Here is a 53,865-nt window from a genome sequence, read left to right on the forward strand (position 1 = left end):
TGGGTGTGGGGCTTCGGGAGAAGGTCGTGGTGGTGTCACCCGCCGCCCCCGGCCTGGCCGCCGGGGTCGCGGCCCGCCCGTTCCTCGCCCACGTGCGCCGGCCGCTCGTGCGCCCGCGCGACGGGAGTCTCGTCCACGTGGACCACGCCGCCGACGCGCGGCTGGACGATCACGCGCGCGTACGGATCGCGCTCGCACAGGTGCCGGTGGCCACCCGGCCGCTCAGCTGACGGACGGAGTCAGCCCGGGAAATCGACGCTCGCGCGTTCGGCCACGACGGAGCGGACGAACGCCGCGACCTCCTGGTGTGCGGGGTGCACCTGATACCGCTCGAGAGCCTCGACATCGGCGAACTCGCTGACGAGGGCCACGTCCCAGTTCGTCTGCGGGTACGCGACGTTGCGCCCCACCTCGAGGTGCTCGATCTCGGCGATCTCGCCGCGAAGCGACAGCAGGCGCTGGGCGATCTGCTCCGCGTGCAGGGCACGCGTGTCGGCGTCGTCCGCCGCGAGCTTCCATAGGACGATGTGACGGATGCTCACGCGGGGGCTCCTTCTGGGTCGGCCGCGAGGAGAGCGGCGCGCAGACGATCGGCGGACACGCGCCAGTGCGCGTGCAGTTCACCGTCGATGAGGACGACCGGGATCTTTTCCCACCACCGCTCGAACAGCGCGGGATCCTCGGCGATCGACGCCTGCTCCAGGACCACGCGGTCGGCGATGTCTCCGGGGAGATCGGCGACGACGGTCTCGACGATCTGCTCCGCGACGTCGCAGAGGTGGCAGTCGGGTTTGCCGATGAGCGTGAGGGTCGTCACTCCACCCATCCTAGGAGGGCGCGACCGGGGTCAGGACTCGACGTCGTACCCCGAGGCGATCCACTCGCCGGTGCCGCCGTCGACGTTCGTGGCGTCGTGGCCCCGCGCCGTCAGGGCCTCCACGACCCGCGCGGAGCGACCGCCCGCCTGGCAGATGACGTCGAACGCCCCCTCGGGGAGCATGTGCAGGTTCTCGCCGAGCGTCGACATCGGCAGGTTCACCGCACCGGGGACGTGCCCCGCGGCGAACTCATCGACCTCTCGCACGTCGATCAACGGGCGGTCGCGCCCGGCGCGCAGGTCGTGGACCGAGATGGACTGCATGTGTGCTCCTCGAAAGGACGTCGATGATCGGATGCCGCATACACGAAGCGCCCGTCGGGTGACAGGCGCTCGGTGTGGTGGTCGCTTACTTCTTGTTGCGACGCTGGTGACGAGTCTTGCGAAGCAGCTTGCGGTGCTTCTTCTTCGCCATGCGCTTACGGCGCTTCTTGATGACAGAACCCACGGAAAACCTCACTAAGTCGGGGTCTGGGTGCCGATGTCGGCTCCCGGGAACGGGCAGGCGTTGGAAAAAGGCCTCGGACCAGTCTAGCCGACGTCGGAGACCGGACGCTGCACGGCGTCTGCGACGGCGGATTCGGGCACGCGATAGCTCCGACCGAACCGGACCGCGGGGAGTTCACCCGCATGCACGAGCCGGTAGACCGTCATCTTCGAGACCCGCATGAGGTCTGCGACCTCGGCGACCGTCAGGAAACGCACGTCGGGCAGCTCAGCCATCGATCACCCTCCGCCGCGGGTGACCTTCACCCTCTGATGTGGGACACACTCTAGGGTCTGGCCGCGACGGCTGTAAACCTATGGGGCTTCTGTGACGTACGGGATTCAGCGCCCCGGCAGCTTGCGGAAGGCCGAAGCGACCGAATGCTTCACCGATGCGGCCGCCCGACCGACCACCTCGGCGGCGTGCACGGCGGATTCCGGGAGCGCCGGCTCGTTCTCGACGTCGATCGAGAAGAACGGCACCAGCCAGTCGTCGACCTCGTCGAGAGGAGCGACGGCCAGGCTGTAGTAGCGATGCTGGCCTTCCTCGCGAACCGAGACCAATTCGGCCTCGCGCAGCACCTTGAGGTGCTTCGAGACGGTGGGCTGGCTCACCCCCAGCGCATGCACGATCTGCGAGACGCTCGTGCCCCGCTCCCCGCCCGTGGCGCGGTCGAGCAGCAACTGAAGGATGTCGCGACGCGTGCCGTCAGCGATCACGTCGAAGATGTCCGCCATGGCATTAGGTTAGCCGCGAGCTCGCCCGAGTACCATGATCCGGGTCCGGCTGCGAAGGGAGTCACGCATGGCGGCGACGCCCGAGGGTGTGCGTATGTCGGTGCGCGTACGGCGCATTGCGTTCCGGGCATGGGACGGACTGCGGGATTCGACGACGGCATCCCCCGCGCGCTTCGCGGTGCTGGTGTTCGTCATCCTGATCCTGCTCTTCACGGCGCTGTTCTCGCTGCCCGCCGCTGCTGCCGACGGACAGCGCACCCCGCTGGCGGACGCGCTGTTCACGGCCGTGTCGACCATCTGCGTCACGGGCCTGTCGACGGTGAACATGTACAGCCACTGGTCGCCGCTCGGTCACGTCATCACCTACCTGGGCGTGAACGTCGGAGCACTCGGCGTTCTCACGCTGGCGTCGATCCTCGGCCTCGTGATCTCCAAGCGCCTGGGCCTGCGCGCGAAGCTCATCGCGGCCGGGGACAGCAACCCTCTCCGCGTGCACGGTGGCCCGGTCAACGAGGGGCAGACCATCCGGCTGGGCGAGGTGGGCCAGCTGCTGCGCACCGTCGCCTTGTCCACGCTGGTCATCGAGGCGGGCTTGACCGTCCTGATCTACCCCTCGCTCATCGTCGGCGGCATCGACCCCGTCGTGGCGCTGTGGGAGGCGCCCTACTACGCCGCGATGGCGTTCACCAACACCGGCTTCGTGCCGAACGCAGAAGGTCTGACGCCCTTCGCGCGGGACTACTTCCTCCTCACCGTGCTCATGATCGGCGTCTTCCTGGGGTCGATCGGCTTCCCCGTGATCTTCACGCTGTGGCGGCACTGGTGGCGGTTCCGGCTGTGGTCGCTGCACGCGAAGCTGACGATCATCACGACCGTCGTCCTCTTCTTCGCCGGCGCCGGCGTCATTCTGCTGCTGGAATACGACAACCCGCTGACGTTCGGGAGCATGGACGCGTGGGACACCACCTTCCAGGCCTTGTTCCTCTCCGCCATGACCCGATCGGGCGGATTCTCGGTGATCGAGATCGGTGATCTGAACGGCGCGACGCTCGTCGTGGGCTCGATGCTCATGTTCGTCGGCGGGGGCTCGGCATCCACCGCCGGCGGCATCAAGGTCACGACCCTGGCCGTCCTCGCCCTCGCCGTGTGGTCCGAGGCCAAGGGACGCCCGTCGGTGCAGGCGTTCGGCCGACGCATCCCGAGCGACGTGCAGCGGGTGGCCCTGTCCGTCGTGGCCTGGGGCGCGACGATCGTGGCGCTGTCCACCGTGACGATCAGCCGCATCACCGATGCCCCGATCGAGTACGTCCTGTTCGACGTCATCTCCGGGTTCGCCACGGTGGGCCTCTCGACCGGCCTCACCGCCGAACTCCCCGATCCCGCGGTCTACGTCCTCGCTCTCACGATGTTCATGGGACGGATTGGTACTGTGACACTCGCCGCGGCCGTCGCGGCGTCCTCCCGTTCGCAGCTGTACGCGCTGCCCGTCGAAAGGCCCATCGTTGGTTGAACGGATCCGCAGCGACGCGCCCGTCCTGGTCATCGGCCTCGGGCGCTTCGGCGCGGCGTGCGCCGGGGAGCTGGACCGTCTCGACCGCGAAGTGCTCGCCGTCGACGGCAACCTCGACCTCGTACAGAAGTGGTCGGAGCGCGTGACGCACGCCGTCCAGGCCGACGCCCGCAACATCGACGCCCTGCGGCAGATCGGCGCTCAGGACTTCCAGGTCGCCGTCGTGGCGGTGGGGTCGCTCATCGAGGCATCCGTCCTGATCACCGCGAACCTCGTCGACCTGAAAGTGCCGCAGATCTGGGCGAAGGCGGTGTCGCAGTCGCACGGCAAGATCCTCGCCCGCGTCGGCGCGAACCACGTCATCTACCCCGAGGCCGAGGCCGGCGAGCGCGTCGCGCACCTCGTCAGCGGCCGCATGCTGGACTTCATCCGATTCGACGACGACTTCGTGCTGGCCAAGATGTACCCGCCCAAGCTCGTCCGCGGCGTGGGCCTGAACGAGTCGGGCGTCCGCACGAAGTACAACGTGACGGTCGTCGGCGTGAAGAGCCCGGGCCGTCCGTTCCGCTACGCCGAGGCGAACACGGTCGTCACCAACCACGACCTCATCATCGTGTCGGGAACCAACGGCGACATCGAGCGGTTCGCCGCCCTGGATCGCTGATCAGGCGTCGATCTCGAGCACGACGGTGACGACGTCGTCGACGCCGAGCTGCTCGGCATCCTGCAGCGCCTTCTTGATCGGAACGACGTAGGCGCCGTCCTTCGGCCAGAGCGCGGTGGTCACGCGCGTGGCCCCGATGGTGACGGCGGCGGGGATCATCCCCCAGCCGTAGGTGACCATCGGCGCGACCTCGGCGATCTGGGCGGCCTCGGCGGGCGGCACGGTGACGAAGTGGTACGGCGCGGGTCCGCGCCAGTGCCAGATCTCCCCGTCGAACCGCAGCAGCATGTCAGGCCCCCGCGGCGAGTTCCTTCGCGCGGGCGAGGGCGGCCTCGGCGGCCCTCGTGAACGTGTCGTCCAGATCCGCGCCCTGGAGCACCGCGATCGCGCGCTCGGTCGTGCCCTTCGGGCTCGTGACGCGGCGACGCAGTTCGGCCGGACCGACGTCGGCGGATGCCAGGAGTGCCGTCGCGCCGATGAAGGTCTGCTCGGCCAGCAGGCGCGCGGCGTCGTCGTCGAAGCCCATGCGCACCGCGGCTTTCGTGAATTCCTCGATGAGGAGGAAGACGTAGGCCGGGCCGGAGCCGGAGATCGTCGAGAGGGCGTCGATCTGCGATTCCGGCACCTCCACGACGTGTCCGACCGTCTCGAACAGCGCGCGCACGAGCGCGACGTCGTCGGCGGACGCCGCGGCGCCGGCGGCGAGACCGGTGACACCCTTGCCGACGAGCGACGGGGTGTTCGGCATCGATCGGAGCGTCGCGACACCCTCGCCGAGGTGCCGTGCGAACGTCTCGAGGGTCACTCCGGCCGCGAGGCTCACCACGACGGCACCCGGACGCAGGTGCGGCGCGATCTCGTCGAGCAGGTCGGGCACCATGCCCGGCTTCACGCCGATGAGGATCACGTCGGCGGATGCCGCGGCGGCGACGTTGCCGTCGGGGGCGGTCTCGAGGGCGACGCTGGTCACACCCTCCAACTCGGCGAGTTCGGCCGCCTTGGCGACCGTGCGGTTGGTCGCGACCACGCCCCCGCCGGTCAAGCCCGCCGAGACCAGTCCCCGCAGGATCGCCCCTCCCATGGAACCGGCGCCGAGGAACGCGAGCGGGGGCAGGGAGGAAACGGCATCCGTCATGCACGCAAGTCTACGAAGCCTGAGTGCGTCGGATAGGGGCGCGCGTTAGAGTCGGAGCGCGCCCGTACCGGAGCGGACGCGAGTGACACGGAGGACCCCATGACTCTCTTCGACGGCATCACCTCGCGCCTGGTCGAGACCGGTCGGCTGAGCGTCAACGTTCTCGAGCGCGCGGCCGACGACCCCGCCACCGTCCCCGAGCAGACCGTGGTCTTCGTCCACGGCAACGTCTCTTCCTCGCTGTTCTGGCAGGAGATCATGCAAGATCTGCCGAGCGATCTGCGGGTCCTCGCCGTCGACCTGCGCGGCTTCGGCGGAACCGAGCACGCCCCCATCGACGCCACCCGCGGCGTCCGCGATTTCAGCGACGACCTGCACGCGACGCTCGAAGCCCTCGGCATCCCGACCGCGCACCTGGTGGGCTGGTCGATGGGCGGCGGCGTCATCCTGCAGTACGCGCTGGATCACCCCGTCCTCTCGCTCACGCTGCAGGCCCCCGTCTCGCCCTATGGATTCGGCGGAACCCGTCGCGACGGGTCGCGGCTGACCGACGACGACGCCGGCACCGGCGCCGGCGCGGCGAACCCGGACTTCGTGCAGCGTCTCATCGATCACGACACCACCGCCGACGCCCCCACGTCCCCCCGATCGGTGTTCCGCTCCGGGTACGTCGCGGCCGGGTACACGAGCGATCACGAGGACGTCTGGGTCGAGTCGATGCTCACGACCTCCACAGCCGGGGGCAACTACCCCGGCGACTCGGTGACGTCGCCGAACTGGCCCGGCTTCGCCGCGGGGACCATCGGCGTCCTCAACACGATGGCGCCGAAGTACTTCGACGTCTCGGGCATCGTCGACCTCGCCCGCAAGCCCCCCATCCTGTGGATCCACGGCACGGCCGACGCGATCGTCTCGGATGCCTCGTTCTACGACCTGAACCACCTCGGTGCCCTGGGCATCGTGCCGGGTTGGCCGGGCGAGGAGGAAGCGCCGGCACAGCCCATGGTGTCGCAGACCCGCGACGTGCTGGACGCCTACGCCGCCGCCGGCGGCGAGGTCACCGAGATCGCCGTCGAGGGTGCGGGGCACGCGCCGCACCTGGAGCGGCCGGCGCAGTTCCGCCAGGCGCTGCTGACGCAGATCGGATACGTCGGTCGCCCCGCCGACCCGGCGCCGCCGACCGAGACGATCATCCTGCGTTCGGCCGACTGAGGGAGACCGCGTGGAGTACTGCCTGTTCACCGAGCCCCAGCAGGGGTTCTCGTACGACGACCAGCTCGCCTTCGCGCGCTCGGCCGAAACACACGGTCTGGACGGCTTCTTCCGCTCCGATCACTATCTGCGCTCGGGCGACGGTGATCCCCTCCCCGGCCCGACCGACGCCTGGACGACGCTCGCCGGCCTTGCGCGGGAGACGTCGCGCATCCGCCTCGGGACGCTCGTCTCCTCGGTGACCTTCCGCGTGCCCGGCATCCTCGCCATCCAGGTGGCCCAGGTGGATGCCATGTCCGGCGGGCGGGTCGAGCTGGGCCTGGGAACCGGCTGGTTCGCGGCGGAACATGCCGCCTACGGCATCCCCTTCCCCGCGCGCCGCTTCGATCTGCTGGAGGAGCAGCTCGCGATCGTGACGGGCCTGTGGTCCACCCCGATCAGCGAGACCTTCTCGTTCGAGGGCGCGCACTACCGCCTGGATGCCGCCCCGGCCCTGCCCAAGCCCGTGCAATCTCCCCTCCCGGTGATCGTCGGCGGCGGCGGTCCGCGGCGCACGCCGGCCCTCGCGGCCCGCTTCGCGACCGAGTTCAACATCGGCTTCGTCGCCGAGGAGATCGTCGCGGAGAAGTTCGCCGGGGTGCGCGCCGCGTGCGAGCAGTTCGAGCGCGACCCCGCGACGCTGAAGCTCTCGGTGGCGCTGCCGACGATCGTCGGCGCCGACGACAGCGCGATCGAGCGCCGCCTCGCGGCCATCGGACAGACACGCGAGCAGTTCGACAACGGCGCCAACCTCATCGGGCGTCCCGACGAGATCGCGGCGAAGGTGGAGCGCCTGCGTGCCCTGGGCGCCGGCCGCGTGTACTTCCAGCTCCTCGATCTCCGCGACGTCGACCACGCCGACGAGATCGGCACCGACCTGCTGCCGCTGCTGCCCCGCTGAGCCGCGCTCAGTCCCGTCGGCGTTCGAAGAACCCCCGCAGCAGGGCGGAGGCCTCGTCCTCGGCGACCCCGCCCACCACCTCGACGCGGTGGGGCAGGCGCCGGTCACGGAGCACGTCGTAGAGGGAACCCGCGGCCCCCGCTTTGGCATCCCACGATCCGAAGACCACGCGCGGCACGCGAGCCTGCAGCACCGCTCCCGCGCACATGACGCAGGGCTCGAGCGTCACCACGAGCGTGCACCCGTCGAGGTGCCACGTGCCCAGGCGTGCCGCGGCCTCGCGGAGAGCCGCGACCTCGGCGTGCGCGGTGGGGTCGTTCGTGAGCTCGCGGAGATTGCGTCCTTCACCGACGATGCGCCCCTCAGCATCGAGCACGACGGCCCCCACGGGAACGTCGTCGTGATCCGACGCGGTGCGGGCGAGCGCGAGCGCGCGCCGCATCGCGGCGAGGTCGGCGGGGGCGGGGGTCACGGTGCTCCGAAAGACGAGGGTGGAGGGCCGGGGTCGAGCGGCTAGCCTTGAGCCTATGCGTGTCCACGTCGCCGACCACCCCCTCATCACCCACAAGCTCACGGTGCTGCGCGACCGGCAGACGCCGTCGCCGGTGTTCCGCCAGCTCACCGAGGAGCTCGTGACGCTGCTCGCCTACGAGGCCACCCGGAACGTGCGCGTCGACCCGATCGAGATCCAGACCCCGGTCACGACCACGCAGGGCGTCAAGATCAGCGAACCGCGCCCCATCGTGGTCCCGATTCTGCGCGCGGGTCTGGGCATGCTCGAGGGAATGGTCAAGCTCCTGCCCACCGCCGAAGTGGGGTTCCTCGGCATGGTGCGCGACGAGGAGACCCTCCAGCCCTCCACGTACGCCGAGCGCCTGCCCGACGACCTCAGCGACCGCCAGTGCTTCGTGCTGGACCCGATGCTCGCCACCGGCGGTTCGCTCGGCGCGGCGATCAAGTTCCTCTTCGACCGCGGTGCGCAGGACGTCACGGCGATCTGCCTGCTGGGCGCGCCGGAGGGTGTCGCCGCGATCGAGAAGCAGGTCGAGGGCCACGACGTGACGCTCGTGCTCGGTGCCCTCGACGAGCGACTGAACGAGAAGGGCTACATCGTGCCCGGACTCGGCGACGCGGGCGACCGCCTCTACGGCACCGCCTGACGCGACGCCCGCGAGCTCGCGCCACGGGGGTGGCGGGTGGCGCAGGGCGCGCGGCGCCGGGGAACTGGCGCGACGCGGGTGAGCGCCGGCCCGGCGCCGCGGAGCTCGCGTGACTCGGACGAGCGCAGGGCGCGGTGCCGGGAAGCCGCCGCACGACGCACCGAGAGGGTCAGCCCCCGGCGCCGACCAGCCGCGCGAAACCGCTGAGACGAGCGACCCCCTCGGGCGTACGTGGAAGATCGTCCAGGAGCGAGGGCGAGTAGACGACGTATGCCGCCTGCATGGCCCGCGAGATCGCGACGTTGACGCGGTTGCGCAAGAGGAGGAACTCGAGCCCCCGCGGCGCGTCCCGGCCGGACGACGCGGCGAGCGTGAGGATCGCAACGACGGCTTCCTTGCCCTGGAACCGGTCCACGGTGCCCACCGGGACCTCGGGGTACCCGGCCGCCGCGAGCGCCTCCTCGACCGCGACCTGCTGGGCGTTGTACGGCGTGATCACGATGACGTCGTCGGCGCGCAACGCGCGCGGCGGGTGGACGACCGCCCTGTCGCCGACGCCGCCGTCGGCACCGGTCCACTGCCGCCCCACGAGATCGGCGACGAGCCCGACGACGGCCTCCGCCTCTTCCGGTGAGCACGTCGCGTTGCCGCGGTGACGGACCGGGACGGGGTGGAGTCCCGGCTCGACACCCGCGAGCGTGCGCAGAGCCGTGGAAGGGTGGGCCGCCAGGCGGCCCTCGTACGACAACCGCGACACCGGGCCCGCGACGGCGGGGTGCATACGTCGTGTCCGCGCGAGGAAGTACCCGAACTCGGGCGGGACGACCTCGGCCCCGTCGATCACCCAGCCGAGTGCCGAGGTGTCCACCGGCTCGGGGTGAGTGCCCTGACTCACCTGGGGCAGCTGCTGCGGGTCGCCGAGCAGCAGGAGCCGAGACGAGGCCAGCGAGACCGCGATCGTCGAGGCGAGCGAGAACTGCCCCGCCTCGTCGATCACGAGCAGATCCAGGCTGCCGCGTGGGACGCGCCCCTCGTGGCTGAAGTCCCAGGCCGTCCCCCCGACGACGAAACCGTGGGCGGCGTTCTCTGCGGCGAAAGCGGGCACGCCGTTCTTGGGCAACACGGTGAACTCGTGGGTCGCACCGGGGTCTTTCGGCGCCTTCCCGACGCGTGAGGCCGGGACGCCGGCGGCGATCACGCGGTCGAGCATGTGCTCGACGGTCGCGTGCGACTGCGCGACCACCCCGACGCGGTACCCGCGCTCGGCGACGAGTCGTGCGATGACATGCGAGCCGACGTACGTCTTGCCCGTTCCCGGCGGGCCCTGCACCGCCAGGTAGCTGCGGTCGAGGTCGGCCACGGTACGGGCGATCGCCGCGATCTCGTCGTCTCCGGAGGTGCCGTCGATCGCGGTGACCGGTGACAGCACTCCCGAAACGGTGCGTGGGGGCCGTCGGCACAGGATGTCCGCGGCTGCTCCGTCGGGCAGCGTCGGCGCCGCCGCGAGCACGGCATCCGCCCACGCGTCGATCGCCTTCTGCTGATTGCCCGCGCGCGGCGGGGCGGGCGGAGTGAGCGCGAGCGGAAGGGTGTCCCACGTCACCCCGTCGACGGCGACCTCCTCGATGACGGCACCGTCATCGAGCACCTCGCGCACGGTGACCCGGCGAGCCCCGTGGATCCAGCGCAGACGGGCCTCGAGCGGAAAGGGGGCCGGCAGGTCGTACACCGCGAACGGCTCGGCGTCGGCGGTGAGCCGGCTGCCGGGAGCGACCTCGCCGCGGATCTCGACCAGGCGCCGCTCGGCGCCACGACCCGACTCGGAGATGTGCCAGTCGGTCACGACGCGCGAGCGGGCGGCATCCACGACGACGACGTCGCGCGTGTCCTCCCAGATCGACACCGGCTCGCGAAGACGGAGGAAGTGGGTGGCCCAGTACGTCTTCTCTTCGCGGGGGTAGTAGTCGATCGCGGCGGCCGCGAGGCGCAGCGCCGTCGCGTCCGGTTCGGTCGCGTCGGCCGCCCAGCGCTGCAGCGCCGTCGCCCGTGGTGACGGCGCGTACGCCTGCTCGTCGGGCTCGGCGCCCCGCGCGGGCATCGCGCCCCCCTCGCGGGCGCGTTCGACGAGCCAGTCGCGCAGGCGCCGCGTGGAGACGCAGTCGTATCGGTTGTAGTCGGCGAGGTCGTCGAGGACCCGCTGAGCGGCCTCGTCCCGGCCGTCTGCGGCGAGCGCCCGCGCCTCCACGTACTTCACGATGGAGTCGTCGCCGCGCTGGACGTCGCTCGTGCGTACCTCGTCGCCCATGTACAGCGGCTCGAGCTTCTTGATCGAGTAGGACCGCGATCCCACGCGCAGGGCGCGTCGGACGACGGGGTAGAGGTCGACGAAGACGCCGTCGCGCAGCAGCCGGTCGACGTCGCCCTCGCGGACGCCGTAGCGCGCCGCCATGGTGAGCAGGTGCGTGGGCTCGTACGGCGCGTAGTGGTAGATGTGCATGTCCGGGAACTGCTCGCGACGCACGGCCACCATGTCGAGGAATCGCTCCAGTGCGGCCCGTTCCTCGTCGAACGTGTGCGCCCACAAGGCCCCATAACGTTCCCGGGTGTCCACCCATCCGAACAGGTAGTCGATGCCCCAGTGCTCACGGTCGCCCTCGGTGTACAGCGGGTCGCCCTCGAAGTCGAAGAAGAGGTCGCCGTGGTCGGGCCGAGGGAGCACGCCCAGGGCCTTGGGGGCGACGACCTCGTAGGTCGGGACCACGTGTTCGCCTGCCGCCCCGTCGCCCGCGGGGCTCTGGAGCTGCAGCCGGGCCTGCGTGCGCAGGGAGACGAAGGTGTCGCCGCTCATGGCATCCGGTGCGGCCGGGGCCGCGGCCAGCGCGTCGATCGTGTCGATGCCCGCGGCACGCAGTCGGTCGCGCTGCACCGGCCGCATTCCGGCGACCAGGAGCAGGTCGCGGTGCGCCACGACCTCGATCTCGCACGTCGGGCAGCGACCGCAGGCCACGACCGCGAGTTCGCCGCGGGGATCGCCCCACGGCACCACGGCACCCGCGGCACCGAGCTCGACCCCGCGGTCGGCGATGAGAGCGCGCAAGCGCGCGCGGCGCAGCGCGAACACCGGCAGGAGGTCGTCCACGCGGTGGGTGCTCGTCGCGCCGTCACCGAGGAGCAGTTGCACCTCGTCGGAACGGGGGACGCCGAGCCGGTCGAGCTGGTCGACGTACGCGGCCAGCTGCATGAGCGCGGTGACGCGAGCGCGGCGGGCGAGCTTGGTGTCCTGTACGATCCACGGCCGCCCGCCACCGCTGCCGCCGTCGGGCTCGCGGACGAGGAAGTCCGCGAAGCCGACGAACTCGTCGGTCGAGAACGCGGCCTGGTAGACGACCTCTACCGACGGGTCGGCGAGGGCCTCGCCCGTGAGACGCACGGCCTCGGCGAGGGCGTCGGCGTCGGAGGACCGCGCCGCGGGGATCTCGCGCACGGCGGCCCCGAAGCGTCGGCGGTAGTCGTCGAGCACGCGCAGCTCGTGCGCCGTTCCGAGCGCCGCGGCGCGCTCGAGCGTGGCATCCTCGGGGTCGGGAACGGCTTCGATGCGGCCGATCTTCGCGTCGATCGCCCGGAGCCACGCGAACTCGCACTCGGCTGCCGCTTTGAGATCGCTGGCGCTCCAGACGATCCGGGCCTCTTGCTCGATGTACCGCATGATGGTCAACGCTAACCGGGGCCGCCGACATTGCCGGTCGCGCGTCCACAGGGTCCGCGACTGTGCGCTCGCCGTCTGCCGCGGTGTCGGACTCACCTGACAGACTGGACCGGTGATCACCGAGCTGCCGTTCGAGAACGTCTACCGGCACGGCTTCGCGCGCGTTGCCGCGTGCACGATCCCCGTCGCCGTGGCCGACCCGGCCGCCAATGCCGACGCGGTGCTCGCGTCGGCGCGGGAGTGCCACGCGGACGGCGTCGCGGTCGCGGTGTTCCCCGAGCTCTGCCTGTCGGGCTACGCGATCGACGACCTCGTCATGCAGGACCCGCTCCTGGATGCCGTCGAGCACGCTCTGGCGCGGATCGTCGCGGCATCCGCCGACCTCCTGCCTGTCCTGCTCGTGGGGGCGCCGCTGCGCCACCGCAACCGCCTCTACAACTGCGCGGTCGTCGTGCACCGCGGACGCATCCTCGGCGTCGCGCCGAAGTCCTACCTGCCGACGTACCGCGAGTTCTACGAGCACCGGTGGTACGCGCGCGGTGACGACCAGGTGGGGCAGCACATCTCCGTGGCGGGTGAGACGGTTCCGTTCGGACCCGATCTGCTCTTCGACGCGGTCGACGTGCCCGGCCTGACCGTGCACGCGGAGGTCTGCGAAGACGTGTGGGTGCCGGTCCCGCCCTCCTCGACCGCTGCGCTGGCCGGCGCCACGGTCCTGGCCAACCTGTCGGGCAGCCCGATCACGATCGGTCGCGCCGACGACCGGAACTTGCTGTCGCAGTCGCAGTCGATGCGCTGCCTCGCCGCGTACGCCTACGCCGCCGCGGGTCAGGGCGAGTCCACCAACGACGTGTCGTGGGACGGCCAGACGATGATCTACGAGGGCGGGCAGCTGCTGGCCACGACCGAGCGCTTCCCCGACGGTCCGCGCCGCAGCGTCGCCGATGTCGATCTCGACCGCCTCCGACAGGACCGACTGCGTCAGGGCACGTTCGACGACAATCGGCGCACCGCCGGGGCGACGTTCCGCACCGTGTCGTTCGAGCTCGACCCGCCCGCCGTCGACCTGGGACTGCGGCGCTCGCTCGACCGGTTCCCGTTCGTGCCGGACGACCCGGCGCGCCTGGCGCAGGACTGCTACGAAGCGTTCAACATCCAGGTCTCGGGGCTCGTGCAGCGGCTCGAGGCCATCGGCGGTCCGCGCCCCGTGATCGGCGTGAGCGGGGGGCTAGATTCCACCCATGCCCTGCTCGTGATCGCCCGAGCGATGGATCGCATGGGCCGCCCGCGCAGCGACATCCTCGCGTACACCCTGCCCGGGTTCGCGACCGGCGAGAAGACCAAGCGCAACGCGATCGCCCTCGCCGAGGCCGTGGGGGCCACGATCGAGGAGATCGACATCCGGCCGGCGGCATCCGAGATGCTCTCGCGGATGGGTCATCCGTTCGCATCGGGCGAGCCGGTTCACGATGTGACGTTCGAGAACGTCCAGGCGGGTCTGCGCACCGACTACCTTTTCCGCCTGGCGAACCAGAAGAACGGGATCGTGATCGGCACGGGCGACCTGTCCGAGATCGCCCTGGGCTGGTCGACCTACGGGGTGGGCGATCAGATGAGCCACTACTCGGTCAACCCCGGGGTGCCCAAGACCCTCATCCAGCACGTGATCCGCTGGGTCATCTCGGCGGGCGAACTCAGCGCGGCGACGGTCGAAGTGCTGCAGGCCGTGCTCGACACGGAGATCAGCCCCGAGCTCGTGCCGGCCGGGCAGGACGGCAGGATGCAGTCCACGGAGGACCGCATCGGCCCGTACAACCTGCACGACTTCACGCTCTACCACGTGCTCCGGTTCGGCTTCCGGCCGTCGAAGATCGCGTTCCTCGCCGCCAAGGCATGGGAGGATCCGGATGCCGGGGCCTGGCCGCCCGGCTACCCCGAGGGCGAGCGGCCGTCGTACGACCTCGTCACCGTCGCCCGGTGGATGGAGGTCTTCCTCCAGCGCTTCTTCGGCTTCGCACAGTTCAAGCGCAGCGCCATCCCCAACGGACCGAAGGTCTCCCCCGCGGGGTCGCTGTCACCGCGCGGCGATTGGCGCGCGCCGTCGGACGGCAACGCCCGCGCGTGGCTGGCCGACCTGCACGCCGCCGTCCCGCAGGCGTTCGACGGCGACTGAGCTCACCAGCCCGTCGAGCCGGGGACGCCCTTGAACGGGCCCGCGACGTCGTCCGTCACCCAGCCGCCGTAGAACCCGCCGGGCTGCGGCCGCACCGTCTCGCCCGCGACGAGGCACCGGTCCATCGGCGCGGCGTAGACCGCGACACGGTCGGAGAGCACCTCGTAGCCGGGCATCGGATCGGGGTAGTTCCACCCGGCGCGCTCCGCGACCGCGCCCGCTCCCCCATGGACGTCGAAATACCGGGCGCGGCCCTTGAACTCGCAGAACGACGCACCCTCGCCGAGCGTCAGTGCGTCACCGAACGCCGCGATCGGCAGGTAGTACACCGGCGGATGGCTCGTCTCGAGCACGCGCACGACGTCGTCCGTGTCGACGATCCGGATGCCGCCGAAGTCGATCTGCACGCGCGCGGCGACGCGTTCCACCCGCGGCGGGCGGGGGTAATCCCACACGGACTCCTGGCCGGGACGGACGGGATCGGGTACGGGTCGAGCCATGGATCCACGGTACGCCGCGCGGGAACGCACCGGGTCGTCGGCCTGTCGTGACCGAAGCGTGGCGCAGATGCGCACGGGGGTTCGATACCCTGGGGGCAGGAGGGGCACGAGTGAGCGGCGAACACGGCACCGGAGTCAGTCGGCGGTACCGCGTCTACCAGGTGGGCGGGATCGTGCTCGGCGTGTTGTTCCTGGGGCTCGGCATCGCCGCGCTCCTCGCGGGCGGCGGTCCCGTGATCGCCGCCATCGCCGGAATCGGGGGCCTTGCCGTGATCATCGTGTCGATCGTGATGATGGTGCGCTCGTGACCGCTCCCGACGACGGTGGACAGGGCGAGAAGCCCCGCAAGTACCCTCCCGGCACGGTGGTCATCTGGGTCGCGGTGTCGGCGGTCGGCCTGTGGCTGCTGGGCAGTGGCCTCGTCGGCATCCTGTCCGGGAACTGACCGGGAGCCGACCGGGCACGGGAATTCGCGACGGTCGGCATCGTTGTCCCGAAGACACCGATCATCGACCGAAAGGGCATCATGACGCGCATCGGACGCAGCGACCTCGACATCCGTCCCCTCTCCCTGGGCGGCAACGTCTTCGGCTGGACGGCCGACCGCGACACCTCGTTCGCCGTGCTCGATGCCTTCCGCGCCGGTGGGGGCGACTTCATCGACACCGCCGACGGCTACAGCGCGTGGGCACCCGGGAACTCGGGCGGCGAGAGCGAGACGATCATCGGCGAGTGGCTCGCGAGCCGCAAGCCCGACAACGTGGTCGTGGCGACCAAGGTCAGCACCCACCCGGACTTCCGCGGTCTGTCCGCCGCGAACGTGCGAGCCGCCGCCGAGGCCTCCCTGGGCCGCCTCGGCGTGGACGCGATCGACCTGTACTACGCGCACTTCGACGACGCCGACACCCCGCTCGAAGAGACGGTGGGGGCTTTCGCCGATCTCGTGTCCGACGGACTCGTCCGCTACGTCGCCGTGTCGAACTACAGCGCCGACCGCATCCGCGAGTGGATCTCGCTCGCGCAGGCCGCGGGCGCCGATCTGCCCGTCGCCATCCAGCCGCACTACAACCTCATGCACCGCACGCAGGTCGAGACCGAGATCGTGCCCGTCGCCGAGCAGTTCGGCCTCTCGCTCGTCCCCTACTACGCGCTGGCCAGCGGATTCCTCACGGGCAAGTACCGCTCTACGGATGCCGCGGGCGACTCGCCCCGCGCCAGCGGCGCCGCCAAGCTCGCCACTCCCGCCGGACTCGCCGTGATCGACGTCCTCGAGGAGATCGGCCGCGCCCACGACGCGTCGATCGCCGCGACCGCCCTGGCCTGGCTGCGCGCGCAGCCGACGGTGGCCGCGCCGATCGCGAGCGCCTCGCGTCCCGAGCAGGTCGCAGACCTCATCTCGAGCATGTCGCTCGATCTGTCGGCAGACGAACTGGCGCGGCTCGGCGCCGTTTCGGCCGAAGCCGGGGTGTGACCCGCGGCGCCGTTCTCGCCGCGCGCGGGTCGCTCCCCGCGTCGGCGAGAATGGTCGGGTGAAGCTCCTCGTCGCCGCCCATGCGTCCGAATTCGTCGCCTTCGAGCCCGACATCCCCGGGTTCGACCGGTTGTTGACCGGCGTCGGCAAGATCCCGGCCGCATACGCCCTCACACGCGCCCTGTGCACGGGCACGTACGACGAGGTCGTCGTCGTGGGCACCGCCGGCGCGATCGACCCCGAGCTCGAGGGCGGCATCTACGACATCTCCGCCACCGTCCAGCACGACGTGAAGGGACTGGACGGCACGTTCGGCCAGCACGTGTGGCTTCCGGCGCGCGTCGACATCGCCCCGGAGGGCGTGGTCATCGCCACCGGCGATCACTTCGTCGACGACGCCGAGGCCGTGGTCCTCATCCGCGACCTCGACGCCCGGATGGTCGACATGGAGTCCTACGCCCTGGCCTGGGTGGCCCAGCAGTTCGACGTGCCGATCCGGATCCTGCGCGCGGTCTCGGACCGCGCACAGGACGGGGCGACCGAGCTGTGGGATGACGTCGTGGAACGATGCAGCCACGAACTGCGGGCGAAGTTCCGCGAGCTCTACGGGGTGTGAATCGGGTGCCGCGTCGTCAGGGCGTCTGAGAGCCGTTGCGGGCGCGGCCCGCCAGGTCGGCGACCCCGACGATGAGCGCCAGCCCCAGGAAGACGCCGACCGCGATCATGCCCATGGCATAGGCGTCGTGATACACCACGAGCGGGTCGCGGTCACCCTGCTCGCGATAGACCGTCGCATAGAACAGCGCCAGCGCGATCGCCGTGCCGACCGCGGTGCCGATCCGCTGCCCCAGCTGTCCCACCGATCCGGCCACGCCGCCGCGGGAGACGGGGATGTCGGCGAGGGTGAGCGTCTGGTTCGGTGAGATGACCAGGCCGCCGGCGAAGCCGCCCGCGACCATCACCGCCGCCATCGCCCACGGGGTCCATTCCGCGGGGGTCATCAGCGCGACGACAGCCAACGCGCCGGCGGTGGCGATCATCCCGAGGATGCCGCCGACCACGAGGGGGCGTCCGAGCCGCGTGACGAGGTTGCCGCCGATCCAGGAACTGCACGCCGATGCCACCGCGAATCCGATCGTCACCATGCCCGCGAACACCGGCTCCAGCCCGAGACCGCCCTGGAGGAACAGGGTGCCCAGGAGGAACATCGCCGGAACCGCGGCGAAGTAGGCCGTCGAGATCAGCACCCCGTTGCGGTAGGACCCGAGGGAGAAGATCGAGGACGGGATGAGCGGCATCCGCCCGCGATCGGCATAACGGCGCTCCCAGAAGACGAACGCCGCGGCGAAGACGACGGAGACCACCAGGAGCCACCATCGGCGCGGATCGTCGTCGGGCGAACCGGTCGTGAACAGGAACGGCCACATCAACGCCACGATCGTCAGGCCGAACAGCACGACGCCCACCGGATCGAGGTCGAGGGCCCGGTGCGACTTCGTCCGTGTGCTCGGCAGCAGCCACGCCGCGAGCGCGATGACGATCGCGACGAGGGGGATGTTGATCCAGAAGATCAGTCGCCAGCCGTCGGTGGGTCCGCCGAGCGCGATGAGCAGCCCGCCGAGGGTCGGCCCGAGGGCGGTGGCGATGCCGATCGTCGCGCCGAACAGACCGAACGCTCGACCGCGTTCCTTCCCCTGGAACAGCTGCTGCACCAGACCGAGGACCTGGGGCATCTGAATGCCCGCCGCGACGCCCTGCAGCAGGCGGGCCGTCAGCAGCACGGTGGTGGTGGGTGCCAGGGCGCACGCGAGGCTCGTCACGAGGAACAGCGACAGCCCCACGAGGAACAGCACGCGGCGCGAGCGCAGGTCGCCCAGACGACCGGCGGGCACCAGGACGAGGCCGAACGTGAGGATGTACCCCGACACCACGAGCTGCAGCTCGGTGGGCCCTGCGTTCAGCGCCGTCTCGATCGACGGCAGGGCGACGTTGACCTTGGTGAGGTCGAGGATCGTCAGCGCCGCCACGGAGACGGCGATCCAGTAGGCGCGCCAGCGGTGCCGCGGCGAAAGCTCGATGTCACGCGTGGGTGGGTGGGGGGACGTGCGTTCTTCAGGCATCGACCCTCACGGTACCCCCGCGGAACCGCGGCGCGGCCGGGGCTTGCGCCCGGGCGCGACCGGTCGCCGCGGCGACGCGCCCCGCGCGGGAGCCCGCGTTCGCGCCGTCAGTCGACGTCGCGCCGCGCGAACACCGCGCGGAGGACGATGAACACGATGACGGCGACGACCGCGACGACCACCAGCCGGAAGACGAACGCCACGAGCGAGAACAGGACGTTCACGAGGATCCACGCGATCACGATCGCCGCGATGACCCCCAGAACGGTCCACAGGGTGCTCTTGCGCATGATCCCAGCCTAGGCGAGGGCCCCGACCGCCGTGTCCTGACGGATGATGCTCGGGCCTCGCGGGGTGGCGGTCACGCGCACCTGTGCCGGCAGTTGATCCTTCATGGACCCGACATGGCTGATGACGCCCACGGTCCGCCCGCCCTGCCGGAGCTCGTCCAGCGTGCGCATCGCGAGGTCCAGGGTTTCGTCGTCGAGCGAACCGAACCCCTCATCGATGAAGAGCGTGTCGAGCCGGATGCCACCCGCCCGCGCCGTGACCACCTCGGCGAGTCCGAGCGCCAGGGCGAGCGAGGCCAGGAACGTCTCTCCGCCGGACAACGACTGCGGTGGACGGCATTGGCCGGTGAAGGCGTCCATGACCTCCAGCCCGAGCCCGCTTGCGGCCCCCCGCGCCGCCAGCGCATCCGTGTGCTGCAGGCGGTAACGGCCCGCGGACATGTGGTCGAGGCGCAGGTTGGCGGCATCCACGATCTCTTCGAGCTCGGCAGCGAGCACGAAGGTCTCGAGCGCCATGCGACGCGTGTTGGGCGCGCGACCGGCCACCGTGTCCGCCAGTCGCGCCACGACGGCGTGCGCATCGGACAGCCGGGCGACGGCCGCGCTGCCGGCGTCCGCGCGTTCGGCGAGATCCCGCACGCGCACCGCGGCCGCCGACATCGCCGCATGGGCGGCTGCGGCGGCCTCGACGGCGGCGCGGGCGTCGCGAACCGCGGCAACCGACGGAGCGAGATCGATCGGGTCGTCGGGCGAACCGACGAGGAGGAGTTCGAGGTCGAGCAGGCGCCGACGCGTGGCGGCGAGCTCGGCGTCGTGCTCGGCGATCGTCGACTCCAGGCGGCGGCGTTCCGCCCGGCTGCGCAGCGCCGCGCGCACCTCGTCCTCTTCGGCGAACACGCTCTCGGCGAGCAGCTCGTCGAGCGCCGCGCGCGCGTCGGCGGCGGCGCGTACGCGCGTGTCGAGCTCGGATCGGGCCGCACTCACCGCCCGTACCGCATCGCGTCTCGCGCGCAGATCGCGGCGCCGGTCGCGGACCGTCGGGAACTCACCGCGAGCCTCGGCGAGCTCGGCGCGCAGGGACTCGGCGCTCTGGAGGCGCAACGCGAGGAGCTGACGGGCGTCGGCGAGTTCGCGGGCCAGACGCTCGCCCTCTTCGGCGTCCGCCTTCTCGCGTTCGAGCAGCGCCGTACGTTCCCGCGCGAGCCGATCATGTTCGATGACGTCGGCCTCGGCCTGTGCGAGAGCCTCGTCGATGCGGTCTCGTCGCTCCCGGAGCGCGCTCACCGGCTCGCCGCCGGCTCGCGCCGCGGCGAGGGTGTGGGCGTCGCGGGCGACGCGCGACGCATCGGAGGCGAGACGGTCGCGTTCGGCTGCGGCGTTCTTGCGGTCTTCGGCCGCCGAGACCTCGGCATCGGTGACCGGGTCGTCGGTGCCGACGGCCGGCGCGGGGTGCTCGCGCGATCCGCAGACGGCGCACGGCTCTCCTTCGACCAGGGCGTGGGCGAGTTCGCCCGCGGCTCCCGCCAACCGGCGGCGCAGCAGCCCGCTCCAGGCGTCGACCGCCAACTTCAGCTCATCGGCGCGCACGAGCGCCGACAGATCGGCCTTGTCGCGCTCCTCGGCCAGCCGTTCGGCGTCCAGAGCCGCCTCGATCCGCCGGGAGATCTCCGCCCGCTCCGACACCGCGACGTCGCGGCGGGTGGTGGCGTCGGCGAGCGCACCGAGACGGTCGTCGAGAGAGTCGCGCACAGCCGGCGCCTCCGCGCGTCGCGACGCGACCGCGCGGGCCCGCGTCTCGGCACGCTCCACATCCGCTCGTCGCCCGAGGACCTCGGCCTCGACCGCGGCCAGATCGTCTTCCCGGGCGAGAGCCTCGTCGACGTGGGCGAGCACCGCAGTGAGTTCGTCGTCTCGCGCGGCCAGGGCGGCGGCGTCGTCGAGGCCGGTCTCGCCGAGATGTTCCGCAGCCGAGACCGCGGCGGTCCACGCCGCTCGGGCGGGAACGAGCCCATCGCGCGCACGATCGGCGGCATCCACCGACGCGCGGAGCGCCTCGGCCGCCGCCGCCGCGTCGGCTTCCGCACGAAGGGCGGAGATCCGCTCGGTCTCGGACTCGAGTGCGGCGAGCGCTTCGCGCGCGGTACGTCGCTCGACCTGGCGCTCGTGCACGGTCGTCGCCTCGCGTTCCGCCACGAGTGCGGCATCGAGCAAGCCCTTCGCCGCCTCGCGAGCGTGGGCGGCGGCCTCGACGCGATACTCCATCCGTTCGACGGCGCGGACGACGCTCGCCAGCCGCTCCGGAATCGTCCTCACCGGTTCCGTACCCGCGCGGGGGTGCTCGGCTGCGGCATCGCCCGGGTCCGCGTCCGGAGTCGATTCCGCCTCCGACTCGGCCCCCTGCGCCGCGTCGAAGGCGGCGATCATGCGGTCGGCCTCGTCGAGCAGCGTGGAGACCTCGTTGCCCTCGGCGGCCAGATCCTCGAGCGCGCGCTTGCGTCGTTCGTCGAGATCGGCCGCGTACTGCTCGTACGATCGCGTGCCGAACAGGGTGCGCAGCAGCGTCTGTCGCTCGTCGTTCTTGGCGAGGAGGAACCGGGCGAACCGGTTCTGCGCCAGGAGGATGACCTGAAGGAACTGCTGCTGCGTGAGCCCGAGGATCTCATCGAGCCGGGCGGCCACGTCGACCGGCCGCGCCGCCACCCCCGTCCACCCCTCGGGCTCGAGCACCTCGAGGCTCGCCCGGTGCGGTTCCTTGGTCGTACCGGTACCGCTGCGCTTGGGGCGCTCGTACTCGGGCGAACGCGTCACCCGCCACCGCCGGCCCTCGGCGCTGAACTCCACGGTCACGCTCGTGGGGTCGTCGAGGCCGCAGTGGTCGCTGCGCAGGCGGCGCTCGGCACCGTCGTACCGGGGGACACCGCCGTACAGCCCGTAGCAGACGCCGTCGAGCACACTCGACTTGCCCGCACCGGTTCGTCCCGCGATGAGGAAGATCCCGTCGTCGGCGAACGCGTCGAAGTCCACGACCTGCCGCTCGAGGAACGGACCGAAGCCCTCGAGCTCGAGGCGGTGCAGCTTCATGACCGCGCCTCCGCCACGGCGCGCGCGTCGAGCACCTCACGGATGATGTCGCGCTCCGCGGCCGAGGCGCCCTCGCCCTCGCGCACGTGGGTCAGGAAGGCGTCGATGACCTCGCTCTCGTCGCGGGCCGCGCGCACCCGGCGGGCATAGCCGAGTCCGTCGTCCTTCCGCGACTCGGACGGGATGTGCGCGACCGTGGCGCACCACGGGAAGCGGGTCTGCAGTCGTCGCATGGGGTCGATCTGCGCGGTGGTGTCGGTGTACTCCGCTCGCACCCACTGGTCGACGAAAGCGTCGAGGGCCGGATCGCCGAGAAGGTCGTCGAAGGGCGCCCGCAGTGTGACCAGGGGACGCGGCACGGGGAGGTCGAGCCACTGGACCGACGCGAGCCCCGTGGCATCCAGCTCGACCAGCCACGACCCGCGCGGCTTGCCCGCCTCGCCGAAGCTGTAGTGCAAAGGCGCTCCCGCGTAGCGCACCCGCTCGGAGAGCTGCTGGCGCCCGTGGATGTGGCCGAGAGCGACATAGTCGGGGCCCTCGAACACCGGAAGGGGCACGTTGTCGAGCCCGCCCTGACGGATCTCCCGCTCGACCCCCGGGGTGGCCTCGACGCCCGCTGCGAAGCAGTGCGCGACCACGATGGACCGGCCACCGCGGGTCGTGAGGTCGCTCCGCACCAGGTCCATGGCGTGCGCGATCGTCTGCGCCTGGCTACGCAGCTCCACCCCCTCCCACAGGTGCCGCACGATGGCGGGCTCGAGGTAGGGGATGCCGTAGAAGTGGACGGGCCCGTGGGCATCGTCGATCGTCACCGGCGTGCCGACGGAGAGGGGGTCGGTCACCACGGCGATCTCCTCGCGCAGGAGAGCCGACTGGAAACCGAGCCGCGCCGCCGAGTCGTGGTTGCCGGAGGTCACCACGACGCGCGCGCCCGCGTCCGCGAGCGCGGCGAGAGTACGCGTCAGAAGCGGATAGCACGCCGCCGACGGGGCCGCCGAGTCGAACACGTCGCCGGCGACCACGACGACGTCGACATCGTGCACGCGTACCTGCTCGACGACCACATCCAGCACGTCCGAGAGCGCGTCCAGCGTGGAATGGCCGTGGAACGAACGTCCGATGTGCCAGTCAGAGGTGTGCAGGATCCGCATGCTGACACGGTACGTCCGGCCTCCGACATCGGCGTTCAGCCGACACGCGGGTCGTCCGCACGAGGCGCGGACGGCGGCTCAGCCCCCCGCGACCTCCGCCGCCAGCGCCCGGATCCGGTCGTCTCCGAGCTCGAGCCCGACGTCGGCGAAACGCTGACGCAACACATCGGCGATGCGTTCCTCCGAGGCATCCCCCACGTCCGCGCGGGTCTGGACGACGACGCCGGCGATGCGCGCCTCATCGTCGGTGGGGTGCGTGTCCATCGCGGGGGCCGACTGCTCGCCGGACCGCGAGACCTTGCCGTCGTCGTGGACGGCGCCGCCGACGGAGTCCGCCGGCGAGGCCCCGCTCTCGGAGCCGTCCGACGGTTCGGGGCTGCGGGTGTGGTCGGTCATGTCAGTCCTCCGTGCTCATGTCGGGGTCGATGCCCTGGCTGGCGGCATCCCCCTCGATCGGGTCCGACGGCTCGGCGTCGTTCAACCGCGGCGAGCCTTTCGCGTGGGCGTTCTGTTCGGTGGTCTCGCCGTCGGCCACGTCGCCGCTCTCCCAGCCTCCCGGAGGGTTGGCATCGATGACGCCCTCGGGCAGGTCGCGTTCCTCGGTCATGGCATCCCCTTTCGACCTGTCCCAGCATCGTCGTCCGCCGACGTGCGGCGACGGGGGTTGACGGGTCTCGGGGCCGCGAGTACCGGCCGCTCAGCGGCGGGCGTGCAGGAGGCTCGCCCGTTCGGGGTGGGCCTCGAACCACTCGCCCACGTACCAGCACACGGGGAGGATCTCGCGGTCGCCGGCTCGTTCGATGGCATCCACGGCCCTCTCGACGACCACGGCGGCGTACCCGCGTCCGCGGAACGTCGGGATCGTGAACGCCCGGGTGAGGGCGATCGTGCGGCCGTCGTCGCGATAGTCGAGGACGGAGACGAGATCGTCGCCGTCGTGCAAGGTGTAGCGCGAGGCGGCCCGGTCGTCGGCGAAACGCAGGTCGGTCATGGACATCACGGTACGCCGCTCCGACGCGGTGGGCGCCGAGGACGCAATGTGCTCGGTGAAAGCCCGAGAGATCGTCGGAAAAGATGCAGGATGCCATGTCGCCGACGCTTCATGATTTGACGCGGTCCGACACGGTGGGTCATAATCAGCCGCATGACTGTCAACGCGCTTTCTCTGTCCGCCCGGGAGGCGAACGGGACTGCCGGCATGATGATGCCCGGCCGCGTTGTCATGTGTTGTCGAATGTGCCGCTAACAGCGACCCTCGCTCCGACGACCCCGCGCTTCTGAACGCCGGCGTCGTCGCCCGGTCGTCCGCCTTTCGCGTCGATCACGCGCACCCGGACACCGCGCTCCGGCCCCTCGGCCACACACCTCCCGTCGAACCCCGCTCCCTCGACGCTCGGGTTCACCACTGAAGGACACCTCCCTCATGTCGACCTCCGCCGTTCTCGACCGCCCCGTCACCCCCGCCCCCGCCATCGCTCCGCGGCCCGCCGCGGCGCGATCCGCCGCTCCGGCGGCTGCGACCACCGCACCCTCCACCCCCGTCCCGTCCGCACGACCCGCCGTTCCCGCCGGGACGTCGCCGCGCGGGTTCGCCCTGTACGTCGGCATCGACGAGGCGAAGGCCGCGGCCGCCGGCGTCAGCCTCGGCACCCTCGTCGAGGCGCTGCGCCGCACGCTCGGCGAACTCGCCCCGGCCGCCGAGACGTATGCGACGGTCGCCCTCGCCCCCGCCGGGGCCGGTGGTCGCGACGTCGACGTCGTACGACTGGCTCTGCACGAGCCCTCGGCCGTCGCCCGCACCAAAGCCGAGCCCGCCGAGGAGGACCGCGCGGCCCGGGGCGTCGTCGTCGACATCTCGCGCAAGCGCGTTCTCATCGACGGCGAGTCCGCCGCGTTCACGTTCAAGGAGTTCGAACTCCTGCAGTACCTCGTCCTCCGTGAGGGCCGCACCATCGAGCGCACCGAGCTGGTGTCGTCGCTGTGGGAGGGCGCCACCGACGACGAGGCTCCGGGCGAGCGCACGATCGACGTGCACGTGCGGCGCCTGCGCGCCAAACTCGGCATCTACGAGGACATCGTCCGCACGGTACGCGGCGTCGGCTACCGGTTCGATCGCCACGCCGATGTCTCGATCCGCTACGGGCACGGCACGCCTTCACCCGACCGCTTCTGACCCCGGCTCGGTCCTCGCCGATCGTCATGTCGGCGGGGCGACGTAGGGTGTCGGCATGGGATCGGTCCGGGTGCGCGCGCACGCCGCTTCGCGCGACGTCCGACCGCACGTCGCCGACCCCGTGCAGACGGAGTACCGACCGTCGGAGCGCATAGACCTCGATCGCACGATCGCCGCCCAACGGCACGGCCGCAACGATCCCACGTTCATCGCGATCGGCTCACTGCGCACCGGAGGCATCGTGTGGCGCGTGAGCCGCACGCCGGTCGGCGTCGCCACGCTCGCGCTGCGCTGCACCGCCGACGGCACCGTCCGCGCCGCCGCGTGGGGCGCGGGCGCGGAGTGGGCCCTCGACCAACTGCCCTCCCTGTGCGGCGCGCGCGACGACCCCGACGGGTTCGATGCGACGCGGCATCCGTCCGTCGCCGAATGGCACCGCCGGCACCCCGACCTGCGCATCGGACGCACCGACCTCGTCTTCGACGCCCTGGTGAGCGCGATCATGGAGCAGAAGGTCACGGGCCTGCAGGCCTTCTCGGCCTGGCGGAGCATCGTCACCTGGTACGGCGAACGCGCCCCCGGTCCCACGCCGCAGCCGATGTTCGCCCCGCCCGATGTCGAGGGCTGGCGGCACGTGCCGTCGTGGGCCTGGCATCGGGCCGGACTCGAGCCCCCGCAGTCGCGCACGATCGTCGAAGCGGCGCGGAGGGGACCGTCGATCGAGCGCGCGGCGACCGCGGCGCCGGACGGCGAGGCACGCGACCGTGTGTTGATCAGCCTGCGCGGAGTCGGCGTGTGGACGAGCGCCGAGACGCGCATCCGCGCGTTCGGAGACCCGGATGCCGTGAGCATCGGCGACTACCACCTCGCGCATCAGGTGGGCTACGCCCTGACCGGTCATCGCACCGACGACGACGGCATGCTGGAACTGCTCGAGCCCTTCGCCGGGCATCGCCAACGCGTCATCCGGCTCATCTACGCGGGGGCGGCGTTGGAGCCGCGGCGCGGTCCGAGGCTCCACCCCGAAGACCACCGCGACCGCTGACCGGCGCCGGCCGGCGGACTTCTCGACAATGTCGGTGACGGGGTCCACACTGGCGGCATGACGACAGCACTCACGACGTATCTGAACTTCCGCCGGGAGTCGCGCGAGGCGATGGAGTTCTACCACCGCGTCTTCGGCGGCGACCTGCAGATCTCCACGTTCGACGATTTCGGCATGCCCGTCGACGAGGGTGACGGTGGGCTCGTCATGCACGCGCAGCTCACGACCCCGCAGGGTTTCACGCTGATGGCCTCCGACGTCCCGGCGGAGATGCCCTTCACGCCCGCGGCCGGCATCTCCATCGCCCTGCACGGGGACGAGGAGGAGACACTCGAAGCGTGGTTCACCGCGCTTGCCGAGGGTGGTCGCATCGGGATGCCGCTCGAGACCCCGCCGTGGGGCGGGCGGTACGGAACCGTCACCGACCGCTTCGGGATCGACTGGCAGGTGGTCATCGACACCGGGAGCGATGCGTCCGCGCCCTAGGCTGAGCGTATGACGCAATCGGGAACCGGCTGGCCGCGCGGTCGCAGAAACTGGCTCCTGGGCACGGTGGTGCTGCTGGGCGCGGGAGTGCTGTTCGGCCTGGTCTTCCAGAACGTGTGGCTCGGTGTTCTCCTGGCGGCGATCGTGTCGCTAGGGTGGCTGATCGCCTACGAGTCCAGCCGCGGTCGCAACGTCGGCGTCAACGACCCCGACAACGGCGTCGAGCTGTGACCCGCGAGCGGCTGCCGACGGCGCTCAGTGGGCGCGGGGAGCCCGCCAGTATCCGGTGAACGACACCGCCTTCTTGCTCACGCCGAGCCGCACCCAGTGCCGTCGCATCGCGGTGACGAGCGACTGCTCGCCGGCCACCCAGCCGTACGTGGGAGGGATGCCGGCCTCTGTCGCGGCGCGCAGGAGGTCGGTGCCTCCCTCGATCGAACCGGGATCGCGCACCACCCACCGCACATCCACTCCGGGCGGAGCGACGAGCGCGCGGATGTCACCGGCGTCGGGAACGCCGATGACGGCACTCCCCTGCGTGAGGGCGGGCAGCCACGCGAGGATGCCTGCGACGGCCGGGAGGGCGGTCTCGTCGCCCACCAGGGCGATCCGGTCGTCCGGCGCGGGCGATGCGGAGAACAGCACTCCCTCGTCGAAGATCGCCACGGCGTCGCCGCGCGTGCACGTCTGCGCCCACGTGGCGGCCGGGCCGGCCGTTGCCTCCCCCTCGGAGCCGTGGAGGACGAAGTCGACGTCGAGCTCGGGCCCCTCGGGCCCCTCGGCACGGTAACCGGCCACCGAGTAGTTGCGCAGCACCGGTCTTTCGGTCTTGGAGATCGCGAGGTAGCGCAGGTACGCGAGCGAGTCGAGCTTCTGCGGCAGGCGGGTGAGCGACCCGTCCGCGACGGGCAGGAACAGCCGGAACCACTGGTCGCGACCGAGCGGCTCGAACGCCCGCAGGTCGTCTCCGCCGAGGGTGACCCGGGCGAACGAGGGCGAGACCCGCTCGCGTCGGAGCACGCGGACGGTGAGCAGATCCCTCCGCGCCGGTGTGATGCGCGTGTGAGCGGCGTTACTGCGAGCCATGGTCGTGTCCTGTTCGGGTGAGGGGCTGTCGTGCCCGGTTCCTCAGCGGTAGTAGACCGCGAGCGGATAGGCGCCGTCGTGGCGGACCTGCACCGGCGTACCGAAGACCTCCTCCAGCGTCTCCGGTGTCATCAGCTGCGCCGGGGTGCCCTGGTGCACGACGCGTCCGCCGGCGAGGGCCACGATCCGGTCGGCGTAGGCGGCGGCGAAGTTGATGTCGTGCACGACGATCACGATCGTCTTTCCGAGGTCGTCGGCCGCCCGGCGCAACTGCCGCATCATGGCCACGGCGTGCCGCATGTCGAGATTGTTCAACGGCTCGTCGAGCAGGATGTAATCGGTGTCCTGCGCCAGCACCATGGCCACGTATGCGCGCTGCCGTTGTCCTCCGGAGAGCTGGTCGAGGTAGCGCCCGGACAGCTCCTCGAGATCGAGGAACGCGATCGCCTCGTCGATCTTCGCCCGGTCGGCGGGGGTCAGACGGCCCTGGGAGTGCGGGAAACGTCCGAAGCCGACGAGGTCGCGCACCGTCAGCCGCGTGACGAAGTGGTTCTCCTGACGCAGGATCGACACCACCCGAGCCAGGGTCCGCCCAGGTGTGGTGGCGACGTCCCATCCCGCCACCGAGGCGCGTCCCGTCGTGGGGGTCGTCAGTCTTCCCACGATGGTCAGCAGCGTCGACTTGCCGGCGCCGTTCGGGCCCACGAGCGCGGTGACGCCCCCCGCGGGGATGTCGAGGGTCAGCGGCCCCAGCACCGTCTGATCGCCGTATGTCATGGTGACGTCCGTGAGACGGATCACAGCGCTCCCTTCCGCAAGAGGAACACGAGGAAGAACACGCCGCCGACGAACTCGATGATGACCGAGAGCATCCCGGCGGCGTAGAACACGTGCCGCAGCACGAAGTAGCCGACGAGCAGGATCGCCATCCCCAGCAGCACCGCGAACGGCAGCACGATCCGATGCTGCGCCGACCCCGCGAGCTGGTACGCCAGGGTCGCGACGAGGAAGCCGAAGAAGGTCATCGGGCCCACCAACGTGGTCGACACCGAGATGAGCACCGCCACGAGCACCAGGATGACGGTCACCTCCCGGCGATAGGACACCCCGAGGTTGATGGATGCCTCGCGACCGAGGGCCAGCACGTCCAGCCGGTGTCGCATGCGCCAGACGACGACCAGCACCGCGGTCGCCACGAGCGCCCCCCATGGCAGGTAGCCGGCATCCGAATTCGACAGGTTGCCGAACAGCCGCGCCGACAGGATGTCGAAGTCGCTCGGTGTGAGCAACCGCTGCATCACGGTGGAGAGCGATCCGAAACCGACGCCCAGCACGACACCCACCAGGAGCATCACGTGGAGGTTGCCGCGGGGACCGGCGAAGAGCCACCCGTACAGCAGGGTCGCGAAGCCCACCATGAGCACGCTCTGGATCGCCACCTTCAGCAGGCCGTCGGTCGCCGACAGCGCCGCGGAGCCGAAGAAGAAGACGAGAGCGGTCTGCATCACGACGTACAGCGCGTCGAAGCCCATGATCGACGGGGTCAGGATGCGGTTGGCCGTGCCGGTGTGGAACAGCACCGTGGCCGATGCCTGGCAGCAGGCGACCAGGGCGATCGTCCCCAGGCTCACCGCCCGCAGGCTCACCGCGATCCAGAAGCCGCGGGATCCGGGGGCGCCGGGCACGTCCCACGTGAGCACGCCGACGGCCGCGACGACGACGATGGCGGCCACGACAACGAAGCGCCAGGCCACGCGCGGGCGCCGCACGGGGGTGGCGGACCGGATCAGAGTGTCAGACACGGGCACGCATCCTCAGCAGCAGGGAGATGAACACGACCGAGCCGACGACTCCGAGGATCATCGAGACGGGGACCTCGAACGGCATCCGGATGACGCGCCCGACGATGTCGCACACGACGACGATCGCGACCCCGCCGAGGCACACCCACGGGAGGTTCGTCCGTGCGTTGTCACCGCGCCACATCGACACGAGGTTCGGCACGACCAGACCCAAGAACGGGAGGAAGCCGACGACCACGGTCGTCATCCCGGTGGCCACCGCCACGAGAGCCGTCCCCACCAGCAGGATGCGACCGTGGTCGAGCCCCACCGATGTGGCCACGTCCCGGCCGAGACCGGCGACGGTGATGCGGTCGGCGTACAGGAACACCAGCACGACGACGACGGCGACGATCCAGAGGATCTCGTACCGCCCCCGGACGATCGCGGTGAAGCTGCCCATGAACCACGTGCCGAGCATCTGCAGGGTGTTGGTCGTGACGGCGAGGTAGGTCGTGAACGAGGACACGACCGCCCCCAGCATGATCCCGACCAGGGGGACAACGAGTGACGAGCGCAGCGAGATCCGGCGCAGGATCGCCAGGAACACCAGGGTGCCGGCGAAGGCGGCGAGCGAGGCTGCGACCATGCGCACCGCCACCGGCGCCGACGGGGCGATGATCACCGTGACGAGCAGTCCGAGAGCCGCCCACTCGGTGGTGCCGGTCGTCGAGGGCTCGACGAACCGGTTCTGGGTGAGCAGCTGCATGATCAGGCCCGACACCGCCATGGCGCAGCCGGCGAGGACCAGCGCCACCGTGCGCGGGACGCGGGAGATCCAGAACATCTCGGCACCGAAGTCGTCGCCGCCGAGGTCGTACACGCCGACGCACAGCGAGAGCACGACGAGTGCGACGACGACGGCGACGGCGGCCGGAAGCCGAAGGCGTGTCACGTCAGGACGAGAACGCCTCGGCGGCGGAGCGGTACAGCTTCGTGTACGCCTGGATGCCCTCGTCGAGGTAGAAGCTGCCATCGAGGTACACGATCTGCCCCTTCTGCACGGCGGGCACGTTCTTCAGCGCCTCCGAACCCTCGACGAGCTCCTTGGCGGGGACGTAGCCGTCCTCGCCGAACATCGCGTCGCGATCGAGGACGAACAGCCACTCCGGCTGAGCCGCCGCGATCGCCTCGACGGAGATGTCGTCCCCGTGCGAGGCATCCTCGGCCGCACGGTCCAGAGCCGGAGTGAGTCCGAGCGTCGGGAAGAGCGTTCCGACCCCGCGGCCGTCGCCGGGAGCGGCGTAGGCGATCTTTCCGCCCGAGGTGATGAGACCCATCGCCGTCTCGGACGGGTCGTAGGCGGCGCGGGCGTCGGCGATCGCCTCGTCCAGGTCGGCGGCGAGCCGAGCCGCCTCGTCCTCGTGTGCGAAGACCTTGCCGAGGATCTCGATCTGACGCTTGAGCTCGGACGTGTGGTCCTCACCGTCGCGCGGGCTGGTCTCGATCGTCGCCGGCTGGATCTGCGCGAGGTCGTCGTAGATCTCCCGGAAGCGGTATCCACCGACGATCAGGTCGGGCTCGGCCGCGACGACGGCCTCGATGTCGGGTTCGCGATGCAGGCCCACGTCGAGCACCTCGTCTCCGCCCGAGAGCGAGGGCCACAGGTCGTACATGAGCGGCTTGGGCGCGGCCACGAGCGTCACTCCCCAGTCGCTGAGCGTCTGGAAGGTCGTGTTGTCCAGTGCCACGACCCGTTCCGGGCTCACCGGCACCTCGATCGCACCGTGATTGTCCTCGACCGTGACCGTCGCGGGAGCGGCCGATTCTTGCGCGGGCGCGGCGGTTCCCGCGGCGCAACCGGCGAGGGCGAGGGCGGCCGTCAACGACAGAGCGGCGAGGGGACGGAACGGGCGTGAACTCATGCGATCTTCTCCAGTGCGGTGTGCGAAAGGGCGGGCGACGCGGAACGACCCCACCGGCGAGTTAGGTTAGCCTTAGTTATGTGATGAAGTCCACTCCGACCCACGAGGCTCGACTCGAACCGCGCAGACACGACCTCGTCTTCCGGTCCGCGACTCTGGCCCGGCGGACCACGATCACCCCGTCCTACGTGCGACTGCGGTTGACGGGTGCCGAATTGCGCGGCTTCGACTCACCCGGCGCCGACGATCACGTGCGCGTGTTCTTCCCCGGCTCCGTGGCATCCACCCCTGAGGAGATGCGGGCCGCACCGAGCCGTGAGTACACGCCGGTCGACTGGGACGGCGACGCGGGATGGCTCGAACTCGAGGTCGCTCTGCACGGCGACGGGGTCGGCAGCCGCTGGGCCCGGACCGCGCCGCTCGGAGCACCCGCGGGCGTGGGCGGCCCACGGGGATCGCTCGTGCTGACCGGACGTCCCGATGCGTGGCTCCTGGCCGGTGACGAGACGGCCGTTCCCGCGATCCGCCGATTCGCCGCCTCGATGGATGCCGACGCGGTGGGGTGGATCGCGATCGAGGTCCCGGATGCCGCTCACGACCTCCCGATCGATGCTCCGCCCGGTGTCGTCGTCGTCCAGGTGCATCGCGGCGAACGCCCCGCGGGCCACGAACTGGCGGATTGGCTCGACGCCCTCGATGCCCCCGAGCGTCCCGACGGCTGCATCTTCGGCTTCGTCGCCGCGGAGCAGTCGATCGTCCGCGCCGGGCGTGCGCTGCTCTTCGACCGGTGGGCGAGCGACCCCGCCACCACGATCGTCAAGGGCTACTGGAAGCGGGGAACCGCCGAGTACCACGCGCCGCACTGACGCGCGGCACTCACGATCGCTCGACCCCGGCGACGAAAGCGAGCACGCGCGCCGTCACGAACGGGGTGACGAAACGCGTCGCGCCCGCGGACGGTTCGGCCTCGGCCGCCGACACGGCCTCGGCGAGAAGACCGCGTGCGAACGGCACACCCGCCCCGGCCGCGGCGAGCGCGTCGACCGCGGAGACTGTGTACTCGTCGCCCACGGCGATCCGACGCGAGGCCGCGTCCTCGGCATCCGCCTCCACCGGCGGACGCACCGTCTGCGTCGCCGCGAGCACGGGCGACACTCGCGTGTAGCCGGCCAGGGCGATCCCCAGAGCCGCCCACCCCCGGTCGTCGGGCGCGCGCCCGACCAGCTCGGCGCGGGCATGATCCAGTGCCAGCGCGCGCAGCGCCGCGGGATCGGCGGCGGCGAGACGGATCGCCGCCGCGTCGACGGGAACCCCGTCGGCGTCGGCGCGGGCGGCGACGACGCGGGTACGGTACGCGTCGCTCGCCGCGACCGCCGCCCGTCGCAGCAGCGATGCCAATCCGTCGAGGTCTGCGTCGCCGGAGAGCGGTCCGCCCCCGCCGGGTGGCAGCGCCGCGACGGTCTGGGCGGTCTGCAGCGAGGACGCCGCCAGCATCGCCGCGGTCGTCGCGACGGCACGAGCCGCATCATCGGCGGGATCGGTGAGCAGATCATCGGCGTAGCGCGCCAGCGCGTAGGCGTCGGCGGCGGCCGTCGCCGCGCGCAGGAGACGGTCGACGTCGTCGAGGGTGCCGGGTGAGCGCTCATCGAGGTCGGCGAGGAGTGCCGAGGCATCCTCCGCCGTCCGCGCGGCCGCCCCGGACGCCTCACCGATCGAGGTCTCGGGCGCGACGGCGAGAGCGGCCCGGTCGGACGCGTCGACCGCCGCACTGAACGCGGCCGCCACCTCGCCCTCCGCTCGCAGCGCTTCGGCGCGCGCGAGGGCGGCCCGGGCCGGTTCGGCGAGCGCGGCGTCCGACGCGGCAGCGAGGGCATCCGCGACCGCGGCCGCCAGCTCGTCCACGGCCCCGCCGAGGGCCTCGTCGGGCACGTCGGCGTCGTCGCTCGTGGGCAGGGGGCTCGGTGAGGCGGGTGGCGTGGGGAAGGCCGATTCGGGAAGGTCCTCCCCCGTCATGACGGCATAGGCGCTGGCGATGTCGGCGACCTCGGTCACCGTCATGCCACCCGTCGCGGCGAGCTGGTCGAGGTCGACCGTCTCGCCGCGGGCGTCGCGCACCAGGCGCTGTCCGGCGGGCACCAGAATGGTGTCGATTCCCCCGGCCTCGACCGCCGCCGTCACCTGTTCGGCCAGTCCCGCGACCGGTCGGATCGCACCGAACGGGGTCACCGCCCCCGAGAGGGCCACGCCGGGCTGGATCTCGCTGCCGTAGTAGAGGGCCAGCACGCCCACGGCGGTGACGGCGCCCGCGGCGGGGGTCGCCAGCCGCGTGTCGAACCCGAACGTGTAAGCGGTGTCGGGGCGCGCGCCGGTGAGCAGGGTCGCCGCCGTCACCGCGGTCCATGTCGCGGACTGCGTGACGGGGTCGACCCCGCTGACGTCGTTCTCGGTGATGTCGATGCTCAACCCAGCACCCTCCGCGGAGGCGGCGGTGATGCGCTGCGTGGCGAGGACGCCCTTCTTGCCGCTGGCGTACAGCACGGGGACGGTCAGTTCCGTCCCGTCGAAGCGCCCGTCCTCCCCGGTGCCGAAACCCAACGAGAACTTCAGCCCGCATCCGGAGAGGACGAGGGCACACACGAGCGCGACGGCCGCCGCGGCGGTGCGCCTCACGACGGCAGCTCCGAGACGAACAGCGCGCACGTGGTGTCGTAGTAGTCGTCGGTCTCGCCGACCCTGCGCATGCCGATCCGCTGGGCGACCGCCTGGGATGCGGAGTTGTCGGGGTGGGTGACCGCGACGACCCGCCGAATGCCGCCCGCATGCGCCAGCGCGAGGACGGCCGCCGCGGCCTCGGTCGCGAACCCGTTCCCCCAGGCGTCGGGGTGGAAGTGCCAGCCGATCTCCACGTCTTCCGAACGCCCGGCGCCGACGCCTGCGGACCACGGGATGGGCGTGAGCAGCAGCACGCCCGAACGACGTCCGTCCGACGTCGTCACCGCCCGCACACCGAGCACGCCGTCGGAGCGCGTGCTCCACCGGTCCAGGAGTGCGTCGACCTCCGCGGCATCCGTCATCGTGCGTCCGTCTCCGATGTGGCGGCGAACCTCCGGACGCCGGTAGACGTCGAAGAGGAACGCGCGATCGTCGGCGGACCGCGTCCACTCGCGCAGCACAAGACGCTCGGTGACCAGATGCGTGCGCCGCATCGGCACGTGCGCAATGCCGTCCTCGGCGAACGGTTCGCCCGCCACGACGAAACCGAAACGGCCGTACCAATCGGCCAGGTGCGCCTGGGCGTCGAGCAGGATCGGGATGCCGGGTGCCTCGACGTCCAGGGCCTCGATGGCGGCGCGCATCAGATCGGCGGCGAGCCCGCGGCCGCGAGCGGCTGCGGCGGTGGCGACGCGACCGATCCTGGTGTTCTGCGGCTCCCGCAGCAGGCGGAGAGTGGCGAGTACGTCGCCCGACGCGTCCTCGGCCCACATCAGTTCGGCGCCCGCCTCGATGTCCCGCCCGTCGACCTCGGGGTAGGCGGCCTCCTGCTCGACGACGAAGACGCTCACGCGCAACCACAGGATGCGGTACAGGACGACCGGGGGGATCTCCGAAACGGGAGCTCGGTGCAGCGTGACGGCCATTCCTCGACGCTATCGCGGACCTCTGACGCTAAGGTGAGCGCATGTCGTTCCAGGCGTACCTCGACGCGGTCGAGAAGAAGACCGGCCTCACTCCCCGGCAGCTCGTCGAGCTCGCGCGCGAACGCGGCTTCGGCCCCGACACGAAGGCCACACCGATCCTGGAGTGGCTGAAGCAGGAGTACGACCTCGGTCGCGGTCACGGGATGGCCCTCGTGCACGTCATCACGAAGGGGCCCCAGATCAGCGACGCCCACGTCGGTCGCCCCGGAGCGCACGGCGACGCCAGCGACACCCTCTGGCTCGACGGGGCGGCGTCCAACCCGAACCGCTGAGCGGGCGTGTCAGTCGTGTCCGAAGCGGCGTGAGGCGGCGATCTGCTCGGCGACCCGTCGCAGTGCGAGCAGGAGCGGCTCGACGAGCGTCGTGCCGAGCACGACGTAGCGCACGGCGTCCTCGGCGGATCCGGTGGGCGTGGCCGCGAGCTCGGCCTCGGCGATCGAGCCGAGGTGTTCGACGTAGGCGGCGAGCACGGGCTCCGGGATCGTGAACCCCGCGCGCTCCAGCGTCGCCAGCGCGCGCGCGACCGCAGCGATCTGCCCGGGATAGCAGTCGTCCGCGTCACCACCGAGCCGGGCCAGCAGCGCGAGGGCGGGCGCGAGGTCGAGTTCGGCGGTATCGCCGTCGGGCGGGCTGACCGCGGCGCTGGCGGCTCCGAGGAGAGCGGACGGATGCGCGGGCGGGTTCTCCAGCACAGCGACGACGTTGCGCACTCCCGCGATCCCGACACCGGCGTCCACGAGCGCGCGGATCACCCCGAGCCGACGCAGATGGGCTTCGCCGTAGGTCGCCTGCGTCGGCGAGATGCGCTCGCCCTCCGGCAGCACCCGCTCGCGGAGGTAGTACTTGATCGTCGCGACCGAGACGCCGCTGCGGGCGGAGAGCTCCGAGATCCGCATGGTTCCCCCTTGACTGGATAGCACTACTATCCAACACTAGATAGTGACACTATCGAGTGAGGACGAACCATGGCATCCATCAATCCGGGGCGCATGACCCACCGCCACGACGGCGAGCTCGTCGTCTTCCACATCGGCATGACCATCAACCGCTGGTGGCGGCCCGATGTGTGGCTGCCCGTTCTGGGCGAGATGGGCCCGATGCTGCGCGAGCTCAGCGCAGACGCCGAGTCGGGGCTGCTGGGCTACACGCAGCTCATCGGGCCAGGTGGCCCGTACATCGTGCAGTACTGGTCATCGTTGGAGAAGCTCTACGCCTACGCGTCGGCCCCCACGCAGGCGCACCGGCCTGCCTGGACGCGATTCAACAGGCGCGCGCGGAAGGCGGCCGGAGTCGTCGGCATCTGGCACGAGACCTACCTCGTCGACCGCGCCGAGTCGATCTTCGTGGCGACCCCGTCGATGGGCCTGCCCAAGGCGACGTCGATGGTGCCGGTCGGGCCGCGCCGCGACACGGCCGCCGCCCGCCTCGCGGACGGACGGACCGTAAGCTCGAGCGGCAGGTGAACATCCCCTCCCCGACGAAAGGTCGCGCACGCCCATGCCGGAGATCCTGACCACCGCCGACGACCTGCGCGCCGCCCTGGCCGCGGGACACTTCCCCGACGGCGGCCCGGTGCGGGTGCTCGACGTGCGCTGGCGCCTCGACCGGCCGGACGGCCGGCCGGAGTATCGCACCGGACACATCCCCGGCGCTCAGTACGTCGACCTCGACCGCGAGCTCGCCGGGCACGGCGCGCCGACCGAGGGCCGGCATCCGCTCCCCGACGTCGCGGCGTTGCAGGAGTCGGCGCGCCGCTGGGGGGTCGATGACGGCGACACCGTGGTCGTCTACGACGACCTGAGAAACCTCTCGAGCGCACGCGCCTGGTGGCTGCTGCGGTACGCCGGCGTCGCGGACGTGCGCCTGCTCGACGGCGCGCTTCGCGCGTGGACCGATGCCGGGTTCGGTGTGGAGACGGGGGATGCCGCGGAACCGACGACCGGTTCGGTGACGTTGACCTACGGCGCGCTTCCCGTGCTGCCCCTGGAGGAGGTGGCCGCGTTCGCCGACCACGCGCTGCTCCTGGATGCTCGGGCGGGCGAGCGGTACCGCGGCGAGGCCGAGCCGATCGACCCGCGCGCGGGCCACGTTCCCGGTGCCGTGAGCGCGCCGACGACCGAGAACGTCGCCGACGACGGGAGGTTCCGCGCGCCGGGAGAGCTTCGTGAGCGCTTCGCGGCGCTCGGCGCCGTCCCCGGCGCCGAGGTGGGCGTGTACTGCGGCTCGGGGGTGACCGCGGCTCACCAGGCGGTGGCGCTGACCCTCGCCGGGTTCAGGCCGCGCGTGTTCCCGGGATCGTGGAGTCAGTGGTCGAACCACCCCGCTCTCCCGGTGGCGACGGGCCCCGAGCCGCGCTGAGTCAGGTCCAGAGACCCTCGATCGGCACGGCGCGTCCGAGCACGTTCTCGGCGGCGCGGTGCCCCGACAGCATCGCACCGGGCACGGTCGCCGGGTCGTCGCCCCACGTCGCCTCGCCGGCGAGATGCAGCACGCCTCCGACGGGGACGGCCAGCTCGTCGTGGTCGGGGCCGATCGAGCCGGGCTTCATGTAGCTGTACGAACCGCGCGAGAACGGGTCGTCCTGCCAGCGCGTGACGACGACGCTCTGCGGATCGGGCACGTCCTCCCCGTACAGACGACGCAGCTGCGTCATCGTGGAGGCCGCGATCTCCTCATCGCTCCAGTGCCTGGTGGCAACGGCTGCGGGGCCGGCGGCGAAGGTGAGGAGGGCGGCTTCGTCGTGGATGCGCCCCAGGTCGTACCAGGAATGCCACCACTCCCCTTCGTCGCCGAACTGACGGATGCCGTAGACATCGGCATCCCAGAACCGCTCGGCGAAGCGCAGGACGACCTTCTCGAAGGCATTGGATGCCAGCACCCCGAGCACGCGCCGGTGGGTGTCCGGCAGCGGCGGGGTGATCGTGACATCGCCCGACTGCAAGACGCCGATGGGGAGGGTGACCACGGCCGCGGCGCCGTGGAACGTGCCGCGATCAGCGGTGACGGTCACCCCGGCGTCGGACCAGTCGATCGACGTGACGACGTGCTCCAGGCGGACGTCGAGGCCGGCGGCGAGGTGGGTGGCGAGCTCGTCGTAACCGCGCGGGAAGACGACCTCGTCCCCGTTGACCGTGTCGTCGTCGAGCCCGTGGGCTCCGAGCACCGACATGTGGACGCCGTACTGCTCCTCGGCGCGCCTGCCGTTGTACTCGCGGACCCGCTGCGCGCGCTCGGGGCCCCAGTCACGGGCGGCGAGGGCTGCCTCCACCACGTCGGCATAGGTGGCATCCGGGGCCGAAGAGGCGATCACGTCGACGAGATCGGCGTTGAGCGCGCGCACGTCGTCGGCGAAGCGCTGCACCTCGTCGCTGCCCACGCGCTCACCGTCAGCCCCGAAGTACGCGAGCGGTCTGCTGTCCGGCTGGTACCCGCCGACGGTGAACTCGACCATCGGCATACCGAAAGCGCGCGCGGCGGCCTCCACGGGACTGTCGTCGATCCCGTGGATCCAGGACGCCCCGCGATCGGTGATGTGGTCGCCGTCGCGCTGCGAATGCACACGGCCACCCACCCGGTCGCGCGCCTCCACGACGACGACACGACGCCCCGCGCGGGCGAGGAGGCGCGCCGCCGCCAATCCGGCGATCCCGGCTCCGACGACGACGGTGTCGAACTGCTCCTGCATGACGGCTCCCTCGGGTAGACGACCGTGTCATGAGAGTAGTGCGCGGCGCCGTTCCGGCGGCGTTAGTGTGAGCGGGTGGTCCCGTGGGAGAGCCTCCTGGCGTTCGTGCTCGCCTCCGTCGTGATCATCGTGGTCCCCGGACCCAGCGTGCTGTTCGTCATCGGTCGGTCGATCGCTCTCGGACGCCGGGCCGGCGTCCTCAGCGTCGTGGGCAACGCGCTCGGCACGGTTCCGGCGGTCATCGCGGTGGCGTTCGGCGTGGGCGCGATCGTGGCGTCGTCGGTCGTGGCCTTCACCGCGCTGAAGATCGCCGGGGCCGTATACCTCGTGTGGCTCGGCATCCAGGCGATCCGGCACCGGCACGCATCGCCGCTGGGTGCCGTCGGGGGTTCCCGGTCGTCGTGGACCCTGTTGCGCCAGGGAATGGTCGTGGGGATGACCAACCCCAAGACCATCGCGTTCTTCGTCGCGGTCCTGCCGCAGTTCGTCTCGCCCGCTGCCGGTGCGGTGTGGGCGCAGCTGCTCCTGCTCGGCCTGACGTTCCAGGTGCTGGCGCTCCTCTGCGACAGCGCGTGGGCGCTGGCTGCGGGGACCGCGCGCGCGTGGTTCGCGCGGTCACCCACGCGGGTTTCGACGCTGTCGGCCACCGGCGGGGTCATGATGATCGGGCTCGGGGGGACGCTGGCGTTGACGGGGGCGAAGACGTAGGCGCCCCACCCCTCAGGGCAGGCTGACCGGGCCCGCGGACCCGGTGGCGAAGAGGATGTGCGCGAAGTCCTCGGGCACCGCGACATCCGCGAGCCCGAGCCGCAATGCCGTGATGGTGTATTCGGCGGTGGACCGAGGACCGCCCGCCACGAACGAAGAGCCCGGCGGGGCGCCCTCCTGGTCCGGCTGCACGTTGACCATCAGCGACACCACGGTGGGGAGTGCATTCAGCACGTCGGAGAGCACCTCCACGACCGGCGCGGAGAGCGCGGACAGGGTGGCGCCCAGCGAAGTCACCCGATCCATCAGCTCGGTGGTCAGCAGGTTCGCCAGCACCGTGGTCAACGCACCCCCGGAGCCGCCCAGGACCGAGAGGATGGAGCTCAGGGTGGGCAGCTCGAGCGCGGCGAGCGCGACGTTGATGGTCCCGACGATGAGGCCGGTCGGCTGGTCGGAGAGAGTCACCCCGATCGTGGCGTCGCCATCGAGCACCTGCCCGATCGTCGCGTCCAGACCCAGTCGGACCGTGGCCAGGGTGTAGCCGGCCGCCGACACCGAAGTGGTCAGGTCGATCCCGAGCCGTGCGTCGCGGATCGCGGCCCGCAGCGCGTCGGTGACATCCCCCGCCCAGTCGTCGAGGAGCACGCCCGCCTCGGCGACGATGTCGTTGATGACACCGGCGTCCAGGAGCAACTCGGTGTTCGGTCCGGCGTCGTTCAGCGGTCCGGTGAGGCGCTCGACGTCGACGAGGATGCGCGCGTTCGCGAGGTCGATGGCGAAGCCGTCGCCGGAGAGCGTCAGGTCCAGGAGAGGCGAGACCGTCGCGCTGAGGTCGAGACCGGTGATGGCGACGTCACCCGCCATGCCCGCCGCGACGACCCCGGGCACCGCCAGAGCGAGGTTGGTCCGCAGGTTCTGGGCGATCAGCCCGCTCTGCCCGACGAGGGCACCGACCGCCGTGTCCAGGTCACCGACCGCGGTGGTGACAGCGCCCGTGAGGGCCGCGACGGCGGGGGCATCCAGGACGACCCCGAGTCCGGCGATGCCGTAGTCGCGGTGGACGACCGCTTGCGTCGGCGCCACCCCCCACACCTGCTCCTGAAGCGCGGCGCACCCGTCGAGCTGTGATCTCGCGGCGACGGCGCCGACCTCGAGAACCGCCTCATCCAGCCCCGTGATCGTGGGGAGGAGGCCGGTGAGGTCGATCGTCGCCGGCTGCGGGTACTGCGATCCCGGTGCCGTTTCGGACACCAGGATGCCGCCCGAGTCATTGACCAGGCCGGACGCTCCGACGGCGCGGCCGTTCGTCGCACCCTGCGTCCACTGGCTCGCCGCACCCAACGCCGCCCCCGGCAGCGCGACGGCGAATCCCGTGAGGTCGACGCCGACGATGTCCAGGGCATCCACATCGAAGGGGTTCGCGTAGGTGTGGCTGGGCGGCGGCGAACCGAGATCGATCGCATTGCCGGGACGCGGGGTGGCGCCGCCGCCGCTCTCGACCGTCAGGCGCATCTCCTCGAGCTCGGCGACATCGTCGAGACTCACGCCGAAGACCTCTCCCGCGAGGAAGGTACCGCGCGAGCGCGTGTCCAGCATCGTCCCGTCTTCACAGTCGAGAACGCCCGTGCCGATCGGCTCCCCATGGGTCCACTCGATGTCGCTCCAGCTCGCCGTCGTCGCCGTGATCCCGAGGGGCACCACGAGCACCGCTCCGATCGCCGCCGCGAGCGCGGCGCGCGACCGCCGGTTCACGAGCGGCCCCCTCGCCGGCCCAGACGCAGCGCCGCCGCCACGCCGAGAAGACCTGCGGCGAGCGCACCCGCTCCTATGAGCATTCCCGGAGCGGATCCCGTCGCAGCCAGACGGTCCGGGGCTCGAACGGGTACCTCGTCGATGGAGGTCGCCGTCAGACCGACCCCCAGGCGACTCCGCAGACCCATCAGCGTCTCGTCCGACGCGGCAGCGGCGGAGCCGTCGACCGCGAGCGTGACCAGGAGATACTGCGGCGCCGACGGTGTCAGGGGCCGCAACTCGAACACGGGCGAGGACGAGGCGAAGTCGTCCTCCGGTGACGCCGCGGCGACCTCTCGCGCCCCCGAGGCGCAGAGGGGCTGCTCAGGGACACCGGACCACGGGGAGTCGCACACGTCCACCCGCATGACCAAGCCGCGAGGAGAGGCCGCCAGAGCCCCGCTCTTGCGGAGCTCGAGGGCGAGCTCCGCCTTCGTGGCATCTTCGAGTCGCGCGCGGATCTGCCAATAGGCGGGCTCGCCCGGGCTCAGGTCGAGAAACTCCGCCGGGTAAGGGTCGGAGGACAGAACCAGCCGGCCGGGGGCGCCCGTGTGCGGGACGTCGATCAGCGCGGCGAGGGCGGCGTCGGCGATCATGAGGCTCCCGGTCCCCATGATCACGGAAGAGACGGCTGCCACGAGCAGGGCGCCGCCGTGTCGGCCCCGGGAACGGCGGGGGTGGGACATGTTTCTCCTGCTCGGTTCAGCGGGCGCGATCCGGCTCGTCGTCCGGCTCGTACGCGCCGGCATTCACGCGGTCCGGCATCGGCCACAACGCCCATGCCACGACGAAGGCGACGAGCACCGCCCCGCCCAGCATCACCGCGGGCGTCTTCGCCCCGATGATGAGCCACCCGATCGCTGGGGCGCCGACGAGCACGCGCGCCGCCTCGGTGACCACGTACGGCTCGAGGTCTGCGGCCGTGTTCGCATCGCCGCGGAGGGTCAGACTGCGCGCCCGCGGGTTCTCGCCGACGGGCGCGATGTCGACGATGCGGTGCGTCACCTGCACGTTCCCATCGGGGCGACGGACGGTGACGACATCGCCGACGGACAGCTCCGACGCGTCGACGACACGGGTGATCGCAGCGGCGCCGGTGGGGAGGGAGGGCGCCATCGACCCCGTGACGAAGACGATGATCCCCAGACTCCCCAGCGCGCTGGCCGCGAACCAGGCGACGACGAGGATGCCGAGGCATCCGAACGCCATCGTCACGGCATCCCGCACGCGTTCGATCAGCGGAAGCGGTCGATCCTCCGGGGACCGGGCGGGGTGCCGGCCGGACGATGATGCAGCATGCGCGGCGAACGGGCGGGATGCCGTGAGCGGCTCGATCACGAGGTGGCCACGAACTCCCATGCCGGCGCGACGGTGCGACCCATGTACTCCGCGGGGTCGGTGCCACCGGCCACCGGGATCGGGTCGGGAAGCGTCACCTCGAAGCAGTAGTACTGCACCGATCCGGATGCCTCGAGCAGAGTCTGCGTGCCCGATCCTCCTGTGCTCGCGAGTGCTCCGTCGGCGATCACGGTCGCACCGCCGGTGAAGGCGTCGGAATCGCAGGTGAATGGCGTCGCGCTGGTGGCGACGCGCACGTCGAGAGCGGCGAAGAGAAGGCCGCCCGGGTCAGCGGTCGTGATGCCATCCGCCGGCGTCGCGGCTTGGAGTTCGACGGACCCGGCGATCGAGGTGGACGTGGTGCGCAGGGCCACCGGGGCGTACACGCTGACGCCCGGGGAGAGTTCGGTGCCGAGGATCCCGTCTGCCGTGAAAACCATCTCCCCGCCGGGGTTGTCCGGCGCATCCGTCCACGCCGCCTCGTCGAAGGCCGGCGCTTCGGTGTTCTGCTCGATGGCGAAAGTGGACGTCCCCACGCCCGGGCCGCCGGTCCCATCCCCCCCGAAAACCCACTCGGTGTCCGTCCATGCCGCGAGGGTGGCCGCGACGCCGACACCGAGGGCCGCGCCACCCGCCGCGACGGCGAAGATCCGACGCCGGAGGGTTCGACGCTTCTGTTGCTCCATGAAAACCCCAATCATCTGCCATCCGCCTTGCCGGTGCCCGGCGGGCGGGTCGGGCCCGCGACGACGAGCCTGCCCATCGCGCCGGGTGCGGCCTAGGGCTTCCACCGCGAACCAGGGCGAAGATCAGTAGGAGCGCATGCAGGTTCTCCGCAATACGGACGAAGTTTCCGTAAAGCTTCCGTACTACCGGGTTACGCAATTGCGGTACGCATCACGTGATCGACAGGCCCAGAGGTTTTCCCACCCGCTAACGTGACATCCACACCGAGCCGAAACCACAGTGGGGGTGGGGATGGGGGCGGACGTGCAGTTTCTGGGCGGGCATGACTTCGTCAGCGGTACCGATCGATTCGCCGATCCGGACGACATCGCGGATCACCTGGCGTCCGGCGCCGCCGTCGTGCTGGTGGGACCGCTGGGCACGGGCAAGACGGTGACGATGAACCGTGTCGCTCAGGCGCTCGCCCGGCGGGATATCCCCTCGCATCTGATCCGCGGCATGGCCCGGGTTCGGACGGCGCTCGCGGGGCCGGGGCCGGAGGCCCTCCTCGCACCGGGAACGGCTCTGCTCGTGGACGACGCCCACGATCTCGATCATGAGAGCGTTTGCGTGCTGATCGAGGCGGTGTGCCGGCAACGCGTCCCGGTCTGCTTCACCGTGGAGGCTCCGACGGTCGCCCGCGCTCCGTCCGACCCGGTGGCGGCCGCGCTTCTCGGCCTCGGGACACGAGGCTTCGCTCGGCGAATCGATCTCGAACCCCTCGCGGAGGCGGAAGCGTGGTCCTTCCTCCTGGCGTGCGGAGCCGATGGACTCGACGAAGTGACGATGGAGACGGTCATCTGGCTGGCGAACGGGTCCCGCTCGCTCTTGCGGGAACTGGCGGGGGTTGCCGGCGACGCGCTGCAGGATGGACGTGACCCTCTCGCTGCAATTCGAGAGGTGCCGCCGTGGACGCGACTGGCGGACGCCGTCCGGTCCCACCTCAGCGCGCTCGACACCGAGCACCTCTCGACACTGGTGGTCGTTCACCGGTTTCCGGGGCTGTCGTCTTCGCATGCCGCGCGCATCCGCCCTGTCGACGAGGTCGATGCCTTGCGAGCGGGCGGCTACCTCCACACGGACGAGTCCCGCGGGGGCGCGTTGTGGGCGAATCCCCTGCTCGCGCATGGCGCTGCCCGACTCCTCGGTTCTCGACGGGTGGACGCACTGGTCGGCTCCGCGGTTTCCCGCATGCTCGAGGGCGGTGGCAGATGGTGGAGCCCACCCATCGCCGTCGCCCTGGCCGATCTGCTCTTGCGCGAGAGCATTCGTCCCGCATCCGCGCCGGCTCATCTGTGCCGGCGGGCTCTTCGTGATGCGGCGCGGTTGCACAACGATCAGGGCCGATATGCCTCGGCGGAGGCCTATGCGGCGATGGGCGTCACCGACGGGGCGGACGATGTGGGACTCCGGCTGGAACTGGCGCACGCACGGGTGTCGGCGGGTGAGTCCGACACGGAACGGCTCCTCCCGGACGTCATCTCCGACGAGGATGACCGATCTCGCGCGATCTTCCTCGGTGCCGTGTGGGGGCTGCGCGGCCACACGTCGATGGCGCAGGCGTTGCGGTCGGCTCTCGCGCGGGGATCTACCGCCGGGGACGATCCCCGCCTGATGCTGGCGACGGTCGGCGTGCTCAGCCTGTCGCTCGAGCGGAGGGAAGCACGGGATGCCGCGCACGACGCGGCCGCCATGACGACGGGGACCTCGCGACTGTGGGCCTGGCTGACGGAAGCCTACGCGCGCGGCGAACTCGGGGACGCCGAGGGGGCGAAGCGCCTTCTCGGCCGCGTGAACGAGTACGTCGTGGATGGCGGGGTGCCGGGCCTGTCCACCGCCGAACGACTGTGGGTCCTCATGGTGGAGCTGGTCACGCACCTCGTGCTGGGCGAGGACGCTCCACCGGTCCACGAACGCCTCGCCCGAGAGAGGCGACGAGCCGCCCGAGAGGGGGACGACCGGGTGCTGGGCATCGCGGGGCTCGCGGGGGCTCTGTCCGCGGCCGTCCGGGGGAACAGCGAGGAGGCCGTGCGCAGCCTCGAGGCCGCGCGCACCCGTTACCCGCCGTTGAGGCACGACATGGCCGTCGCGAGCGTGAAGCTGTGGATCGCGCAATTCCTCGCGAGCAACGGTCTCGTGCGGCACGCCCGTGACATCTCCGAGCGTGTCGAGTCGGTCTGGGCGGAGGGCCCCCCTGCTCTGCGCCACGCGTGTCTCACCACGCGGTGCATGATCGATGCGCTGGACCGACGGTACGACGAGGCGGCCCCCGGAATGTCTCCGCTGACGCGTCGGGAGCGCGAGATCGCTCACCTCGTCGTCGCGGGAATGTCCAACCGCGAGATCGCCGATCACCTGTTCATATCCGTGCGAACAGTGGAGTCCCACATCTATCAGGCACGCGCAAAAGTCGGAGCGCGCTCCCGACGCGACCTCGGGGCGCGCTTCGTCGAGCAGGAGGGCACAGCATGATGCCGCCCACCGCGACGCTGAGCGACAGAGAGCTCCGACGTCGGCGGCGCGCGAACTGATGAGAGACCTATGAATCACGAAAAGATAACGGCATCCCCTTCCCCTTCGTTATCTCACCGTTATAGAGTCATCGCACGGTAGTTGTTTTGCTGTGGCAGCTACCGACATGTGATTGCAGGACACTCTGGTGCAGGGATAAGGGCCGGTCGACACTCCTCGACCGGCCCTTCGTCCTTTCTCGCCGCCTCCGCCCCGACACCGCTTCGACGGCGGCAGGATGGGGCATGTGAATGACGCCGAGCTGACCGATCCCGACGGGCGCCTCGTGCTCGTCCGCCACGGCGAGACGGAGTGGAGCCGCACCGGTCGCCACACCGGGCTGACCGACATCCCCCTCACCGAGACGGGGGCGTACAAGGCCGAGCTCGCCGGCACACTCCTGGCCACCCGACGCTGGGACCTCGTGCTCACGAGTCCGCTGCGGCGAGCCGTCGAGACCGCCGCCCGCGCGGGCTATCCACAGGCCGAGCCCGAGCCGCGTCTCGTCGAGTGGGACTACGGCGCCTACGAGGGCCTCACGACCCCCGAGATCACCGCACGACTCGGCCGCCCCTGGACCATCTGGCAGGCCGGAGCGCCCGCCGGGGCGACGCCGGGCGAGACCGTCGAGCAGGTCACGGTGCGCGCCGAGTCGCTTCTCGACGAGCTCCGACCGCGCGTGCGCGCCGGCGAACAGGTGCTCATCTTCTCGCACGCGCACTTCCTCCGGGCGCTCGCCGGGGTCTGGCTCGGCCTCACCGCGGCGGGCGGGCGCTACTTCGTCCTGGGCACCTCCGCGGTGAGCGAGTTGGGCTTCGAGCACGGCTCCGAAGTCATCACGCAGTGGAATCACGTGCGCGGTCGCTGACCGCCGCCGAGGAACAAACATCACGAAAAGATCACGACGACCTCTTCCCTTCGTTACCTCACCGTTATAGAGTGTGAGCGCGGTGGTTGTTTTGCTGTGGCGACCACCGACATGTGATTGCAGGACACTCTTGGTGCAGAGGGCCGGTCGGATGCCGCTTCGACCGGCCCTTGCTGTATTCATCGACATGGACGTGGCGCCGCCCCGAGGCCCCCGGTCGCCTCTACCCTGAGTGCATGACCGATCGTCGCCTCGCCGTCCGGGCTTGGGAGAGCCTGTTCCGCGCGCAGCACGAGGTGTTTGAGGATCTGCGCAACGACTTCGAAGGTTCCGAGCTCTCGCAGGCCGAGTACGACGTACTGCTGACGGTGACTCGTCGCCACGGAATGACCGCACGCCTCCGCGACGTCACGGCCAACATGCTCATCAGCCAGCCCAGCGTCTCGCGCCTGGTGGAGCGCATGGTCGCCCGTGGCCTGCTGACCAAGTGCGCCGACCCCGAGGACGGACGCGGGTCGCTCGTCACCGCCACGGAGGCCGGCGCCCTCGCATTCCGCCGTCTGGCGGCGACCCACGCCACCTCGATCGCCGACCGCATGGCGCGTCTCGACGACGCCGAGCTCGCGCAGTTGCACGCCCTGACGGCGAAGCTTCGCGACGAGCGCTGATTCGGTGGCCCGGCCGCCGCGTCAGCACTCGATGACGTTGACGGCGAGGCCCCCTTCGCTCGTCTCCTTGTACTTCGTCGACATGTCGATGCCGGTCTGCCGCATCGTCTCGACCACGGTGTCGAGCGACACGTAGTGCGTGCCGTCTCCGCGTAGCGCCAGGCGTGCAGCGGTCACGGCGGTCGATGCGGCGATCGCGTTCCGCTCGATGCAGGGGATCTGCACGAGCCCGCCGACCGGGTCGCACGTGAGCCCGAGGTGGTGCTCCATCGCGATCTCGGCGGCGTTCTCGATCTGTCGGTTGGTACCGCCCATCACCGCCGTCAACCCACCCGCCGCCATGGCGCACGCGGAGCCGACCTCCGCCTGGCATCCGCCCTCGGCGCCGGAGATCGAGGCGTTGTTCTTGAACAGTGAGCCCAGCGCCGCAGCAGTGAGAAGGAATCTGCGGATTCCACGGCGCCGATTGGCCTCGGCGACGAGCGCGTCGTCCCGATCCGCCGCCCCGCCACGCGTCGCGGCCTGGCCGTGGAAGCCCATCAGCGCACTGCCGACCAGCTCGCCGTGCGGCGTGACGGCGTTACCGACGCCCAGCCCCGAGTCGGCAAGGAATCGCCACCAGTACATCGCCACGGCGGGCAGGATGCCGGCCGCGCCGTTCGTCGGGGCGGTGACGACGCGCCCGCCGGCGGCGTTCTCCTCGTTGACGGCCAGCGCGAAGGCGCCCAGCCACTCCCCCGGCAGCTCCCGATGCCCCTCGGCCTGGTTCGCCTCGAGCTGCGCGCGGATCACCGACGCGCGACGCTTCACCTTCAGGATGCCGGGCAGCACACCGTCGTTGTGGAGTCCGGCGTCCACGCAGGCCGCCATGGCATCCCAGATCCGGTCGAGGCCCTCGGCGATCTCCTCGTCCGAGCGCAGCGCCTCCTCGTTGCGCCGCGCGGCCTCGGCGATCGTGATGCCGTGCTCGTCGCACAGCGCGAGGAGCGCGGCCGCGTCGGCGTACGGGAACGGAACGGGTGCAGCGGTCACCCGCGTCGCCTCCCCCTCGCGGCGGATGAACCCTCCGCCCACCGAGTAATACGTCTCGTCGGCGAGGATCGCCCCGTCGGCGTCGCGCGCGAACAGCGTCATGGTGTTCGGGTGTCCGGGCAGTCGCGTGCGGGGGGCGAGGACGATGTCGTCCTTGGAGAAGGGGATGCGATGGCTCCCGGCGAGCGTCAACTCCCGCCCGTCGGGCCAGTCCGACCATGCTCGGCGCACGGCATCCGGATCCACCGTCTCGGGCGCGAGCCCCTGGAGCCCGGCGACGACGGCGTCGGGGGTGCCGTGCCCGATCCCGGTCGCACCGAGCGACCCGTACAGAGCGCAGGAGACGGACGCCACGTTCCCGAGCATCCGAGTGGAGCGCAGCCGTGCGGCGAATTCTGCGGCGGCCCTCATGGGGCCGACCGTGTGGGAGCTCGAGGGTCCTACTCCGATGGAGAACAGCTCGAACGCCGAGACGTAGGCGCTCATGGCTCCAGCGTACGTCCGACCTGCTTCACCGTCCCGACACGCGCCCGCCACGCCCGGGATACGGCCGCGTTCACGCCGATTAGACCTCGGCACGGTTCCCGTCTATGCTGGACCACGGCCTGCGCGCCGTTTCGCGCGGAGGCCCTGCGCCCGTAGCTCAATGGATAGAGCATCTGACTACGGATCAGAAGGTTAGGGGTTCGAGTCCCTTCGGGCGCACACTGTGTTGAGACAGTGAACGGCCCGGTCACAGAGGAATCTGTACCGGGCCGCTTTTCTTGTCTCGCCGGCATCCGCGCCGTCGCCGCACGCGCTCGGATGTTCCTCGCGCGCTGACTTTCGGCCGAATCACGCAGACGCGCCCGCACCCGCATCTCTCCGTCGGTCCTGTCCCGCCAATCTTGTCGCCAAGACTCACACGGGCAGGCAAAGGAGCTTCCCATGTTCGGGATCAGGCGGCCGTCGGCCGACATTTCCTGGAAGTCGTTCGAGGACGACTTCATCCTCGGGGCGTGCTCCCGACGCATCTTCGGATTCGCCCACCGGGGCGCCGATGGCGAGTGGTCGGCGTTCGACGACGATGCCCGCATCCTGGGGGCCTACCCCGACCTCGACGCATTGAAGGCGGTGCTCTGGCACATGCACCGCGAGACCCACGACACCTCGTGCGCGACGACTCCGATGCCGCGAACCGGCCGGCCCGCCGGCATCGACGAGAGTCGCCCGCACCGCGTCGCGGTCTTCGAGCCACCCGCGCGAGGCGACGTGTCGCCGGGCTCCTGGTAGCTCTCGCAAGTCGCCCGCGGGGACGGATCGCGGATCAGGACGAAGCCGACTTCTTCTTCGGGTCCGAGGGCGTCGATCCGACGTCGGACGCAGCTGCCGACTGCTCCTTCACCCGCTTCTTCGCCTGCGAGGCGAGACGGGCCAGATCGACCATGCGAAGCGCATCCATGCGTGCCCGTCGCATCGTGGCGTAGTCGGGGTCGGCATCCGCCGTCATCCCCTCCACGTCCAGTCGCTTCGCCAGGTTCGCCTCGACGTCCCCCCACGCAGCCGCACGCGCTGCGGCGACGAGACCGTCGACCCGCTCGGCGTCGTCCGCGAAATCGCGCAGCTCTTTGGCGACACCGCGCGACTGGCGAGCGCGACGGCGCAGGTTACGGGTGTCGCGGTCGCGGTAGTCGTGTGTGCCCGACGAGTCGGAGAAACGTCCCCACGCTCGCTTTCGCTGCTGCGTGACCCGGTCCGCGGCCTGATCCTGCTCGGCGGCCAGCGCACGCAGCGTCTCACGGGCGAACTCGGCGAAGAGGGCACCGTCGAAGTGCCCGCCGCGAGCGATGGTCTCGACGAGGATGCGATTGCGTACGGAGAGCCGCGCCGCGGCCGTCGCGATCGACAGCCCCTCAGCGATGGCATCCTTCGTCCGGCCCACACGACCTCCCGCTCCAGGCTATCGTCCGCGCCAGGCCGACGAGTCGCCGTCAGGCCAGGGCGGTGACGATCCTGTCGATGCGGCGCGCGCGGGTCTCGGGAGCCTTCGCCTCGGCGACGCTCCCGGCATGGGCCTTGCGCGCGCTGGGAGCGAGCGCGTCGAACGCGGCACGAACACCCGCCGCCTCGAGCGCCGCGGCAAGGTCAGCGGGAACCTCCACCGTGCGCTCGGCGGTGTCCAGGGTGAGCTCGACCGTGATCGGATCGCCTCCAGCGAGCCCGGTGGCCTTTCGCCGGTCTGCCGAGAACGGGATCAGGTGACGTCCGCCCATCACCGCCAGACTGCTGGAGTACACGTATCCGTTCACGTCGACGGTGACCGCGGCCCGCTTGCCGCCACCGAGCCCCTCGACCACCTCGGGGGGCACCTCGATGCCGGTGTTGTTGCCGGTCTGGAACAACGTCGTCTCAGACCTCATGCGGCGAGTGTGCCAGACCCGCGTGTAGGCGAACAGTGGCGGAATTGCAATCCCGACGTCACACCCCGTTCGCCTCCGTATGGTCGGATTCGTTACGGAGGGCCTCGGAGAGTACTCGGGGGCCTTCTGTCGTTTCCGGGGATCGAGCGCGGGCCGTCGCCCTTTACCGGATCAGGCCGCACGCCGCAAAGCCCAATCCGAATCCACCAGTCTCTCCGAAGATGTGAGGAAGGCGGCCGAGTGGTCGCTGTCAGAACTCTGGGAGGTTCATCATGAGCTCGTCACCGAACCGCATCGTCGCCACCGTCTTCGGCGCCGTCTACCTGCTCGTCGGTCTGCTCGGCTTCGCCGTGACCGGCGGCGTCGGATTCATCGCCAACGAGGGTGGCCTGCTTCTGGGCATCTTCGAGGTCAACCCGCTGCACAACATCGCGCACCTGCTCATCGGTGCCGCTCTGCTCGTGGCCGGTCTCGCCAACGTCCGCGCCGCCAAGGGCGTCAACATCGCCGTCGGGGCCGTGTACCTGCTGCTGGGCATCGTCGGGTTCTTCCTCACGGGTCCCGCGAACATCCTCGCCCTGAACGTGCCCGACCACTTCCTGCACCTCGCCAGCGCCGTCGTGCTGCTCGGTGTGGGCCTCGGCACCGAGCGCAACGTCCCCCGCACCGCGGCGGTCTGAGCGTGAACGCCGCGACCTTCGTCCGGTCGTGGCCCTCCGTGTCCGCATGGGGGGCCGGGCTGATCCTGGCCGCACTCGGTGCGGGCGCGATCACAGGCCCGAACTCCGGGGCCGCCTCGCGCGGCCTCGGAGCGGGCCTGGTCGTCCTCGGGGTGGCCGCGCTCGTCTGGGGTGGAGCGGTGCTCGCCCTCGGGCGCCTCGTGGCCCCGCGGGCGACGCTCGTGGGGGTGCTGGGCGGGCTGCTCACCTCCACCGCCCTCGTCTTCGTCTTGCCCTCGCACACGAGCGTCATCGCCGTCGCGGCGGCGGCGTTGCTGCTCATCGTCGTCGGGGCCGCGGTCGCGGCGCGCGTTCGTCGGCGCGGGCGTGCGGGCGAAGATCCCCGCGCCGCCCAGCCGATCAGCGTGCTGGGTCTCATGGTGGCCGCGTCGGTCATCGCCGTCGTCGTCACCCCGGCCCTCGGGGCCACGCAGGACGCGGTCCTGATCGGCGATGACGGCACGGTCCCCGTCGTCACGCACGACCACTGATCCCGGCCCTCCGGCTCCGGCCGGATGGCACGCTGGAACGGTGACGTCCCCACCTCCGGTCCCCGCGCCCGTCGCTCGTCTGCGCGCGAAGCTGCTCACCGCCCTCGCCGGAGATCCGACCGGGATGGCCCCCTACGTCCGGGCGATCGCCGACGGGGACGACGGCGGCTACTTCGCCGAGAACGGTCCCGCGTGGACCGTTCATGCGGGCATGGGCACGCTCGTGGCCGGCATCCGGGCCCTGCTCCTGCAGGCGCTGCACCCGGGCGCCCTGGCGGGGGTGCACGACTGGTCGCGCTACCGGGAAGACCCCATCGGGCGCCTCACCGGCACGGTCCGGTGGGTCATCACCCTCACGTACGGATCGAAGACCCAGGCGGATGCCGAGACCGCGCGCGTCGGCCGCTTCCACCGTCGTGTCCACGGTGAATACCGCTCCGGCGACGGATCCACGCGAACGTACACCGCTGAGGACGGCGATCTCGTCCGCTGGGTGCACCTCGCCTTCACCGATGCGTTCCTGCGCAGCCATCAGGCCTACGGCGGGACGATCCCCGGTGGCCCCGACGCGTACGTGGCCGACTGGGCCACCGCCGGCCGGCTCATGCGCATCCCCGACCCGCCGACGAGCGAGACCGCCCTGCGCGCGGAGCTCGACGGCTTCCTCGACCGCGGGGAACTGCGCCGGGACGCGCGCGTCGATGAGGTCGTGCGGTTCCTGCGCAGACCCCCCTTCACCGGGCTCATGGGCGTCGCGTACCGCGTGCTGTTCGCCGCGGCCGTGGCGACGTTCCCTCCGCGCCTGCGCCGCATGCTGGGCGTGCGGCGTTCCTGGCTGCCGGTCAAGACCGCGACCCGCGTCATCCTGCGGATCACCGAGCGCGCGCTGGGCTCCGGCCCGCGCGCACAGGACATGGCGCGCCTGCGGCTGCGCCGACTCGGGCTGTAAGCCCGGACGTCCACGGGCTCCCTCGGGCACGACTCCTGCAGCACCCCGGTTGTCCGGCATCCACGCCCGGCGCGGGGCGATTCCGCCGGAGCTGCGCCTGCCGGCGCCACCCACCCGCCGCTACGCGGTGCCGGCGCCACCCGCCCGGTGCTACGCAGACTGCCGGCGCCACCCGCCCGGTGCCGACGTGGGCTGCCGCCGCCACAGGACCGGCGCCGACGCGGGCTGCCGGCGCCACCCGCCCGGCGCCGACGTAGCCTGGAAGGACCCGAGCACACGGCGGAGGCGGCATGAGCGACGACCCCAGGCAGGCGGCGGAGCGCTACCGCCTGGATCGATGCCTGCGGGATGCCGGGATCGAGCCCGAGCCCGAGAAGACCTCCGCGCCCGAGCGCGGGTCGACCGCCGCGGCACGTGCCGCCTACGTGGAGACCCAGATCCAGCAGGCCATCCGGCGCGGCGACTTCGACGACCTGCCGGGTGCGGGCAAGCCCCTCACGAACCTCGGCGACAGCCACGACCCCGACTGGTGGATCCGCCGCAAGATCGAGAGCGAGAAGCTCAGCGGCCTG

At 71.1% G+C, this 53,865-nt stretch carries 61 protein-coding genes, 1 tRNA gene and 1 pseudogene (1 of these 63 only partly in view); 29 read left to right on the forward strand and 34 right to left on the reverse strand.

Features of this window, described 5'->3' with window-relative positions:
- Window positions 1-230 (forward strand): annotated as a pseudogene (locus tag LL239_RS00005) (spermidine/putrescine ABC transporter ATP-binding protein); the annotation flags it as partial.
- 9 nt (window positions 231-239) lie between these two features.
- Here LL239_RS00005 and LL239_RS00010 read toward each other — a convergent pair.
- The 6 genes from LL239_RS00010 to LL239_RS00035 all read right to left on the reverse strand — a co-directional run bounded on the left by LL239_RS00010 (window position 240) and on the right by LL239_RS00035 (window position 2,101).
- On the reverse strand, window positions 240-542 hold the full coding sequence (locus LL239_RS00010; RefSeq protein WP_228161387.1) for a Dabb family protein: 303 nt from the start codon (window positions 540-542) through the stop codon (window positions 240-242).
- Window positions 539-817, reverse strand: a complete 279-nt coding sequence (locus tag LL239_RS00015) for a glutaredoxin family protein (protein WP_228161388.1) — start codon at window positions 815-817, stop codon at window positions 539-541. Before LL239_RS00015 ends, LL239_RS00010 begins: the two co-directional genes overlap by 4 nt.
- A 30-nt stretch (window positions 818-847) precedes the next feature.
- Window positions 848-1,141 (reverse strand): rhodanese-like domain-containing protein, encoded by a 294-nt coding sequence (locus tag LL239_RS00020; protein ID WP_228161389.1) that lies wholly within the window; start codon window positions 1,139-1,141, stop codon window positions 848-850.
- 85 nt (window positions 1,142-1,226) lie between these two features.
- A complete protein-coding gene (locus LL239_RS00025; protein WP_003792170.1) occupies window positions 1,227-1,325 on the reverse strand; it encodes a 30S ribosomal protein bS22 in 99 nt (32 codons plus the stop codon).
- A gap of 83 nt (window positions 1,326-1,408) precedes the next feature.
- Window positions 1,409-1,600, reverse strand: coding sequence for a helix-turn-helix domain-containing protein (locus LL239_RS00030; RefSeq protein WP_228161390.1), 192 nt, complete (start codon window positions 1,598-1,600; stop codon window positions 1,409-1,411).
- Window positions 1,601-1,705: 105 nt separating this feature from the next.
- Window positions 1,706-2,101, reverse strand: a complete 396-nt coding sequence (locus LL239_RS00035; RefSeq protein ID WP_228161391.1) for an ArsR/SmtB family transcription factor — start codon at window positions 2,099-2,101, stop codon at window positions 1,706-1,708.
- Between the two features lie 67 nt (window positions 2,102-2,168).
- Here LL239_RS00035 and LL239_RS00040 point away from each other — a divergent pair, with 67 nt between their 5' ends.
- Both LL239_RS00040 and LL239_RS00045 read left to right on the forward strand, forming a co-directional pair.
- Window positions 2,169-3,611 carry a TrkH family potassium uptake protein gene (locus tag LL239_RS00040; protein ID WP_374197598.1) on the forward strand — a complete coding sequence of 481 codons (1,443 nt, stop codon included), beginning with the start codon at window positions 2,169-2,171 and terminating at the stop codon, window positions 3,609-3,611.
- Window positions 3,604-4,275, forward strand: coding sequence for a potassium channel family protein (locus tag LL239_RS00045; RefSeq protein WP_228161392.1), 672 nt, complete (start codon window positions 3,604-3,606; stop codon window positions 4,273-4,275). The genes LL239_RS00040 and LL239_RS00045 overlap by 8 nt, the downstream gene beginning before the upstream one ends.
- Here LL239_RS00045 and LL239_RS00050 read toward each other — a convergent pair whose 3' ends face one another.
- Window positions 4,276-4,563: a DUF1905 domain-containing protein gene (locus tag LL239_RS00050; protein ID WP_228161393.1), complete on the reverse strand. Its 288-nt coding sequence runs from the start codon at window positions 4,561-4,563 to the stop codon at window positions 4,276-4,278.
- A 1-nt stretch (window position 4,564) separates the two neighbouring features.
- Window positions 4,565-5,410: a pyrroline-5-carboxylate reductase gene (gene proC / locus LL239_RS00055; protein WP_228161394.1), complete on the reverse strand. Its 846-nt coding sequence runs from the start codon at window positions 5,408-5,410 to the stop codon at window positions 4,565-4,567.
- 99 nt (window positions 5,411-5,509) lie between these two features.
- On the opposite strand from proC, the gene LL239_RS00060 reads away from it, so the two are divergent.
- Window positions 5,510-6,622 carry an alpha/beta hydrolase gene (locus tag LL239_RS00060; RefSeq protein WP_228161395.1) on the forward strand — a complete coding sequence of 371 codons (1,113 nt, stop codon included), beginning with the start codon at window positions 5,510-5,512 and terminating at the stop codon, window positions 6,620-6,622.
- A gap of 10 nt (window positions 6,623-6,632) precedes the next feature.
- Complete coding sequence (locus tag LL239_RS00065) at window positions 6,633-7,562, forward strand: LLM class F420-dependent oxidoreductase (protein ID WP_228161396.1); 930 nt, start codon at window positions 6,633-6,635, stop codon at window positions 7,560-7,562.
- Window positions 7,563-7,569: 7 nt separating this feature from the next.
- Here LL239_RS00065 and tadA read toward each other — a convergent pair whose 3' ends face one another.
- Window positions 7,570-8,004, reverse strand: coding sequence for a tRNA adenosine(34) deaminase TadA (gene tadA / locus LL239_RS00070; protein WP_228161874.1), 435 nt, complete (start codon window positions 8,002-8,004; stop codon window positions 7,570-7,572).
- A gap of 85 nt (window positions 8,005-8,089) precedes the next feature.
- Here tadA and upp point away from each other — a divergent pair, with 85 nt between their 5' ends.
- On the forward strand, window positions 8,090-8,722 hold the full coding sequence (upp, locus tag LL239_RS00075) for a uracil phosphoribosyltransferase (protein ID WP_228161397.1): 633 nt from the start codon (window positions 8,090-8,092) through the stop codon (window positions 8,720-8,722).
- 169 nt (window positions 8,723-8,891) lie between these two features.
- Here the strand turns inward: upp and LL239_RS00080 are convergent, their stop codons facing one another.
- A complete protein-coding gene (locus LL239_RS00080; protein WP_228161398.1) occupies window positions 8,892-12,428 on the reverse strand; it encodes a TM0106 family RecB-like putative nuclease in 3,537 nt (1,178 codons plus the stop codon).
- A 112-nt stretch (window positions 12,429-12,540) separates the two neighbouring features.
- On the opposite strand from LL239_RS00080, the gene LL239_RS00085 reads away from it, so the two are divergent.
- Window positions 12,541-14,601, forward strand: coding sequence for an NAD(+) synthase (locus LL239_RS00085; RefSeq protein ID WP_228161399.1), 2,061 nt, complete (start codon window positions 12,541-12,543; stop codon window positions 14,599-14,601).
- A 2-nt stretch (window positions 14,602-14,603) separates the two neighbouring features.
- Here the strand turns inward: LL239_RS00085 and LL239_RS00090 are convergent, their stop codons facing one another.
- Window positions 14,604-15,101, reverse strand: a complete 498-nt coding sequence (locus LL239_RS00090; protein WP_228161400.1) for a DUF427 domain-containing protein — start codon at window positions 15,099-15,101, stop codon at window positions 14,604-14,606.
- 110 nt (window positions 15,102-15,211) lie between these two features.
- On the opposite strand from LL239_RS00090, the gene LL239_RS00095 reads away from it, so the two are divergent.
- The 4 genes from LL239_RS00095 to LL239_RS00110 all read left to right on the forward strand — a co-directional run bounded on the left by LL239_RS00095 (window position 15,212) and on the right by LL239_RS00110 (window position 17,188).
- Window positions 15,212-15,409, forward strand: a complete 198-nt coding sequence (locus LL239_RS00095; protein WP_228161401.1) for a hypothetical protein — start codon at window positions 15,212-15,214, stop codon at window positions 15,407-15,409.
- A complete protein-coding gene (locus tag LL239_RS00100; RefSeq protein ID WP_228161402.1) occupies window positions 15,406-15,546 on the forward strand; it encodes a hypothetical protein in 141 nt (46 codons plus the stop codon). Before LL239_RS00095 ends, LL239_RS00100 begins: the two co-directional genes overlap by 4 nt.
- Window positions 15,547-15,627: 81 nt before the next feature.
- Window positions 15,628-16,572, forward strand: a complete 945-nt coding sequence (locus tag LL239_RS00105; protein WP_228161403.1) for an aldo/keto reductase — start codon at window positions 15,628-15,630, stop codon at window positions 16,570-16,572.
- Between the two features lie 58 nt (window positions 16,573-16,630).
- Window positions 16,631-17,188, forward strand: a complete 558-nt coding sequence (locus tag LL239_RS00110) for a phosphorylase family protein (protein ID WP_228161404.1) — start codon at window positions 16,631-16,633, stop codon at window positions 17,186-17,188.
- Window positions 17,189-17,204: 16 nt separating this feature from the next.
- On the opposite strand, the gene LL239_RS00115 is transcribed toward LL239_RS00110, so the two are convergent.
- The 7 genes from LL239_RS00115 to LL239_RS00145 all read right to left on the reverse strand — a co-directional run bounded on the left by LL239_RS00115 (window position 17,205) and on the right by LL239_RS00145 (window position 24,205).
- A complete protein-coding gene (locus LL239_RS00115; RefSeq protein ID WP_228161405.1) occupies window positions 17,205-18,692 on the reverse strand; it encodes an MFS transporter in 1,488 nt (495 codons plus the stop codon).
- Between the two features lie 107 nt (window positions 18,693-18,799).
- Window positions 18,800-18,982 carry a hypothetical protein gene (locus LL239_RS00120; RefSeq protein ID WP_228161406.1) on the reverse strand — a complete coding sequence of 61 codons (183 nt, stop codon included), beginning with the start codon at window positions 18,980-18,982 and terminating at the stop codon, window positions 18,800-18,802.
- 9 nt (window positions 18,983-18,991) lie between these two features.
- Window positions 18,992-22,063, reverse strand: coding sequence for an AAA family ATPase (locus LL239_RS00125; protein WP_228161407.1), 3,072 nt, complete (start codon window positions 22,061-22,063; stop codon window positions 18,992-18,994).
- Window positions 22,060-23,214: an exonuclease SbcCD subunit D gene (locus tag LL239_RS00130; protein WP_228161408.1), complete on the reverse strand. Its 1,155-nt coding sequence runs from the start codon at window positions 23,212-23,214 to the stop codon at window positions 22,060-22,062. Before LL239_RS00130 ends, LL239_RS00125 begins: the two co-directional genes overlap by 4 nt.
- 78 nt (window positions 23,215-23,292) lie before the next feature.
- Window positions 23,293-23,610 carry a hypothetical protein gene (locus tag LL239_RS00135; protein ID WP_228161409.1) on the reverse strand — a complete coding sequence of 106 codons (318 nt, stop codon included), beginning with the start codon at window positions 23,608-23,610 and terminating at the stop codon, window positions 23,293-23,295.
- A 1-nt stretch (window position 23,611) separates the two neighbouring features.
- On the reverse strand, window positions 23,612-23,821 hold the full coding sequence (locus LL239_RS00140) for a hypothetical protein (RefSeq protein ID WP_228161410.1): 210 nt from the start codon (window positions 23,819-23,821) through the stop codon (window positions 23,612-23,614).
- Between the two features lie 90 nt (window positions 23,822-23,911).
- Window positions 23,912-24,205 carry a GNAT family N-acetyltransferase gene (locus LL239_RS00145; RefSeq protein WP_228161411.1) on the reverse strand — a complete coding sequence of 98 codons (294 nt, stop codon included), beginning with the start codon at window positions 24,203-24,205 and terminating at the stop codon, window positions 23,912-23,914.
- A 432-nt stretch (window positions 24,206-24,637) separates the two neighbouring features.
- Here LL239_RS00145 and LL239_RS00150 point away from each other — a divergent pair, with 432 nt between their 5' ends.
- From LL239_RS00150 to LL239_RS00165, 4 genes are read left to right on the forward strand one after another with little or no spacing between them, the layout of a single operon-like run.
- The gene (locus LL239_RS00150; RefSeq protein WP_228161412.1) at window positions 24,638-25,387 is read left to right on the forward strand and encodes a winged helix-turn-helix domain-containing protein; all 750 of its coding nucleotides are present in this window, start codon (window positions 24,638-24,640) and stop codon (window positions 25,385-25,387) included.
- Window positions 25,388-25,442: 55 nt separating this feature from the next.
- Complete coding sequence (locus LL239_RS00155; protein WP_228161413.1) at window positions 25,443-26,432, forward strand: DNA-3-methyladenine glycosylase family protein; 990 nt, start codon at window positions 25,443-25,445, stop codon at window positions 26,430-26,432.
- 57 nt (window positions 26,433-26,489) lie between these two features.
- Complete coding sequence (locus LL239_RS00160; protein ID WP_228161414.1) at window positions 26,490-26,918, forward strand: VOC family protein; 429 nt, start codon at window positions 26,490-26,492, stop codon at window positions 26,916-26,918.
- Window positions 26,919-26,927: 9 nt separating this feature from the next.
- Complete coding sequence (locus LL239_RS00165) at window positions 26,928-27,149, forward strand: hypothetical protein (protein WP_228161415.1); 222 nt, start codon at window positions 26,928-26,930, stop codon at window positions 27,147-27,149.
- Window positions 27,150-27,173: 24 nt separating this feature from the next.
- Here the strand turns inward: LL239_RS00165 and LL239_RS00170 are convergent, their stop codons facing one another.
- From LL239_RS00170 to LL239_RS00190, 5 genes are read right to left on the reverse strand one after another with little or no spacing between them, the layout of a single operon-like run.
- Entirely contained in the window at window positions 27,174-28,004 is an 831-nt protein-coding gene (locus LL239_RS00170; RefSeq protein WP_228161416.1) for a siderophore-interacting protein, read from the reverse strand.
- Window positions 28,005-28,046: 42 nt separating this feature from the next.
- Window positions 28,047-28,805, reverse strand: a complete 759-nt coding sequence (locus tag LL239_RS00175) for an iron ABC transporter ATP-binding protein (RefSeq protein WP_228161417.1) — start codon at window positions 28,803-28,805, stop codon at window positions 28,047-28,049.
- Window positions 28,802-29,806 carry an iron chelate uptake ABC transporter family permease subunit gene (locus tag LL239_RS00180; RefSeq protein WP_228161418.1) on the reverse strand — a complete coding sequence of 335 codons (1,005 nt, stop codon included), beginning with the start codon at window positions 29,804-29,806 and terminating at the stop codon, window positions 28,802-28,804. The genes LL239_RS00175 and LL239_RS00180 overlap by 4 nt, the downstream gene beginning before the upstream one ends.
- Complete coding sequence (locus LL239_RS00185) at window positions 29,799-30,821, reverse strand: ABC transporter permease (protein ID WP_267188767.1); 1,023 nt, start codon at window positions 30,819-30,821, stop codon at window positions 29,799-29,801. Before LL239_RS00185 ends, LL239_RS00180 begins: the two co-directional genes overlap by 8 nt.
- Window positions 30,742-31,710 (reverse strand): siderophore ABC transporter substrate-binding protein, encoded by a 969-nt coding sequence (locus LL239_RS00190; protein ID WP_228161420.1) that lies wholly within the window; start codon window positions 31,708-31,710, stop codon window positions 30,742-30,744. The genes LL239_RS00185 and LL239_RS00190 overlap by 80 nt, the downstream gene beginning before the upstream one ends.
- Before the next feature lie 83 nt (window positions 31,711-31,793).
- On the opposite strand from LL239_RS00190, the gene LL239_RS00195 reads away from it, so the two are divergent.
- Window positions 31,794-32,576, forward strand: coding sequence for a siderophore-interacting protein (locus LL239_RS00195; RefSeq protein ID WP_228161875.1), 783 nt, complete (start codon window positions 31,794-31,796; stop codon window positions 32,574-32,576).
- Window positions 32,577-32,586: 10 nt separating this feature from the next.
- Here LL239_RS00195 and LL239_RS00200 read toward each other — a convergent pair whose 3' ends face one another.
- Together LL239_RS00200 and LL239_RS17935 are read right to left on the reverse strand one after the other, a co-directional pair.
- Entirely contained in the window at window positions 32,587-34,380 is a 1,794-nt protein-coding gene (locus tag LL239_RS00200) for a S16 family serine protease (protein WP_228161421.1), read from the reverse strand.
- Window positions 34,377-35,348, reverse strand: coding sequence for a GNAT family N-acetyltransferase (locus LL239_RS17935; RefSeq protein WP_308218553.1), 972 nt, complete (start codon window positions 35,346-35,348; stop codon window positions 34,377-34,379). The genes LL239_RS00200 and LL239_RS17935 overlap by 4 nt, the downstream gene beginning before the upstream one ends.
- A 41-nt stretch (window positions 35,349-35,389) precedes the next feature.
- On the opposite strand from LL239_RS17935, the gene LL239_RS00215 reads away from it, so the two are divergent.
- Complete coding sequence (locus LL239_RS00215) at window positions 35,390-35,680, forward strand: DUF4287 domain-containing protein (RefSeq protein WP_228161422.1); 291 nt, start codon at window positions 35,390-35,392, stop codon at window positions 35,678-35,680.
- Window positions 35,681-35,689: 9 nt separating this feature from the next.
- Here the strand turns inward: LL239_RS00215 and LL239_RS00220 are convergent, their stop codons facing one another.
- Window positions 35,690-36,304 (reverse strand): MerR family transcriptional regulator, encoded by a 615-nt coding sequence (locus tag LL239_RS00220; RefSeq protein ID WP_228161423.1) that lies wholly within the window; start codon window positions 36,302-36,304, stop codon window positions 35,690-35,692.
- A 69-nt stretch (window positions 36,305-36,373) separates the two neighbouring features.
- Between LL239_RS00220 and LL239_RS00225 the strand changes: the two genes are divergently transcribed.
- Both LL239_RS00225 and LL239_RS00230 read left to right on the forward strand, forming a co-directional pair.
- The gene (locus tag LL239_RS00225) at window positions 36,374-36,871 is read left to right on the forward strand and encodes a DUF4188 domain-containing protein (protein ID WP_228161424.1); all 498 of its coding nucleotides are present in this window, start codon (window positions 36,374-36,376) and stop codon (window positions 36,869-36,871) included.
- A gap of 34 nt (window positions 36,872-36,905) precedes the next feature.
- Window positions 36,906-37,766 (forward strand): sulfurtransferase, encoded by an 861-nt coding sequence (locus LL239_RS00230; protein WP_228161425.1) that lies wholly within the window; start codon window positions 36,906-36,908, stop codon window positions 37,764-37,766.
- Window position 37,767: 1 nt separating this feature from the next.
- Here the strand turns inward: LL239_RS00230 and LL239_RS00235 are convergent, their stop codons facing one another.
- The gene (locus LL239_RS00235; protein WP_228161426.1) at window positions 37,768-39,093 is read right to left on the reverse strand and encodes a flavin monoamine oxidase family protein; all 1,326 of its coding nucleotides are present in this window, start codon (window positions 39,091-39,093) and stop codon (window positions 37,768-37,770) included.
- Between the two features lie 75 nt (window positions 39,094-39,168).
- Here LL239_RS00235 and LL239_RS00240 point away from each other — a divergent pair, with 75 nt between their 5' ends.
- Window positions 39,169-39,801, forward strand: coding sequence for a LysE family translocator (locus LL239_RS00240; RefSeq protein ID WP_228161427.1), 633 nt, complete (start codon window positions 39,169-39,171; stop codon window positions 39,799-39,801).
- A 12-nt stretch (window positions 39,802-39,813) separates the two neighbouring features.
- Here the strand turns inward: LL239_RS00240 and LL239_RS00245 are convergent, their stop codons facing one another.
- The 4 genes from LL239_RS00245 to LL239_RS00260 are packed head-to-tail and all read right to left on the reverse strand — an operon-like array spanning window position 39,814 to window position 43,616.
- On the reverse strand, window positions 39,814-41,553 hold the full coding sequence (locus LL239_RS00245; RefSeq protein ID WP_228161428.1) for a choice-of-anchor G family protein: 1,740 nt from the start codon (window positions 41,551-41,553) through the stop codon (window positions 39,814-39,816).
- A complete protein-coding gene (locus LL239_RS00250; protein ID WP_228161429.1) occupies window positions 41,550-42,278 on the reverse strand; it encodes a hypothetical protein in 729 nt (242 codons plus the stop codon). The genes LL239_RS00245 and LL239_RS00250 overlap by 4 nt, the downstream gene beginning before the upstream one ends.
- A gap of 16 nt (window positions 42,279-42,294) precedes the next feature.
- Window positions 42,295-42,951 (reverse strand): signal peptidase I, encoded by a 657-nt coding sequence (locus LL239_RS00255; protein WP_228161430.1) that lies wholly within the window; start codon window positions 42,949-42,951, stop codon window positions 42,295-42,297.
- A complete protein-coding gene (locus LL239_RS00260) occupies window positions 42,927-43,616 on the reverse strand; it encodes a SipW-dependent-type signal peptide-containing protein (RefSeq protein WP_228161431.1) in 690 nt (229 codons plus the stop codon). The genes LL239_RS00255 and LL239_RS00260 overlap by 25 nt, the downstream gene beginning before the upstream one ends.
- Before the next feature lie 304 nt (window positions 43,617-43,920).
- On the opposite strand from LL239_RS00260, the gene LL239_RS00265 reads away from it, so the two are divergent.
- From LL239_RS00265 to LL239_RS00275, 3 genes are all read left to right on the forward strand, one after another.
- The gene (locus LL239_RS00265; protein WP_228161432.1) at window positions 43,921-46,128 is read left to right on the forward strand and encodes a helix-turn-helix transcriptional regulator; all 2,208 of its coding nucleotides are present in this window, start codon (window positions 43,921-43,923) and stop codon (window positions 46,126-46,128) included.
- A gap of 277 nt (window positions 46,129-46,405) precedes the next feature.
- Window positions 46,406-47,035 carry a histidine phosphatase family protein gene (locus LL239_RS00270; protein WP_228161433.1) on the forward strand — a complete coding sequence of 210 codons (630 nt, stop codon included), beginning with the start codon at window positions 46,406-46,408 and terminating at the stop codon, window positions 47,033-47,035.
- 236 nt (window positions 47,036-47,271) lie between these two features.
- Window positions 47,272-47,703, forward strand: a complete 432-nt coding sequence (locus LL239_RS00275; protein ID WP_228161434.1) for a MarR family winged helix-turn-helix transcriptional regulator — start codon at window positions 47,272-47,274, stop codon at window positions 47,701-47,703.
- Between the two features lie 21 nt (window positions 47,704-47,724).
- On the opposite strand, the gene LL239_RS00280 is transcribed toward LL239_RS00275, so the two are convergent.
- On the reverse strand, window positions 47,725-49,221 hold the full coding sequence (locus LL239_RS00280; RefSeq protein WP_228161435.1) for an L-serine ammonia-lyase, iron-sulfur-dependent, subunit alpha: 1,497 nt from the start codon (window positions 49,219-49,221) through the stop codon (window positions 47,725-47,727).
- Between the two features lie 146 nt (window positions 49,222-49,367).
- Between LL239_RS00280 and LL239_RS00285 the strand changes: the two genes are divergently transcribed.
- A tRNA-Arg gene (locus LL239_RS00285) sits at window positions 49,368-49,440 on the forward strand.
- Between the two features lie 222 nt (window positions 49,441-49,662).
- Entirely contained in the window at window positions 49,663-50,007 is a 345-nt protein-coding gene (locus tag LL239_RS00290) for a hypothetical protein (protein WP_228161436.1), read from the forward strand.
- A 34-nt stretch (window positions 50,008-50,041) separates the two neighbouring features.
- Here LL239_RS00290 and LL239_RS00295 read toward each other — a convergent pair whose 3' ends face one another.
- Together LL239_RS00295 and LL239_RS00300 are read right to left on the reverse strand one after the other, a co-directional pair.
- Entirely contained in the window at window positions 50,042-50,656 is a 615-nt protein-coding gene (locus LL239_RS00295; RefSeq protein WP_228161437.1) for an asparagine synthase, read from the reverse strand.
- Window positions 50,657-50,705: 49 nt separating this feature from the next.
- Window positions 50,706-51,134 carry a YdeI/OmpD-associated family protein gene (locus tag LL239_RS00300; RefSeq protein WP_228161438.1) on the reverse strand — a complete coding sequence of 143 codons (429 nt, stop codon included), beginning with the start codon at window positions 51,132-51,134 and terminating at the stop codon, window positions 50,706-50,708.
- Window positions 51,135-51,406: 272 nt separating this feature from the next.
- Between LL239_RS00300 and LL239_RS00305 the strand changes: the two genes are divergently transcribed.
- The 4 genes from LL239_RS00305 to LL239_RS00320 all read left to right on the forward strand — a co-directional run.
- Window positions 51,407-51,814 carry a DUF4383 domain-containing protein gene (locus tag LL239_RS00305; RefSeq protein WP_228161439.1) on the forward strand — a complete coding sequence of 136 codons (408 nt, stop codon included), beginning with the start codon at window positions 51,407-51,409 and terminating at the stop codon, window positions 51,812-51,814.
- 2 nt (window positions 51,815-51,816) lie between these two features.
- Window positions 51,817-52,344 (forward strand): hypothetical protein, encoded by a 528-nt coding sequence (locus LL239_RS00310; protein ID WP_228161440.1) that lies wholly within the window; start codon window positions 51,817-51,819, stop codon window positions 52,342-52,344.
- Window positions 52,345-52,384: 40 nt separating this feature from the next.
- Window positions 52,385-53,293, forward strand: a complete 909-nt coding sequence (locus LL239_RS00315) for an oxygenase MpaB family protein (RefSeq protein WP_228161441.1) — start codon at window positions 52,385-52,387, stop codon at window positions 53,291-53,293.
- A gap of 290 nt (window positions 53,294-53,583) precedes the next feature.
- A protein-coding gene (locus LL239_RS00320; protein WP_228161442.1) for a DnaJ family domain-containing protein crosses the window boundary here: on the forward strand, window positions 53,584-53,865 show its 5' portion. It continues 279 nt past the right edge of the window; 282 of the gene's 561 nt are visible here — the first part of the coding sequence; it begins with the start codon at window positions 53,584-53,586; its stop codon lies off the right edge, out of view.

The organism is Microbacterium testaceum, from assembly GCF_020781835.1.
Taxonomy (GTDB): Bacteria; Actinomycetota; Actinomycetes; order Actinomycetales; family Microbacteriaceae; genus Microbacterium; species Microbacterium testaceum_H.

Excerpts from the sequence above, each read along its gene's own strand:
- LL239_RS00020 (WP_228161389.1), bottom strand. The coding sequence starts at position 1,141 with ATGCAGTCCATCTCGGTCCACGACCTGCGCGCCGGGCGCGACCGCCCG.
- LL239_RS00030 (WP_228161390.1), bottom strand. The coding sequence starts at position 1,600 with ATGGCTGAGCTGCCCGACGTGCGTTTCCTGACGGTCGCCGAGGTCGCA.
- LL239_RS00035 (WP_228161391.1), bottom strand. The coding sequence starts at position 2,101 with ATGGCGGACATCTTCGACGTGATCGCTGACGGCACGCGTCGCGACATC.
- LL239_RS00040 (WP_374197598.1), top strand. The coding sequence starts at position 2,169 with ATGGCGGCGACGCCCGAGGGTGTGCGTATGTCGGTGCGCGTACGGCGC.
- LL239_RS00050 (WP_228161393.1), bottom strand. The coding sequence starts at position 4,563 with ATGCTGCTGCGGTTCGACGGGGAGATCTGGCACTGGCGCGGACCCGCG.
- proC (WP_228161394.1), bottom strand. The coding sequence starts at position 5,410 with ATGACGGATGCCGTTTCCTCCCTGCCCCCGCTCGCGTTCCTCGGCGCC.
- LL239_RS00060 (WP_228161395.1), top strand. The coding sequence starts at position 5,510 with ATGACTCTCTTCGACGGCATCACCTCGCGCCTGGTCGAGACCGGTCGG.
- tadA (WP_228161874.1), bottom strand. The coding sequence starts at position 8,004 with ATGCGGCGCGCGCTCGCGCTCGCCCGCACCGCGTCGGATCACGACGAC.
- upp (WP_228161397.1), top strand. The coding sequence starts at position 8,090 with ATGCGTGTCCACGTCGCCGACCACCCCCTCATCACCCACAAGCTCACG.
- LL239_RS00080 (WP_228161398.1), bottom strand. The coding sequence starts at position 12,428 with ATGCGGTACATCGAGCAAGAGGCCCGGATCGTCTGGAGCGCCAGCGAT.
- LL239_RS00090 (WP_228161400.1), bottom strand. The coding sequence starts at position 15,101 with ATGGCTCGACCCGTACCCGATCCCGTCCGTCCCGGCCAGGAGTCCGTG.
- LL239_RS00105 (WP_228161403.1), top strand. The coding sequence starts at position 15,628 with ATGACGCGCATCGGACGCAGCGACCTCGACATCCGTCCCCTCTCCCTG.
- LL239_RS00115 (WP_228161405.1), bottom strand. The coding sequence starts at position 18,692 with ATGCCTGAAGAACGCACGTCCCCCCACCCACCCACGCGTGACATCGAG.
- LL239_RS00120 (WP_228161406.1), bottom strand. The coding sequence starts at position 18,982 with ATGCGCAAGAGCACCCTGTGGACCGTTCTGGGGGTCATCGCGGCGATC.
- LL239_RS00125 (WP_228161407.1), bottom strand. The coding sequence starts at position 22,063 with ATGAAGCTGCACCGCCTCGAGCTCGAGGGCTTCGGTCCGTTCCTCGAG.
- LL239_RS00130 (WP_228161408.1), bottom strand. The coding sequence starts at position 23,214 with ATGCGGATCCTGCACACCTCTGACTGGCACATCGGACGTTCGTTCCAC.
- LL239_RS00135 (WP_228161409.1), bottom strand. The coding sequence starts at position 23,610 with ATGACCGACCACACCCGCAGCCCCGAACCGTCGGACGGCTCCGAGAGC.
- LL239_RS00140 (WP_228161410.1), bottom strand. The coding sequence starts at position 23,821 with ATGACCGAGGAACGCGACCTGCCCGAGGGCGTCATCGATGCCAACCCT.
- LL239_RS00145 (WP_228161411.1), bottom strand. The coding sequence starts at position 24,205 with ATGACCGACCTGCGTTTCGCCGACGACCGGGCCGCCTCGCGCTACACC.
- LL239_RS00150 (WP_228161412.1), top strand. The coding sequence starts at position 24,638 with ATGTCGACCTCCGCCGTTCTCGACCGCCCCGTCACCCCCGCCCCCGCC.
- LL239_RS00155 (WP_228161413.1), top strand. The coding sequence starts at position 25,443 with ATGGGATCGGTCCGGGTGCGCGCGCACGCCGCTTCGCGCGACGTCCGA.
- LL239_RS00160 (WP_228161414.1), top strand. The coding sequence starts at position 26,490 with ATGACGACAGCACTCACGACGTATCTGAACTTCCGCCGGGAGTCGCGC.
- LL239_RS00165 (WP_228161415.1), top strand. The coding sequence starts at position 26,928 with ATGACGCAATCGGGAACCGGCTGGCCGCGCGGTCGCAGAAACTGGCTC.
- LL239_RS00170 (WP_228161416.1), bottom strand. The coding sequence starts at position 28,004 with ATGGCTCGCAGTAACGCCGCTCACACGCGCATCACACCGGCGCGGAGG.
- LL239_RS00185 (WP_267188767.1), bottom strand. The coding sequence starts at position 30,821 with ATGGCAGCTTCTACCTCGACGAGGGCATCCAGGCGTACACGAAGCTGT.
- LL239_RS00190 (WP_228161420.1), bottom strand. The coding sequence starts at position 31,710 with ATGAGTTCACGCCCGTTCCGTCCCCTCGCCGCTCTGTCGTTGACGGCC.
- LL239_RS00195 (WP_228161875.1), top strand. The coding sequence starts at position 31,794 with ATGAAGTCCACTCCGACCCACGAGGCTCGACTCGAACCGCGCAGACAC.
- LL239_RS17935 (WP_308218553.1), bottom strand. The coding sequence starts at position 35,348 with ATGGCCGTCACGCTGCACCGAGCTCCCGTTTCGGAGATCCCCCCGGTC.
- LL239_RS00215 (WP_228161422.1), top strand. The coding sequence starts at position 35,390 with ATGTCGTTCCAGGCGTACCTCGACGCGGTCGAGAAGAAGACCGGCCTC.
- LL239_RS00220 (WP_228161423.1), bottom strand. The coding sequence starts at position 36,304 with ATGCGGATCTCGGAGCTCTCCGCCCGCAGCGGCGTCTCGGTCGCGACG.
- LL239_RS00225 (WP_228161424.1), top strand. The coding sequence starts at position 36,374 with ATGGCATCCATCAATCCGGGGCGCATGACCCACCGCCACGACGGCGAG.
- LL239_RS00230 (WP_228161425.1), top strand. The coding sequence starts at position 36,906 with ATGCCGGAGATCCTGACCACCGCCGACGACCTGCGCGCCGCCCTGGCC.
- LL239_RS00235 (WP_228161426.1), bottom strand. The coding sequence starts at position 39,093 with ATGCAGGAGCAGTTCGACACCGTCGTCGTCGGAGCCGGGATCGCCGGA.
- LL239_RS00250 (WP_228161429.1), bottom strand. The coding sequence starts at position 42,278 with ATGTCCCACCCCCGCCGTTCCCGGGGCCGACACGGCGGCGCCCTGCTC.
- LL239_RS00255 (WP_228161430.1), bottom strand. The coding sequence starts at position 42,951 with ATGGGAGTTCGTGGCCACCTCGTGATCGAGCCGCTCACGGCATCCCGC.
- LL239_RS00260 (WP_228161431.1), bottom strand. The coding sequence starts at position 43,616 with ATGGAGCAACAGAAGCGTCGAACCCTCCGGCGTCGGATCTTCGCCGTC.
- LL239_RS00270 (WP_228161433.1), top strand. The coding sequence starts at position 46,406 with ATGGGGCATGTGAATGACGCCGAGCTGACCGATCCCGACGGGCGCCTC.
- LL239_RS00275 (WP_228161434.1), top strand. The coding sequence starts at position 47,272 with ATGACCGATCGTCGCCTCGCCGTCCGGGCTTGGGAGAGCCTGTTCCGC.
- LL239_RS00280 (WP_228161435.1), bottom strand. The coding sequence starts at position 49,221 with ATGAGCGCCTACGTCTCGGCGTTCGAGCTGTTCTCCATCGGAGTAGGA.
- LL239_RS00290 (WP_228161436.1), top strand. The coding sequence starts at position 49,663 with ATGTTCGGGATCAGGCGGCCGTCGGCCGACATTTCCTGGAAGTCGTTC.
- LL239_RS00300 (WP_228161438.1), bottom strand. The coding sequence starts at position 51,134 with ATGAGGTCTGAGACGACGTTGTTCCAGACCGGCAACAACACCGGCATC.
- LL239_RS00305 (WP_228161439.1), top strand. The coding sequence starts at position 51,407 with ATGAGCTCGTCACCGAACCGCATCGTCGCCACCGTCTTCGGCGCCGTC.